53 protein-coding genes and 1 pseudogene (1 of these 54 cut by a window edge) are annotated in these 51,642 nt (G+C 73.7%); 24 read left to right on the forward strand and 30 right to left on the reverse strand.

Annotation, left to right across the window (positions count from 1 at the left end; all coding sequences use genetic code 11):
* Positions 1–182 carry the 3' end of an esterase/lipase family protein gene (locus tag IE172_RS23810; protein WP_190099347.1) on the forward strand. 682 nt of this gene lie to the left of the window's left edge, so the window shows 182 of its 864 coding nt (coding positions 683–864); its start codon lies off the left edge, out of view; it ends in the stop codon at positions 180–182.
* 53 nt (positions 183–235) lie between these two features.
* Here the strand turns inward: IE172_RS23810 and IE172_RS23815 are convergent, their stop codons facing one another.
* Positions 236–1,294 (reverse strand): lytic polysaccharide monooxygenase auxiliary activity family 9 protein, encoded by a 1,059-nt coding sequence (locus IE172_RS23815; protein WP_190099348.1) that lies wholly within the window; start codon positions 1,292–1,294, stop codon positions 236–238.
* A 180-nt stretch (positions 1,295–1,474) separates the two neighbouring features.
* Between IE172_RS23815 and IE172_RS23820 the strand changes: the two genes are divergently transcribed.
* Entirely contained in the window at positions 1,475–1,942 is a 468-nt protein-coding gene (locus IE172_RS23820) for a GNAT family N-acetyltransferase (RefSeq protein ID WP_190099349.1), read from the forward strand.
* Positions 1,943–1,961: 19 nt separating this feature from the next.
* Here IE172_RS23820 and IE172_RS35165 read toward each other — a convergent pair whose 3' ends face one another.
* The gene (locus tag IE172_RS35165) at positions 1,962–2,096 is read right to left on the reverse strand and encodes a hypothetical protein (protein WP_268253487.1); all 135 of its coding nucleotides are present in this window, start codon (positions 2,094–2,096) and stop codon (positions 1,962–1,964) included.
* Positions 2,097–2,233: 137 nt separating this feature from the next.
* Here IE172_RS35165 and IE172_RS23825 point away from each other — a divergent pair, with 137 nt between their 5' ends.
* Positions 2,234–2,854, forward strand: a complete 621-nt coding sequence (locus tag IE172_RS23825; protein ID WP_190099350.1) for a class I SAM-dependent methyltransferase — start codon at positions 2,234–2,236, stop codon at positions 2,852–2,854.
* Positions 2,855–2,863: 9 nt separating this feature from the next.
* Here the strand turns inward: IE172_RS23825 and IE172_RS23830 are convergent, their stop codons facing one another.
* Together IE172_RS23830 and IE172_RS23835 are read right to left on the reverse strand one after the other, a co-directional pair.
* Positions 2,864–3,364, reverse strand: coding sequence for a ribonuclease FAU-1 family protein (locus tag IE172_RS23830; RefSeq protein WP_190099351.1), 501 nt, complete (start codon positions 3,362–3,364; stop codon positions 2,864–2,866).
* Positions 3,345–4,274, reverse strand: coding sequence for a GNAT family N-acetyltransferase (locus IE172_RS23835; RefSeq protein ID WP_190099352.1), 930 nt, complete (start codon positions 4,272–4,274; stop codon positions 3,345–3,347). The genes IE172_RS23830 and IE172_RS23835 overlap by 20 nt, the downstream gene beginning before the upstream one ends.
* Positions 4,275–4,371: 97 nt before the next feature.
* On the opposite strand from IE172_RS23835, the gene IE172_RS23840 reads away from it, so the two are divergent.
* A complete protein-coding gene (locus IE172_RS23840; protein WP_190099353.1) occupies positions 4,372–4,737 on the forward strand; it encodes a GntR family transcriptional regulator in 366 nt (121 codons plus the stop codon).
* A gap of 115 nt (positions 4,738–4,852) precedes the next feature.
* Here IE172_RS23840 and IE172_RS23845 read toward each other — a convergent pair whose 3' ends face one another.
* The 5 genes from IE172_RS23845 to IE172_RS23865 all read right to left on the reverse strand — a co-directional run bounded on the left by IE172_RS23845 (position 4,853) and on the right by IE172_RS23865 (position 9,437).
* Positions 4,853–5,629 carry a DUF72 domain-containing protein gene (locus tag IE172_RS23845; protein ID WP_190099354.1) on the reverse strand — a complete coding sequence of 259 codons (777 nt, stop codon included), beginning with the start codon at positions 5,627–5,629 and terminating at the stop codon, positions 4,853–4,855.
* A 16-nt stretch (positions 5,630–5,645) separates the two neighbouring features.
* Complete coding sequence (locus tag IE172_RS23850) at positions 5,646–6,740, reverse strand: DUF5925 domain-containing protein (protein ID WP_190099355.1); 1,095 nt, start codon at positions 6,738–6,740, stop codon at positions 5,646–5,648.
* A gap of 83 nt (positions 6,741–6,823) precedes the next feature.
* Complete coding sequence (locus IE172_RS23855; protein ID WP_229886315.1) at positions 6,824–7,624, reverse strand: polysaccharide deacetylase family protein; 801 nt, start codon at positions 7,622–7,624, stop codon at positions 6,824–6,826.
* On the reverse strand, positions 7,621–8,619 hold the full coding sequence (locus IE172_RS23860) for a glycosyltransferase family 2 protein (protein ID WP_190099356.1): 999 nt from the start codon (positions 8,617–8,619) through the stop codon (positions 7,621–7,623). Before IE172_RS23860 ends, IE172_RS23855 begins: the two co-directional genes overlap by 4 nt.
* On the reverse strand, positions 8,616–9,437 hold the full coding sequence (locus IE172_RS23865) for a glycosyltransferase family 2 protein (protein ID WP_190099357.1): 822 nt from the start codon (positions 9,435–9,437) through the stop codon (positions 8,616–8,618). The genes IE172_RS23860 and IE172_RS23865 overlap by 4 nt, the downstream gene beginning before the upstream one ends.
* 601 nt (positions 9,438–10,038) lie before the next feature.
* Between IE172_RS23865 and IE172_RS23870 the strand changes: the two genes are divergently transcribed.
* Positions 10,039–10,842, forward strand: coding sequence for an SGNH/GDSL hydrolase family protein (locus IE172_RS23870; RefSeq protein ID WP_190099358.1), 804 nt, complete (start codon positions 10,039–10,041; stop codon positions 10,840–10,842).
* 4 nt (positions 10,843–10,846) lie between these two features.
* Here the strand turns inward: IE172_RS23870 and IE172_RS23875 are convergent, their stop codons facing one another.
* The 4 genes from IE172_RS23875 to IE172_RS23890 all read right to left on the reverse strand — a co-directional run bounded on the left by IE172_RS23875 (position 10,847) and on the right by IE172_RS23890 (position 17,224).
* Positions 10,847–12,478 carry a serine/threonine-protein kinase gene (locus tag IE172_RS23875; protein WP_190099359.1) on the reverse strand — a complete coding sequence of 544 codons (1,632 nt, stop codon included), beginning with the start codon at positions 12,476–12,478 and terminating at the stop codon, positions 10,847–10,849.
* A 39-nt stretch (positions 12,479–12,517) separates the two neighbouring features.
* Positions 12,518–14,026, reverse strand: coding sequence for a nickel transporter (locus IE172_RS23880; protein ID WP_190099360.1), 1,509 nt, complete (start codon positions 14,024–14,026; stop codon positions 12,518–12,520).
* Positions 14,023–15,591: a tetratricopeptide repeat protein gene (locus IE172_RS23885; RefSeq protein WP_190099361.1), complete on the reverse strand. Its 1,569-nt coding sequence runs from the start codon at positions 15,589–15,591 to the stop codon at positions 14,023–14,025. Before IE172_RS23885 ends, IE172_RS23880 begins: the two co-directional genes overlap by 4 nt.
* 100 nt (positions 15,592–15,691) lie before the next feature.
* Positions 15,692–17,224 carry a DUF4331 domain-containing protein gene (locus tag IE172_RS23890; protein WP_190099362.1) on the reverse strand — a complete coding sequence of 511 codons (1,533 nt, stop codon included), beginning with the start codon at positions 17,222–17,224 and terminating at the stop codon, positions 15,692–15,694.
* Between the two features lie 245 nt (positions 17,225–17,469).
* Between IE172_RS23890 and IE172_RS23895 the strand changes: the two genes are divergently transcribed.
* The 3 genes from IE172_RS23895 (at position 17,470) to IE172_RS23905 (ending at position 19,229) form a co-directional block, all read left to right on the forward strand.
* Positions 17,470–18,012 carry a sigma-70 family RNA polymerase sigma factor gene (locus IE172_RS23895; protein ID WP_190099363.1) on the forward strand — a complete coding sequence of 181 codons (543 nt, stop codon included), beginning with the start codon at positions 17,470–17,472 and terminating at the stop codon, positions 18,010–18,012.
* On the forward strand, positions 18,009–18,827 hold the full coding sequence (locus IE172_RS23900) for an anti-sigma factor (RefSeq protein ID WP_190099364.1): 819 nt from the start codon (positions 18,009–18,011) through the stop codon (positions 18,825–18,827). Before IE172_RS23895 ends, IE172_RS23900 begins: the two co-directional genes overlap by 4 nt.
* A 126-nt stretch (positions 18,828–18,953) precedes the next feature.
* Complete coding sequence (locus IE172_RS23905) at positions 18,954–19,229, forward strand: hypothetical protein (RefSeq protein WP_190099365.1); 276 nt, start codon at positions 18,954–18,956, stop codon at positions 19,227–19,229.
* A gap of 250 nt (positions 19,230–19,479) precedes the next feature.
* Here the strand turns inward: IE172_RS23905 and IE172_RS35465 are convergent.
* The 4 genes and pseudogenes from IE172_RS35465 to hmgA form a co-directional block, all read right to left on the reverse strand.
* Positions 19,480–19,720: pseudogene (locus IE172_RS35465) on the reverse strand (ABC transporter permease); the annotation flags it as partial.
* A gap of 164 nt (positions 19,721–19,884) precedes the next feature.
* Complete coding sequence (locus tag IE172_RS23915; RefSeq protein WP_190099366.1) at positions 19,885–21,084, reverse strand: type ISP restriction/modification enzyme; 1,200 nt, start codon at positions 21,082–21,084, stop codon at positions 19,885–19,887.
* A 64-nt stretch (positions 21,085–21,148) separates the two neighbouring features.
* Positions 21,149–21,898, reverse strand: coding sequence for a GntR family transcriptional regulator (locus IE172_RS23920; RefSeq protein WP_190099367.1), 750 nt, complete (start codon positions 21,896–21,898; stop codon positions 21,149–21,151).
* Positions 21,899–21,925: 27 nt separating this feature from the next.
* A complete protein-coding gene (gene hmgA, locus IE172_RS23925; RefSeq protein ID WP_190099368.1) occupies positions 21,926–23,278 on the reverse strand; it encodes a homogentisate 1,2-dioxygenase in 1,353 nt (450 codons plus the stop codon).
* Positions 23,279–23,453: 175 nt separating this feature from the next.
* On the opposite strand from hmgA, the gene IE172_RS23930 reads away from it, so the two are divergent.
* The 6 genes from IE172_RS23930 (at position 23,454) to IE172_RS23955 (ending at position 31,243) form a co-directional block, all read left to right on the forward strand.
* Complete coding sequence (locus IE172_RS23930) at positions 23,454–24,080, forward strand: hypothetical protein (RefSeq protein ID WP_190099369.1); 627 nt, start codon at positions 23,454–23,456, stop codon at positions 24,078–24,080.
* A complete protein-coding gene (locus IE172_RS23935) occupies positions 24,080–24,697 on the forward strand; it encodes a TetR/AcrR family transcriptional regulator (protein ID WP_190099490.1) in 618 nt (205 codons plus the stop codon). Before IE172_RS23930 ends, IE172_RS23935 begins: the two co-directional genes overlap by 1 nt.
* 88 nt (positions 24,698–24,785) lie before the next feature.
* Entirely contained in the window at positions 24,786–27,050 is a 2,265-nt protein-coding gene (locus tag IE172_RS23940) for a molybdopterin oxidoreductase family protein (RefSeq protein ID WP_190099370.1), read from the forward strand.
* 238 nt (positions 27,051–27,288) lie between these two features.
* Positions 27,289–28,641: an ABC transporter ATP-binding protein gene (locus IE172_RS23945; RefSeq protein ID WP_190099371.1), complete on the forward strand. Its 1,353-nt coding sequence runs from the start codon at positions 27,289–27,291 to the stop codon at positions 28,639–28,641.
* A 111-nt stretch (positions 28,642–28,752) separates the two neighbouring features.
* Complete coding sequence (locus tag IE172_RS23950; protein ID WP_190099372.1) at positions 28,753–30,141, forward strand: aldehyde dehydrogenase family protein; 1,389 nt, start codon at positions 28,753–28,755, stop codon at positions 30,139–30,141.
* Positions 30,142–30,157: 16 nt separating this feature from the next.
* Positions 30,158–31,243 carry a Zn-dependent alcohol dehydrogenase gene (locus tag IE172_RS23955; RefSeq protein WP_190099373.1) on the forward strand — a complete coding sequence of 362 codons (1,086 nt, stop codon included), beginning with the start codon at positions 30,158–30,160 and terminating at the stop codon, positions 31,241–31,243.
* A gap of 108 nt (positions 31,244–31,351) precedes the next feature.
* Here the strand turns inward: IE172_RS23955 and IE172_RS23960 are convergent, their stop codons facing one another.
* Positions 31,352–32,062, reverse strand: coding sequence for an ArsR/SmtB family transcription factor (locus tag IE172_RS23960; RefSeq protein ID WP_190099374.1), 711 nt, complete (start codon positions 32,060–32,062; stop codon positions 31,352–31,354).
* A gap of 86 nt (positions 32,063–32,148) precedes the next feature.
* Complete coding sequence (locus tag IE172_RS23965) at positions 32,149–32,790, reverse strand: TetR/AcrR family transcriptional regulator (RefSeq protein WP_190099375.1); 642 nt, start codon at positions 32,788–32,790, stop codon at positions 32,149–32,151.
* A gap of 103 nt (positions 32,791–32,893) precedes the next feature.
* On the opposite strand from IE172_RS23965, the gene IE172_RS23970 reads away from it, so the two are divergent.
* The 3 genes from IE172_RS23970 to IE172_RS23980 all read left to right on the forward strand — a co-directional run bounded on the left by IE172_RS23970 (position 32,894) and on the right by IE172_RS23980 (position 35,145).
* On the forward strand, positions 32,894–34,045 hold the full coding sequence (locus IE172_RS23970) for an acyl-CoA dehydrogenase family protein (RefSeq protein ID WP_190099376.1): 1,152 nt from the start codon (positions 32,894–32,896) through the stop codon (positions 34,043–34,045).
* A gap of 60 nt (positions 34,046–34,105) precedes the next feature.
* Positions 34,106–34,393: a YiaA/YiaB family inner membrane protein gene (locus IE172_RS23975; RefSeq protein WP_145828067.1), complete on the forward strand. Its 288-nt coding sequence runs from the start codon at positions 34,106–34,108 to the stop codon at positions 34,391–34,393.
* Positions 34,394–34,497: 104 nt separating this feature from the next.
* Positions 34,498–35,145, forward strand: a complete 648-nt coding sequence (locus tag IE172_RS23980) for a TetR/AcrR family transcriptional regulator (RefSeq protein ID WP_190099377.1) — start codon at positions 34,498–34,500, stop codon at positions 35,143–35,145.
* A gap of 27 nt (positions 35,146–35,172) precedes the next feature.
* Here IE172_RS23980 and IE172_RS23985 read toward each other — a convergent pair whose 3' ends face one another.
* On the reverse strand, positions 35,173–35,634 hold the full coding sequence (locus IE172_RS23985) for a MaoC family dehydratase (RefSeq protein WP_190099378.1): 462 nt from the start codon (positions 35,632–35,634) through the stop codon (positions 35,173–35,175).
* 131 nt (positions 35,635–35,765) lie between these two features.
* On the opposite strand from IE172_RS23985, the gene soxR reads away from it, so the two are divergent.
* On the forward strand, positions 35,766–36,242 hold the full coding sequence (soxR, locus tag IE172_RS23990; protein WP_190099379.1) for a redox-sensitive transcriptional activator SoxR: 477 nt from the start codon (positions 35,766–35,768) through the stop codon (positions 36,240–36,242).
* 161 nt (positions 36,243–36,403) lie between these two features.
* Here soxR and IE172_RS23995 read toward each other — a convergent pair whose 3' ends face one another.
* The gene (locus tag IE172_RS23995; protein ID WP_190099380.1) at positions 36,404–37,006 is read right to left on the reverse strand and encodes a hypothetical protein; all 603 of its coding nucleotides are present in this window, start codon (positions 37,004–37,006) and stop codon (positions 36,404–36,406) included.
* A gap of 454 nt (positions 37,007–37,460) precedes the next feature.
* Positions 37,461–38,714, reverse strand: a complete 1,254-nt coding sequence (locus tag IE172_RS24000) for an exo-beta-N-acetylmuramidase NamZ family protein (RefSeq protein WP_190099381.1) — start codon at positions 38,712–38,714, stop codon at positions 37,461–37,463.
* Positions 38,715–38,883: 169 nt separating this feature from the next.
* On the opposite strand from IE172_RS24000, the gene IE172_RS24005 reads away from it, so the two are divergent.
* Positions 38,884–39,657 carry an SDR family oxidoreductase gene (locus IE172_RS24005; protein ID WP_190099382.1) on the forward strand — a complete coding sequence of 258 codons (774 nt, stop codon included), beginning with the start codon at positions 38,884–38,886 and terminating at the stop codon, positions 39,655–39,657.
* 197 nt (positions 39,658–39,854) lie between these two features.
* A complete protein-coding gene (locus IE172_RS24010; RefSeq protein ID WP_190099383.1) occupies positions 39,855–40,448 on the forward strand; it encodes a TetR/AcrR family transcriptional regulator in 594 nt (197 codons plus the stop codon).
* A 185-nt stretch (positions 40,449–40,633) separates the two neighbouring features.
* On the opposite strand, the gene IE172_RS24015 is transcribed toward IE172_RS24010, so the two are convergent.
* A complete protein-coding gene (locus IE172_RS24015) occupies positions 40,634–41,848 on the reverse strand; it encodes an acyl-CoA dehydrogenase family protein (RefSeq protein WP_190099384.1) in 1,215 nt (404 codons plus the stop codon).
* Between the two features lie 6 nt (positions 41,849–41,854).
* Positions 41,855–42,877, reverse strand: coding sequence for a phosphotransferase family protein (locus tag IE172_RS24020; RefSeq protein ID WP_190099385.1), 1,023 nt, complete (start codon positions 42,875–42,877; stop codon positions 41,855–41,857).
* 198 nt (positions 42,878–43,075) lie between these two features.
* On the opposite strand from IE172_RS24020, the gene IE172_RS24025 reads away from it, so the two are divergent.
* A complete protein-coding gene (locus IE172_RS24025) occupies positions 43,076–44,005 on the forward strand; it encodes an NADP-dependent oxidoreductase (protein ID WP_190099386.1) in 930 nt (309 codons plus the stop codon).
* 117 nt (positions 44,006–44,122) lie between these two features.
* Here IE172_RS24025 and IE172_RS24030 read toward each other — a convergent pair whose 3' ends face one another.
* From IE172_RS24030 to IE172_RS24040, 3 genes are read right to left on the reverse strand one after another with little or no spacing between them, the layout of a single operon-like run.
* Positions 44,123–44,458, reverse strand: coding sequence for a DUF202 domain-containing protein (locus IE172_RS24030; RefSeq protein ID WP_190099387.1), 336 nt, complete (start codon positions 44,456–44,458; stop codon positions 44,123–44,125).
* Entirely contained in the window at positions 44,455–44,847 is a 393-nt protein-coding gene (locus IE172_RS24035) for a YidH family protein (RefSeq protein WP_190099388.1), read from the reverse strand. Before IE172_RS24035 ends, IE172_RS24030 begins: the two co-directional genes overlap by 4 nt.
* Before the next feature lie 10 nt (positions 44,848–44,857).
* Positions 44,858–45,400: an NUDIX domain-containing protein gene (locus tag IE172_RS24040; protein ID WP_190099491.1), complete on the reverse strand. Its 543-nt coding sequence runs from the start codon at positions 45,398–45,400 to the stop codon at positions 44,858–44,860.
* Positions 45,401–45,650: 250 nt separating this feature from the next.
* Between IE172_RS24040 and IE172_RS24045 the strand changes: the two genes are divergently transcribed.
* Both IE172_RS24045 and IE172_RS24050 read left to right on the forward strand, forming a co-directional pair.
* Positions 45,651–46,601: a hypothetical protein gene (locus IE172_RS24045; RefSeq protein WP_190099389.1), complete on the forward strand. Its 951-nt coding sequence runs from the start codon at positions 45,651–45,653 to the stop codon at positions 46,599–46,601.
* Between the two features lie 66 nt (positions 46,602–46,667).
* Positions 46,668–48,209, forward strand: coding sequence for an APC family permease (locus IE172_RS24050; RefSeq protein WP_190099390.1), 1,542 nt, complete (start codon positions 46,668–46,670; stop codon positions 48,207–48,209).
* Positions 48,210–48,317: 108 nt separating this feature from the next.
* Here the strand turns inward: IE172_RS24050 and IE172_RS24055 are convergent, their stop codons facing one another.
* Positions 48,318–49,715, reverse strand: coding sequence for a GntT/GntP/DsdX family permease (locus IE172_RS24055; protein WP_190099391.1), 1,398 nt, complete (start codon positions 49,713–49,715; stop codon positions 48,318–48,320).
* Between the two features lie 71 nt (positions 49,716–49,786).
* Positions 49,787–50,293, reverse strand: a complete 507-nt coding sequence (locus tag IE172_RS24060; protein ID WP_190099392.1) for a gluconokinase — start codon at positions 50,291–50,293, stop codon at positions 49,787–49,789.
* A 137-nt stretch (positions 50,294–50,430) separates the two neighbouring features.
* On the opposite strand from IE172_RS24060, the gene IE172_RS24065 reads away from it, so the two are divergent.
* A complete protein-coding gene (locus tag IE172_RS24065) occupies positions 50,431–51,132 on the forward strand; it encodes a FadR/GntR family transcriptional regulator (RefSeq protein WP_190099393.1) in 702 nt (233 codons plus the stop codon).
* On the opposite strand, the gene IE172_RS24070 is transcribed toward IE172_RS24065, so the two are convergent.
* The gene (locus IE172_RS24070; RefSeq protein WP_190099394.1) at positions 51,129–51,503 is read right to left on the reverse strand and encodes a YchJ family protein; all 375 of its coding nucleotides are present in this window, start codon (positions 51,501–51,503) and stop codon (positions 51,129–51,131) included. The genes IE172_RS24065 and IE172_RS24070 overlap by 4 nt on opposite strands.
* Between the last annotated feature and the right edge of the window lie 139 nt (positions 51,504–51,642).

A 51,642-nucleotide genomic window follows, 5' to 3' on the forward strand; every position in this document is an offset into this window, starting at 1 on the left:
ACCGCAGCTCCTACCTGACCGGGCCGAACGTACGCAACGTGCTGCTCCAGGACCTCTGCCCGGTCGATCTGTCCGAACACCTGGCCGTCGGGCTGTTCGACCGGATCGTCTTCCACGAGGTGGCCAACGCCCTCGATCCGGCCCGGGCGAAACCCACCACCTGCGCCTCGGCGTTCAGCTGACACGCGCGGGGGCCCTGCCCGGCCTGAGCCGCCGGACAGGGCCCCCGAGTCGGTCAGCGGCCGTGCCGCCCGGTCGCCGTGCGCCGCCGTGCGGAGGCGAACAGCGCCGCGGAGCCCAGTGCCAGCGCCGCGGCACCGCCGACCATCAGGTACGGCGTACTGGAGTCACCGCCGGTCTCCGCGAGGTTCTGCGACGCCCCGGCCACCTTGGGCTGGTTGGGGGTGTCCGCGTCGCCGGCGGTGTCCGGGCCGGCGTCGTCGCCCGCCGCGACCGGCTTCGCCGAGGTGCTGGGGTCGTCGTCACCGTGCCCGTGGTTCTCGATGGTCGACTTCCCGGCGCCGTCCTTGATCTGCTGCTCGGACGGGGCGGAGGCGGTCGGCGCCGGGGCTGCCGCCTCGGGCGTGTCGCCGGAACCGGAGGCCTCACCGCCGCCGGCCGCGTCCCCGCCCGCCGGGGACCCGCCGCTCGCCCCGGACCCGCCGCCGAAGGTGACGTCCGAGCACGAGTAGAACGCCTCCGGGCTGTCCGACCGCTGCCACACCGCGTACAGCAGCTGCTTGCCGGAGCGCTCGGGGAGGGTCCCGCCGAACGTGTAGAAGCCGCCCGACGCGACCGGGTCGGTGGAGGTGGCCACCGGGTTCGCCAGGTCCAGGTCGTCCCAGGCCAGCGGCTGCGACGGGTCGTAGCCGGGCTTGGTGATGTACACCTTGAAGGTCCCCTTGTGCGGGGCCGTCACCCGGTACTTGAAGGTGTACGAGCCGCTGCTCACGCTCGTCGCGGGCCAGTCGGCGCGGGCCAGGTCGAGGCCCTTGAACGTCTCGTCGCCCGCGCTGCACAGCTTCCCGTCGGCGATGAGCTCCTGGTGGCGTCCGCCCGCGTCGCCGATGCGGACGCCGTTCCAGTCGTAGAGCGCCTGGGTTCCGCCGGCCGCGACCGCCGCCTTGCACGCCGCCGACGTGGGGCTCTCCGGGCCCTCGGCGTAGCACTGCGCGACCCGGCTGACCGGGTCGCCCATCGAACCGTGCGCGGACGCCGGGGTGGCGGACAGCCCGGTCAGGGCGAGCGGGACGAGACCGACGGCGGCGACAGCGGCCTTGCGGCGTGCGGACATGGGGCAGCAACTCCTCGACAACGGCGGTCCGTGGAACCTTCGGGGGTGGATCCCGTGGGGGTGGCTCAGAAGCTAGCGGCGGGGAACCGCTAAATCGCCCGTCGAAGGCCCCGCGGGGAGATCCTTATGGCCGCGTTAAGGGAGTGCTCAGGCTGGGATGAGGTAGGTACCGTGCGCGGCATGACAGACGCGCGGATCCGCCCGGCCCGCCCCGCCGACGTCCCCGACGTGAGGAGGGTGATCGACGCGGCCTTCCGGCCGTACATCGCGCGCATCGGCCTGGTTCCGGTGCCCATGGAGGCGGACCACGCGGCGAACGTGGCCGCGGGCAGGGTGTTCGTGGCGGAAACGCCGACGGCGGGCCCCGCGCGGGTGACCGGCCTCGTCGTGGTCGACCGGCGCGCGGACCACCTCCACCTGGACACCGTCGCCGTCCACCCCGAGGCGCACGGCACCGGTGTGGGGCGGCTGCTGCTGGAGTTCGTGGAGGCGCACGCCCGTGCGCTCGGGCTGCCCGAGATCAGGCTCTTCACGAACGCCCTGATGTGGGAGAACCAGCGGATCTACCCGAGGTTCGGCTACGAGGTCGTGGAGCGCGGGGCCACCGGGCCGTACGACCGGATCCACTACCGCAAGCGGCTGGACTGAAGGTCCCGCCCGGGCGCGGTCAGCCGTCGGGCCACCAGGCGCGGGCGATGTCCTCGCGGACCTCGGGTCGTCCCGCGGGACGCCGGTCGGCCTCCTCACGGACCCGGCGGGTGTCCGTCTTCCTCGGGGGCTTCCGCACGGTGACACGGCGCATGACTGCCTCCTTCGGGTCCACCGGGTTCCGCGTTCGCACGGAGGCGGACCTTTCGGGGCAGAGTTCCCCATCGGCCGCCGCCTGTCTGTGGCAGCGGTCACGCATCGATTGTCAGTGGCAGGTGTCACCGTGGACCCATGACCACGATCGGCAGTGACGGTACGGACACGGACGGTGTCGACTGGGACGCGCGGGCCGCCGCCTTCGACGAGGAGCCGGACCACGGACTGCGCGACCCCCGGGTGCGCGCGGCCTGGGGAGCGCGGCTGCGTGCCTGGCTGCCCGGGCAGCCAGGTGACGTCCTCGACCTCGGCTGCGGCACCGGCAGCCTGTCGCTCCTCGCGGCCGAGCAGGGGCACCGGGTCACCGGCGTCGACCGGTCCCCGGCGATGGTGGCGCTCGCCCGGGAGAAGCTCGCCGGGCGGGACGCGGTGTTCCTGCTCGGTGACGCCGCGGCCCCGCCGGTCGGCGGGGAGCGCTACGACGCCGTCCTCGTCCGGCACGTGCTGTGGACCCTGCCCGAGCCCGGCCGGGTGCTGCGGCTCTGGCGGGGCCTGCTGCGGCCGGGCGGGCGGCTCGTCCTGGTCGAGGGCGTGTGGGGGACGGTGAGCCCGGCCGGCATACCGGCCGACCGGCTCACCGCCCTGCTCGCCCCGCTCGGCGGACAGGCGCGGGTGGAGCACCTGTCCGGAGAGACGGAACTGTGGGGCCGGGAGGTGGACGACGAGCGCTACGCCGTGGTCGCGGTCCCCGGATAGCCCCCGCCCTCAGGTGAGCAGGGTGCCGATGCCGTCCTCGCGGGCCCGGGCGTCCAGCTCGTCCAGGGCGGCCACCGCGGCGGCCGCCGCCTCGGGATCCGTGGTGAGCAGACCGCTCGCCGCGAACTCGTCCTCGTCCAGCCGCCGCACGTCCGTGCCGTCCGCGGAGACCCACAGGTCCAGGTCGAGGTCCTCGACGACCAGCCGGCCGCCGGTGAGCTCCGCCGGGCGGGTGATGTCGCAGTAGTGCCCCTTGAGGGCGCCGTCGGAGGTGCGGACCTCCTTCACGGAGTACCACCGGTCGCGCCAGTAGTGCTCCGTGAAGACGTCCCCGGGCTCGAAGCGCACGAAGCCGAAGTCGCGCACGCCGCTGCCCGCCCAGGGGGCGCGCACACTGACGCGCGTGCCGTCGTCGCCGAGCAGCTCGGCCGGGTAGCGGATCTTCATCCGCCCCGCCTTGACGAGGACGACCTCCACCCGCGCCGGTCCGTCAGCCGCATGCACGGACATACCGCACCTCCGTCCCGCAGATCTCGTAGCCGAACCACTTGTTGATCGCGATCATCGGCCCGTTCCCGGTGTCGTTGCCCGTGAACGCCTCCGTGTACCCGGCCGCGCGGGCCCGATGCAGCGAGTCGTTCTTGGCGAGCTTGGCCAGGCCCCGGCCGCGGTGGGCGCGGGCGGTGCCGGTCATGCCCGTCGCATACCGGGTGCCACCGTCCGTGCGGGCCGCGGAGAACGCGGCGGGGCGGCCGTCGACCAGCGCCACCGTGGTCAGCTCGGCGCTGAACAGCGGGTGCCGCCACGTCTCCGCCAGCCAGGCCTCGTAGTCGGTGAACTCGGTGTCCACGTCGCTCGGCTCGTCCGCCGTGGTCTCCGCGTCCAGCTCGAACAGCGGTCGCGGATCGGCGGCGAAGGCCGAGGCCGGGCGCAGTTCCACGCCCGGCGGCGGGTCCTGGAGCGGGGGCAGGGTGCCGTTCGCCAGGTCCAGGCGGAGGAAGTGGGCCGAGCGGCTCGCCCGGTATCCGCGCAGCTCGGCGAAGGCGCGGTTGCCCGGCTCGTCCGGCACCCATGCCAGCAGCCTCGTCGCGCCGTGCGCGACCAGGTGCTCCTCGCCGGCGCGGACCAGCAGCGTCCCGGCGCCCCGGCGGGTGTGCCGGGGATGGACGTACACGTTGAGGTTGCCCTGGCCCGGATCGGAGCTCTCGTGGGTCAGGTGCACCTGTGCCGTGCCGATCACCTCGCCGTCGGCCACGGCCACGAGGGGGCGGTAGCGGGCGTCCGGGTGCAGCTGGGTGAGGTCGTGCGCCAGGGACTCGGGAGTGACGAGGATGAACGGCAGCGCGGCCTGCCGGACACGGGCGAAGCCCGCGAGGTCGGCGGGCGCGTCGGGGCGGAGGTCGCGGACGGTCACTGTCATGGAAGCGCACGCTACGGGGGACGCGGGCGGGGGCGCCTCCCAATTTCCGGCGGGTGCGGGTGCCTCCGGCGGCGCGACGGTGCGGGACAATCGTGCCGTGACCTTGAAGATCCAGATCGATGACGGCGCACCGCCGTACGAGCAGGTGCGGGCGCAGATCTCCGAGCAGGCCCGCGCGGGGGTGCTGCCGGTGGGGTACCGGCTGCCGACGGTGCGAGGGCTGGCCGGCACGCTCGGCCTGGCGGCGAACACGGTGGCCAAGGCGTACCGGGCGCTGGAAGCGGACGGGGTGATCGAGACGCGGGGCCGCAACGGGACGTTCGTCGCCGCGGCGGGTGCGGGGGCGGAGCGGGAACTGGCGTCCGCCGGGCAGGCGTATGCGGCGCGGGCGCGGCGGCTGGGGTGCTCGGAGGAGGAGGCGCTGGCCGCTGTGCGGGATGCTCTGCGGGCGGCTTACGAGTGAGCGGTGCCGGGCCGGCGGCTCATGGGGGAGCGCCGTCGCGGCGGAGGGCTGGTCCCGGGTGCCGGTCCGTGGGGGCCGGTCGCGCAGTTCCCCGCGCCCCTGAGGGGTGCGGTCTTCAGGCCTGTCGCGTAGTTCCTCGTGCCCGTGGGGGCGCGGTCGTCAGGTCGGTCGAGTGGGCCAGGCGGGTGAAGGTCCTGGCGTCGGTGACGGCTGCCGCGTTCGGGTCGTTGTTGAAGTAGGCGTGGACGTCCTCGTCCGCGGGCCAGGTCGTGGCGATGCGGTCGAGCCAGGTGCGCAGGGACTGCCGGCCGTAGTGGGGCCAGGGGCGGGCCCGGCCCTGGTGGAAGCGCACGTAGCCCCAGTCGGCGGTGCGCCACAGCGGGGTCGCGGGACGGGACAGCACGTCGGCCCAGCACAGGGCGGCGCCCCGGGACTCCAGCACGGCGCGGACCTGCGGTGTCCACCAGGACGGGTGGCGCGGCTCGACCGCGACCCGGACGGAGGCCGGGAAAAGCCGCAGACACGCGCGCAGCAGCACCGGGTCGGCCCGGAGCGTGGGCGGGAGCTGGAGGAGGACCGGGCCGAGCCGGTCACCCAGCCCCGCCGCGCGGCTCATCAGGCGTTCCACGGGCTCCTCGGGCTCGCGCAGCCGTCTGACGTGCGTCAGGTAGCGGCTCGCCTTGACCGCGACGACGAAACCCGGCGGGGTGCGCTCCCGCCAGGACACGAAGGTCTCCCGGGACGGCAGCCGGTAGAAGGCGTTGTTGATCTCGACCGTGGCGAAGTGCGCCGTGTACTCCTCCAGCCAGAGCCGCACCGGAAGCCCGGCCGGGTACAGCACTCCGCGCCAGTCCTTGTACTGCCACCCCGACGTCCCGACGAACAGGGTCATAGACCCATCAAAACACCTACAGGTACAGGCCCGCGTCCGCGTCCCCGCGCGGTTCCGGGAGCGCCGTCGGGGACGTGCCCCGGCGCAGGGCGTACAGCTCGGCCAGTGTCGCGCCCTCGCGTCCGACGCCCTCCTCGCGGCCCAGCCAGTCCACCGCCTCGGTACGGGTCAGCCGGCCGACCTCGATCCGGGCGAGGCAGCGGCCGGGGCGGACCACGGCCGGGTGCAGGCGTTCCAGATCCTCGTTGGTGGTGACCCCCACCAGGACGTTGCGGCCCTGGCCGAGCAGACCGTCCGTCAGGTTCAGCAGCCGGGACAGCGCCTGGCCGGCGGTGTGCTTGGCCTCGCCGCGGATCAGCTCGTCGCAGTCCTCCAGGAGCAGCAGCCGCCAGCGGCCCTTGCCCGCCGCGTCCTCCTCGCCGATCGCGATGTCCATCAGGTAGCCGACGTCGGAGAAGAGCCGCTCCGGGTCCAGGACGCAGTCCACCTGGCACCAGTCGCGCCAGGAGCGGGCCAGAGTGCGCAGCGCGGAGGTCTTGCCGGTGCCCGGCGGGCCGTGCAGCAGGAGCAGCCGGCCCGCGATGTCCTCGGGCGTGGTCTTCATCAGGCGGTCCATGGCGTCCGCCACCGGCGCGGTGTAGTTGGGGCGGATCTCCTCCCAGGTGCCCGCCGAGATCTGCCGGGTGGTGCGGTGGGGGCCGCGGCGCGGGGAGACGTACCAGAAGCCCATGGTGACGTTCTCCGGCTGGGGTTCGGGCTCGTCGGCCGCGCCGTCGGTGGCCTCCTCCAGGACCAGCGCCGCCAGTTCGTCGCTGATCGCGGTGACCGTGACGTCGGCGCCCCGGTTCCAGCGGGACACCAGCAGCGTCCAGCCGTCGCCCTCGGCCAGGGTGGCGCTGCGGTCGTCGTCCCTGGCGATCCGCAGCACCCGCGCGCCCGCGGGCAGCAGGGTCGCGCCGGAGCGCACGCGGTCGATGTTGACGGCGTGCGAGTACGGCTGCTCGCCCGTCGCGAAGCGGCCGAGGAACAGCGCGTCGACGACGTCCGACGGGGAGTCGCTGTCGTCGACGTTGAGCCGGATCGGCAGTGCGTCGTGCGGTTGCGCGGACATGCCGCCATGATCGGTCACCGGGGCGCGGCGTGCACCCGATTTCCCCGGTGGCGCCCCCGGCCGCCCGGAGCGGCCGGGGGCGTTCACTCCCGCGGGCGGCCGGTCAGCCGCGCGGCCTGCCGGGTGCGGCGCACCATCGCGTATCCCTTGGTCAGGGCGCGGTCCCGGGCGAAGACGCGGGTGAGGGAGCGCCCCTCCACCAGCCGCTCGAAGTCGGCGGCGGACGTGGACCGGCGCACCGTCACGCGCCGCAGTGCGTACGGCCCCTGGGCACGCCGGGCCAGGCCGTTGCCGACGGCGAGGGCCTGGGCGTACCCGGTCTCCCGCACCGCCTCGCGCACCCGGCGGCTGGAGTAGCCGAAGGGGTACGCGAACGAGGCGGGTACGGTGCCCAGCCGGTCGGAGACGATCTCCTTGGACAGGATCAGCTCGGACCGCAGCCGGTTCTCGTCGAGCCGGTCGAGCTGCGGGTGGCTGTGGCTGTGCCCGCCGATCTCCACTCCGGCGCCCGCGAGGTCGCGCACCTGGTCCCAGTCGAGCATGGTGTCCGGGCCGCCGCCGTTGTCGTGCGGCCCGCGCAGCCAGCCGGTGGTGACGAACACGGTGGCCGGGAAGCCGTGCCCGGCCAGCACGGGCAGGGCGTGGCGGTGCACCCCCTCGTAGCCGTCGTCGAACGTGACCAGGACCGGCCGCGCGGGCAGCGGCCGGCCCGAACGCCAGTGGGCGGCCAGTGCGGCGGTGGTGACGGGGGTGAGGCCCCGGTCGGCGATCACCGCCATCTGCGCGGCGAACGCCTCCGGGGTCACGGACAGCGCGCGGGTCGCCTCGTTCGGGCGGGCCGACACGGCGTGGTACATGAGGACCGGCACGCGCACGTCAGTCACGGCCGCCGCCCCTTCCCGGCGGGCACCACGGGGAAGGTGACCCCGCCCCGTCCGGCCCGCACGCTGCCCACCAGGTAGCCGCCGGCCGCCGTGAGCACCCCGGTGACGATCGCGCCCGCGCGGCCCGCGCCGCCCGGGCGGCCGAGCAGGGCGTCGCGCAGTCCCCGCGCCACCCCGGCCGGCAGCACCCGGGTGGTGTACCGGCGTTCGGACTCCAGTCCCTTGCGCGCGCCGACGCTGCGGGCGACCAGCGCCTTGGACAGGCCCTCGGCGTAGGTCCGGGTACGGAAGTAGCGGAACCGCTCGCGGGCCTCGGGCACCCGGTGGTGGATCACCGCGCGGTCGTCGATCAGCAGGACCGCGTCGGGCCGGGCGCGGCTGAGGCGGATGCACAGTTCCGTCTCCTCACCGCCCAGCGGGCGTCTGTCGCCGTCGCGTCCGATGCCGGTGGCGAAGCCGCCCGCCGCGTCGAAGGCCTCGCGTCGGAAGGAGGCGTTGCCGCCGAGGACGTTGCGCACCCGCACCCGGCCGCGCGGCAGGCCCCGGTAGGTGCAGCCCACCACCCAGTCGAACTCCTCGGGGAACCAGCCGGGCCGGCGGCCCGACGCCCAGACCGGCTCGGTGCGCCCGCCGACCGCCATCACGCGCGGATCGGCGTACGCGTCGGCGAAGTGCCTCAGCCAGTCGCGTTCGGCCACGGCGTCGTCGTCGAGGAAGGCGACGACCTCCCCGCGCGAGGCGGCGATTCCGGTGTTGCGGCCGGCGGACAGGCCGCGGGGGCCCGCGTTGGCGAGCACCCGCACCTGGCCGGTCCCCTCGTACTCCTTGCCCAGACGGTCCAGGAGGGCCTGGTTGTGGTCGACGACCAGCAGGGTCTCCAGGGCCGGCCGTGACTGCGCCCGGACCGAGGCGACCGCAGCGAGGACGTCCTCCCAGCGGTCCTCGGTGTAGGCGCAGATCACGACCGAGACGCCCGGGGTGCCGGGATCGCTCACGACACCTTCGCCCGGCCCGTGTCGAGCAGCGGGGAGTGGTGCGGGCGGCGGCGCAGCGCACGCCGGTTGGACCGCTCCCGGAGGATCACTCTGAGCACCCGGAACCCGTCGCGCACGGCGCGCAGATTGCTCGTGCCGTGGATGCGCAGGTACTCGTGGCTGGGGATCTCCTGCACCTTCAGTCCGGCCTTGACGACCCGGATGTTCATCAGGGTCTCGACCTCGAAACCGGTGCAGTCGAGGTCGATCCTGTCCAGGCAGTGCCGCCAGAAGGCGTTGTAGCCGTAGCAGAGGTCGGTGTACCGCGCGCCGAACTTGCGGTTGACCACGGCGCACAGCACCCGGTTGCCGAGCTTGCGGACGAAGGTCATGTCGTCGGTGCCGCCGCCGTTGGCGAAGCGGGAGCCCTTGGCGAAGTCCGCGCCGGAGACCAGCGCGGAGACGTAGCTGACGATCTCGTTGCCGTCCGCCGAACCGTCCGCGTCGACCATCACGACGATGTCGCCGGTGCAGGCCTCGAACCCGGCGCGCAGTGCGTCCCCCTTGCCCTTGCCGCGCTGTCCGACGACCTTCACGTCGGACCGCAGTTCGCGGGCCACCTCGACGGTGCCGTCGGTGGAGTTGCCGTCGACCAGGATCACTTCGTGGATCCAGTCGGGAAGCGTCTTGAAGACGTACGGCAGGTTCTCCGCCTCGTTCATGGCCGGTATCACCACGCTCACCGGTGGCGCGATGGCCAGGTGCGAGGAGACGGGCCGGTACGTCCGGGCGGCCGGCGGATCCTGGTCCGCGGTCGCCGGCTGCAGTACGGAGCTCATGAGTCAGGTCCCTCTCGTCCGGCGGACCGCCCGCCCCTCGGGCGGCCCGGCTGTTCGTCCGGTTCGAAAGGGGGGTTGTTCTCACCCCACGGCACGGCGGAAGGAACCACCGTGCACGCCGGGTGAGTTGGCAGAACTGATCGGCCGCGGACATCGCGGCCGTCCGCGCGGCACGGCTCGGCCACCGTTGCGGTCACCGAGCACGGCACCCCCCTACCGCGCCCCGCGCCGGCACCTCGCGGTTCCGAGCCCTCCCCTGAAGCCGCGTACAGACGGACCGATGCGGGTGAGATGTATGACGGTATTGACGATTGACGCCGTATGGCAAGACCTGGAAAGGAACCTCACGCTTTCGCGGGTTTGGCCGTCCCAGGTACCTCTTGCCCGGATTTTCGTGTCTGCATGGCCGACTTTGCCCCCTGAAGCGTCGGATGCCGGGCTTCAATGTGGCCTACCCCGTTGGGGGCGTCAAGAGCAGAAAGTCCCTACGGCCGGATTTCGTCCAGGGTTGAATCAGTAACAGTTTTGGCATGAACACTTCCAGTCAACACGCGTAGTTGATACGACGGTTGCGGCAGAGATCCTGCTCAAGGGAGGTTCCATGAGACGTTCCCGACTTCTGCTCTTCCTCGGCACGCTCCTCCTCGCCGGCACCACCGCCCTCACCGGGGCCGCCGCCGCCCAGGCGTCCCCCCAGGCCGCCGGCGGCTATGTGGCGCTGGGCGACTCCTACTCCTCCGGTGTCGGCGCCGGCAGCTACACCGCCGAGAGCGGCGACTGCAAGCGCAGCACGAAGGCCTACCCCTACCTCTGGCAGGCCGCCAACTCACCCTCGTCCTTCGACTTCGAGGCCTGCTCGGGTGCCCGCACGGGTGATGTCCTCTCCGGACAGCTCGGCACGCTCTCCACCGCCACCGGCCTGGTGTCGATCAGCGTCGGCGGCAACGACGCCGGATTCGCCGACGTCATGACGACCTGTGTGCTCCAGTCCGACAGCACCTGCCTCAACCGGATCGCCACCGCGCGGGCGTACGTCGAGTCCACGCTGCCCGGCAGGCTCGACAGCGTCTACTCGGCCATCCGTGACCGCGCGCCGAACGCCGAGGTCGTCGTGCTCGGCTACCCCCGCTTCTACAAGCTCGGCACCTTCTGCGTCGGTCTCTCCGAGACCAAGCGGAAGGCGGTCAACGACGCCGCCGACCTCCTCGACAACGCCATCGCCCAGCGCGCCAGGGCGCATGGCTTCACCTTCGGCGACGTCCGCACCACCTTCACCGGTCACGAGATCTGCTCCGGCAACTCCTGGCTGCACAGCGTGGACTGGCTCAACATCGGCAACTCGTACCACCCGAAGGCCGCCGGCCAGTCGGGCGGCTACCTGCCGGTGCTCGACGCGGCGGCCTGATCCCTCAGGACCCCTCGCCGTCCGGACCGGAGGGAGAAGCGGAGGCCCCGCCCGTCGGGGCCTCCGTCTCGCACGTCACCGAGAACGGCACCGTCTTCGAGGTGGTGCGCACCGGCTCACGGACCTCGACACCGATCCCGCTCTCGAAGGTCCCGCTCTCCGCGTACGCCGTCACGGTCACCGTGTCCCGCTTCGCCCGCCCGCCCCCTTCGGGGAACGACAGCGTCCGCCAGCCCGGATCGGTCACCGAGCCGTCCTCCGCCACCCACCGGTAGGACACCTCGGCGGGCAGCCGTCCCACGGTGAACGTCGCCGTGAACGCGGGCGCCCGCTCACCCGGCGGCGGACAGCCCCCGGAGTACTCCGTGCGCGCGCCGGTCACCGTCACCGACACGGTCTGCGGCGGGGGAGTGCTCTCCTCCCCGCTCTCCTCCTCCGTGCTGGGGGCCGGGTCCGGGGCCGGGTCCTCCGTCTCCGGTGTGCCACCGCCGGTCCCGCCGCCGGTCCGCGCGGGCGAACTCGCCCCGCCGCCGGTGTTCTTGCCCCCGGGCCCGCCGTCCCCCCGGTCGAGGAGCGCGTACGTCAGCCCGGCCAGCGCCAGGGCCAGGACGACCGCGCCCACGATCAGGACGACGGCACCGCGCCGGTCGCGCCCCGGGCGGGTGACCGCGGTGGCGTGCGTGCTCGTGACCGGCGCCGGGGGAGCGGACGGGAACGCCGTCTCCGGGTGTGGCCGCGGAACCGCGGCCACCGTGGGGGCGTACGGTCCCGGACGCGCCGTGCCCCCGCCCGGCGCGCCCCCCGCGCCGATGACCCGCAGCTCCTCCTGCGCCCGCTCCGCCGGCAGCCGCCCGGCCGGATCCTTGCGCAGCAGTCCCTCGATCACCGGGGCGAGCGGACCCGCCCGGCGCGGTGGTGGCGGTTCCTCGTCCACGATCGCCCGCAGGGTGCTCAGCGGGGTGTCGTGCCGGAAGGGCGAGACGCCCTCCACCGCCGCGTACAGCAGCACACCGAGCGACCACAGGTCCGACGCGGGTCCCGGTGTCCGCCCCAGCGCGCGCTCCGGGGCGAGGAACTCGGGCGACCCGACGACCTCCCCCGTCATGGTCAGCGCGGAACTGCCCTCGACGGTGGCGATCCCGAAGTCGGTGAGCACGACCCGCCCGTCGTTCGCGATCAGGACGTTCGCCGGTTTCACGTCCCGGTGCAGCACCCCCGCGGCGTGCGCCGCCCGCAGCGCGGCGAGCACCTCCGCCCCCACCTGCGCGGCCCGCCGCGGCGGGAGCGGACCCTCGGCCTCCAGCACCTCGGCGAGGGAGAGACCGCGGACCAGCTCCATGACGATCCACGGACGCCCGTCCTCGGTCGCCACGTCGTACACCGTCACCACGGTGCGGTCGGCGACCCGGGCCGCCGCCCACGCCTCCCGCTCCAGACGGGCGTACATCCGCTCGACGTCGGACGCCGGCAGCCCGGCCGGGGCGCGCACCTCCTTGACGGCGACCTCGCGGTGCAACAATTCGTCGCGGGCCCGCCACACCGTGCCCATCCCGCCCTCGCCCAGCCGCGACAGCAGCCGGTAGCGGCCCGCGATCACCCGCTCACCGCCCGGTTCTTCGGACACCGCGCCCCCCATCGCATCCGGGCGAATTCACCCTTTCCTCATGAAAGTAGCTCAGCCGAGTGCGGATGCCGCCCCCCTGAACACCAATCCGGCTCCCAGGGCCACGACGACGAACGCCGACCCGAGGGGCGCGCTTTGGCGCACCAGCGCGGCCCAGGGGGCGGCCGCCCAGCGGGGACGCCGGTCCAGCAGCCGGGACATGCCGCCGCCGGCCCTGACGACCGCGTACCCGGCCGCGGTGAGGGTGAGGGCCAGTCCGGCGCCGTAGGCGACGACGAGCAGCAGCCCGAACCAGGCCTGTCCGAGGGCGGCGGCGCCGACCAGCACCACGACGGCGGACGGACTGGGCACCAGCCCGCCGGCGAAGCCGAGCAGGATCGCGCCGCGCAGGGTGGGCGCCGTGGGATGGGTGTGGGTGCGACCGCCGTGGGTGTGCTCGACGTGACCGTGCGCGTGCGCGTGCGGGTGGCCGTGGGGGTGGGGGTGCGGGTGGTCGTGTGCGTGGGAGTGCGTGGGGTGGTGCGCCTGCTTCCGGAGGCGCAGGGCACGGCGTACGAGACCGGCGCCGGCCAGGGTGACCAGGACGCCGCTCGCGATGCCCAGCCAGGCGATCACCGAGGGCGCGGCGGCCGAACCGGCGGTGACCAGCAGGCCCAGGGCGACCACGCCGAGGGTGTGGGTGACCGTGACCGAGGCGGCCATGGGCAGGACGTCCCGCAGACGGGCCCCGCCCCCGCGGGCCGCCGCCGTCGCCGCCATCAGACTCTTGCCGTGGCCCGGTGCGAGCGCGTGCATCGCCCCGAGGAACACGGCGATCAGCAGGGCGGACGCGGCGAGGCCGACGGTCAGGTCCTGCCGGGCGACCAGGCCGTCGAGCGCGCGGGTCCAGCGGTCGGCGCCGCGCGGCAGCACCGAGGAGGCCGGCGCGTCCGGCTCCTCGGCCAGGGCGGGCCCGCCGGGCCGGACGCGCAGGTCCGCGGTGCTGGTGTCGGCGGGGGAGGAGAGCGACTGCGCGGGATACCGGGTCAGTTCGCGGGACGGCGACTCCGCGGGGACGTCCGAGTCGGTGAGGGTCGTACGGTCGCCCCGCGCGGTGATCTCCCGCCAGCCGGGCCCCGACGAGGCGCCCGCCTGCCGGAAGCCGACCCGGACCGCACCGCCCTTCGGCAGGGGCGCGGTCAGCCGGCACTCCACGCGCAGGGTGTCGAGCCCGGCCTGGCCGGGCCGCACCCGCGCGCGGGCATCGCGCACGGTCAGCGCGACCGCGCGGCCGTCGACGCGCACGCCGCTGTCCCGCGCGGCGGCGGCACAACGCTCCCGGGCCCAGGCGCCCTGGCCCAGCCGTTCGATGTCCGGAGCCGCCTGGGTGGCCGGGATCTCGGCGAGGTCCTCGACGTGGTGGACGCGGAGTTCACCGGGCGCGGCCACCAGCCCGTCGTAGCGGTTCACGGTGAAGTTGCCGAGCGGGTGCGCGCCCGCCGCCCCGGCCGGGGCCAGCGCCAGCGCGCAGGCGGCGGTGAGGACGGCGGCACCGGCGGCGACGCGACGGCGGGAGGTCAACGCGCCACCCCCAGGTCCTCGAGCGCGGCACGGGCCGCGGCGGCGCCCACCGGTGAGAAGCCGGGATTCAGCTCCAGTGCTGCGGTCAGCGAGTCACGGGCGGCCCGGTCGAGCCCGGCGGCCTTCTCGATCATGCCCCGGTGGTAGAGGAAGACGGCGTTGCGGTACCCCGTGGCCGTGGCGCGGCGGGCGAGCGGCAGGGCCTCCTGGTGACGGCCGTTGACGTACAGCGCCCAGGCGAGGGCGTCGGCGGTGTGCACGCTGTGCCGCCGGTCCCACTCCGCGCGGGCCGCGCGCAGCGCCTCGCCGGCGTCCCCGTGATCGGCGGCGGCGAGCGCGGTGTCGAGGTCGACGTCGACCCCGCCGACGCGGGCCAGGGACGTCCAGGCGTCGACGAGGGCGTACTGGTCGTCTGCCTTCGCACGGTCGCCCTCGCCGCCCCGCGCCTCGTACAACTCGCCGAGGGCGACCAGCGGCCCGGGCAGCGGGGAGCGGGCGACCACCTGCTCCAGTGTCTCGACGGCGCCCGCGCGGTCACCGCTCGCGGCCTGCGCGCGCGCCCGGCCCTCCAGCGCGGGGAGGTGGTCCTCGTCGGCGGCGAGGGCACGCGCGTAGTGCGTGAGAGCCGACCCGTAATCACCCTGGCTCCAGGCCAGTCGGCCCAGCGCGGTCGCGACGTACGCCACGTCGGCGGGCGAGGAGGCGCTCTCCAGGGCCCGTCCCAGGACCTCCCGCGCGGTGCGCACGTCGCCGCGCAGCTCCCGCACGTAGGCGTACCGCGTGAACACGGGCACCCCGGGCCGCCTGCGGTCGGCGGTGACGGCGGCCCGCGCGGCCTCCTCGTACCGGCCGAGTTCGACCAGGGCGTCGATGCGGGAGCACAGGGCGCGCTCGCTGTAGGGGTTCTGTTCCAGGGCCCGGTCGGCAAGCTCCAGTGCGCCGGTGAAGTCGTGCCGCGCGGCGGCGAGGGCGGCCTGTCCGGCGAGGGCGGGATCGTTGTCCGGTTCGAGGGCGAGGGAGCGTGCGAGCGCCCGCTCGGCCTGCGGGTACCGGGAGGGGTCCCCTTCGGTCCGCGCCTGCTCGACGTAGGCGGTCCCCAGGGTGGCCCACCCGCCGTGGTCGCGGGGCTGGACCCGCAGGTGCTCCCGCAACGCCCGTGTCCCGGCCGCGAGATCACCCCCGGTGAGCGCCCCGGCGGCGAACGCGCCGCCCGCCGGAGCCGGCTCCCGGCCGCCGTCCCGCGCCCCGCCGGCCGCGATGCTCCCTGCGGTCAGTGCGACGGCGAGCAGTACGGCGCACGAGGCGAGGTGCGGCCCCCGGCCGCGCCGCGCGGCGGCGGCGAACCTCCGCAGCACCGCGACACGCCCCGTCCCGCACCGGTCCGCCGCGGTCGGCGTACCCTGCGGACCGGGATCCCCCGGCGCCGCCGCCGCCCGTTCCCGGTCCGGTCCCGCCGCGGGGCGCTCCCGTGGCGGCCGCGCGCCGGCGGCGGGCGGTCGTGGCGGGTCCGCCGGCTGTTCGTGACGGGGCGTCGTCGGTTCGCTGTCGTTCGTGGGCGCGGCCATGGCCTCTCCTCGGTGTTCGGCGGCGCGGCCCGTGCCGTGGGGGTGGTGGGACGGGCCGCGCCTGCTGTGGGGGACGGGGCCGGAGTGCCGGCCGCCGGGTTCAGTACGCCCGGTTCCGCATCCGGCGCCACCACATCAGCGCCGTGCCGATCAGCAGCAGCCCGCCGGCGCCCGCGCCCGCGGACGCGGCGATCAGGGTGGTGTCGTCCCTGCCCTCCGCGCCCGCCGGCCGCAGCGCGTCACCGAGCTGGTTGCGCACGTCGTTGCCGCCGTCCACGCCCTGGGCGAGCGGTCCGCGCGACCCCTCCGTCGGGTTCGCCAGATAGGGGAAGGCGGCACCGAACTTCTTGTCGTTGGCGTCGACCGCGTCTCCCAGGTCGTTCTCCGCGCCGGCCAGTTCGCCCTCGACGACCTGGAGGGCCGCGTCGATCACGTCGTCCGTCAGCCGGCGCCCGTTGGGGAAGCCGGCGTTGTCCCCGTCCAGGACGCCCAGCCGCTTCGGCTCGGCGGCCGGTTCGATCGAGGTGTTGAGGCGCAGCATCTCCGACGGCGTCACGTGCGGGGGCTGGTTGAGTCCCTCCACGCCCTTCAGGAACACGTTCACCAGGTCGTCGCGGGGCTCGGCCGGGGCGGGGATCTTGTAGATCGCCTCGATGAGCCCGGGCAGTTCCGGCTCGGTGACGTTCTGCAGGAACTGCGCGTCGTCCCACGGCCTGGACGCGTTGAACGTGTCCTTGTCCTTCAGCGGGTTGACGACCTCGTTCACCAGCGGGTTGCCCAGCCGTGACACCTGCACGAAGTGTCCCTCGGCGTTCTTGCGCTGCGTCGTCGACCAGATGCCGACCACCGGCTGCTCCGCGGACTCGGTGATCATCTCGGTGGGGACCTGGAGGGCCAGGGAGTTGACGTTGTAGCCCTTCAGCGTGTCGTTGCCGACCTCGGTGAGGTCCCCGCCGTACAGCAGGTCGAAGACCCTCAGGTCGAGGAAGAAGGGGTCGTCGGCCTGACCGGCGAACGTCGTCGCCCCGCCGGCGAGTTCGCGCACGGCCTGCTTCCGCAGGGTGTCGTAGTCCGGCATGGACGCCTTGCCGACGTTCGACGGGGCGACCGGGACGTCGTCGGCGATCTTCGTGCGCGACACCGCCCGCTGGTCCTTCAGCTTCAGCAGCTCGATGTCGTAGGTCTGCGTGATGTTGAGATCCTGGTCGTCCAGGCTGGTGACCGGGCCCGTGTTGTAGAGGAACGTCGCGTCGTTCCTCACGTGGGTCCTGAAGGTGTAGCGGAAGAGCAGTTCGCCCTGTGCGTCGCCGTCGTTGTCGACGTGGATGTCGTACTGGGCGTCCTCGGCGAACGTGAAGAAGTTCGGCCCGCCGGCCGGCTCCTCGAAGGGGATCCAGTTCGCGATGATCGTCGTCGTGTCCGGCTTGTCGGGGCTGACGAACGCGTACAGGTCCGTGTTGTCGTACTGCGGGGTGCCCGAGATCAGCGGGGCCTCCCGGTGGGAGGAGGCCGAGGCCGCCTCGGGTTCCAGCGCGGTCACGCCGGCGGCCGCGAGCCCTCCGGCCGCCAGCGCACCACAGATCAGGGTCGCGAGACCCCTGCGCCCCGCACCGGTCCTGTGATCAGGTGTCATGCCGTCCGTCCTCACTGCCGACTTGCCTTGACGCACTGGCATTCGGAGCCTTCGCCGGGCCGGATTGGTGGACTTCGCGAACTCGCCGTCCGCCCCCTTCCGCCACGCCGCGGCGCCCGTGGCATTTCTCGCCGCAGACCCGCGTTTTCGGTCCGGTGATCCGTACTTACCGTCCGGAGGCACGCTCGCCGCGCATGCCTCGATCGACCGGGCGGCCCGGCGGGGCCGGGAGAGGGGGACGCGCGGTGGATGCGGACGAGCTGCTGGTGCTGGTGGCCGCGGGCGACCAGAAGGCGTTCGAAGACCTGTACGGGCTGGTCTCCGGCCCCGTGTACGGGCTGGTGCGGCGCGTGGTGCGCGACCCCGCCCAGTCCGAGGAGGTGGCTCAGGAGGTGCTGCTGGAACTCTGGCGGTGCGCCGCGCGGTTCGACCCGGGACGGGGCAGCGCGCTGTCCTGGGTGCTCACCCTCGCCCACCGCCGTGCCGTCGACCGGGTGCGCAGCGCCCGCGCGGCCGGCGAGCGCGAGGAGCGCGAGGCCCGGCGCGGTCACGGCCCCGCCTTCGACCAGGTCGCCGAGGAGGTCGAGGCCGGCCTCGAACGCGAGTGGGTACGCCGCTGTCTGGACCGTCTCACCACCCTCCAGCGGCAGTCGGTCACCCTCGCCTACTACGACGGCTACACCTACCGGGAGGTGGCCGAGCGGCTGTCGCTGCCGCTCGGCACGGTCAAGACCCGTATGCGCGACGGCCTCACCCGCCTGCGCGAGTGCCTGGGAGGCGCGGCATGAGCCTGTTCGGCCGACTGGGATCCCGCGGTGACCCGCACTCGCTGGCCGCGCCCTACGCCCTCGACGCCCTCGGGCCCGCCGAGCGCGTCCGCTTCGAAAGGCATCTGACGTCCTGCGGCCGCTGCACCGCGGAGGTGCGCGACCTGGCCGAGGACGCCGTCCGCCTCGCCTGGTCCACGGCGGCGCCCGCGCCGCCCGCGATGCGGGACCGGGTGCTGGCGGCCGTGCGGACCACCGCGCAGGAGCCCGCGCCCCGCGAGGGCGCCCGCGCGCGTGAGCCCCGGCTCCCGCCCCACGTCTGGGGCGCCGCGCCGCCGCCGCGCACCCGGGAGCGGCGCCGGTCACCCCTGTTCGTGCCGTTCGCGACCGCCACCGCCGCGGCGGCGCTCGTCGTCGCCTCGCTCTTCGCCGTCCAGGCCGAGCGCACCCAGGACCGGCTGAACGCCGAACGAGACCGGGCACGTGAGATCGCCCACGTTCTCGCCGCTCCGGACGCCCGCGCGAGCAGCGGCCGGGACGCGCGCGGCGGCACGATCGGAGTGGTCGCCTCCGTTTCGACGCGCGGCGCGGTCGTCACTCTGGGCGGGTACGACGACCCCCCGAACGGACGTGTGCGCCAGCTCTGGCTCATGGGATCGGGGGAGCGACCGCGTTCCCTGGGGCTTTTCGAAGGCGACACGCCCTTGGTGGCCTCCGGTCTCGACACCGGTGCGACGTCACTCGCGGTGACCGTCGAGCCCGGCGGCGGATCGCCGCAGCCCACCGGCCAGCCCATCATCCAACTCGCCCTGAAAACGGTCGGATTCGGAGAGTAGTCGTCGTGGGTTCGTCAACACCCTTACAGGGAAGGTGAATCCTGTGACCTCGATACACGAGTGCTCGCACGGGGCGATAGGGTTACCCTGCCCGGGCCGGGTGGACTCGTACGGGTGGGGAGTGACATGGAACAGATAACAGTGCGCAGCAGGGCCAGGGTCCCTGCGATCACCTGCGGCAGCAGCGCCAGCAGTTCGCGCCTCGACCGGCATCTCTCGGTCCTCGGTGGACCGGCGGTCCCGCAGCGCGAGACCGCCGAGGCGACCTCGCTGATGCGTGAGCTGACCGCACGTGAGCCCGTGCACGGCCGCGGCGCCAGGAGCGCGCGGGCCCGGACGAGCCGCGTCTCGCTCTTCGCCCCGCTGCGCCGACTGCGCCGCTCCCTGTTCGGCAGCCGGTAGCGCCCGCGCCGGACGGCCCCACCGTCCCGGCGCAGCGCCCCGCCCCCGCCGTCATCCCCGCGGCCCCGGGGCGCCTGGAGCCCTCTCTCACGTCCCCTCGCCGGCGCTCCCGGTCCCACCCGGCAGTGATCCCGGGGCCCGCCGGCTCCCCCTCCGTGCCTCGGCGCCTGCCGTGCGCGTACTCCCGCACCGCCGGCGGCACGAACACCGCGAGCGGCACCGCGCACTCCGAGGTCGCTGCCGATCACACGCACGCGCACCGGAACAGCGGCAGCGCGAGGGCGCCCACCCCCGCCGGCTCGCTCCCCTCCACCCGCCGGCCGACCGCGAGCCCGGCCGGCAGGACCGGCACCGTCCCGGCGGCGGTCACCCAGCAGGTCCGCGAGGGCCCGGCCCAGCGGCACGGCCGCCCGGCTCACCGGCAGCGAGCGGAACCGGTCCGTCACGCCCCGGTCCACGTCCTGGGCCGACCAGACCATGCCGGTCGGCGCGTGCCCCCGGCCGGCCGCCGGGACCGCCGGGAGCCCGGAACCGGTCGACAGGGAGGAGGTGTCCGCGCGGATGCTCGGGCGCGTACCCGACGGATTCGCCCCCGCGGCCGGCCGGCCCGCCGCCCGGCCGCCCCGGGTCTCACGCGGCCGGCGTGGTGCGCGCCTCAGATCAGGGCGAGCTGGCCTTCCGGGCCCTCTTCGTGCGTGTCCAGGACCGAGGCGGGGCGACGGGCGGATGCCGCGACCGGCAGGACGCCGGCCGTGCGCAGGGCGGCCGAGGTGATCGGGGCGGGCAGCGGTTCTTCCGCCAGTTCCGTCCGCTGGGCGCCGAGTTCGGCCAGCAGGGCGAGCACCGTGATCAGTTCCAGGAGCTCGGAGGTCCAGGCCTGCGGCCAGGCGGGCGGCCGGATCGCGGCCAGCGTGCCCGCTTCGGGCACCTCCGTGCGGGCCGCGAACCACGCCTCCAGCACCCGTACTCCGCCCGCCTCGAAGTCCCAGGCCTCCGGCGGTACCGGGGCGATGCGGCCCTCGTCCAGGTGCAGGGCCTCCTCGTCCCGGTCGTAGCGCACGGCCGGCGGCCGGGTGGGCAGCGGCGCGCGCACGTACGGACGGCGTCCGCCCGGGAGCCTGGGCCGCTCCCCGTCTCGTCGCATCAGCCACAGCATCCTGCGGCCCACCGCCACCCCCCGCTCCCAGACCTCCGGATCCGCGGTGAGCGGCACCACCAGGCCCGCGCGTGCGGGGCGCGCCACGACCGTCGCCCAGGCGAGGACGTCCAGGGGGGAGGGGGCCCGTCCGTGACGGGAGGCGAGGTGTTCCGTCAGGCCCGGGGCGAGGTTCGGCTCGGCGGCGCCCGGACGGCGGTACAGCGGGCGGACGCGCCCCGTGCGCAGCACGGGCAGCAGGGAGGTGGCGAGCAGCGGCGGTCCGGCGGGACCGGGGGCGGCGGCGCCCCGCGCGGGGGCCGCCTCGACGGCGAACACCTGACGCTCGTCCGCCACCCGCCACAACTCGGGCCGGGCCGCGTCGATCAGCCGCTGGTCGGGGATCAGCCACTGCTCGTCGAACGGGGCGTACAGGACCCGCACCGGATCGGGGCACGGTCCCGTGGCGCGGGCCAGCCGCTCCGTGCCGCCGCCCTGCCCGGGCAGCTGCCCGACCGCGGAGTACGGGGTCCGGGAGCGCGTCGGCTGGAACAGCGCCTCGCGGTCCGGCCCCCCGGCCTTCAGCAGGGCGTTCCAACGGGCCCTGAGGGACGCGGCGTCGGGGGCCGCCGGCCACCCCCGGCCGAGCCGCGGCGGTGCGACGGACCACGGCATGAGGTCCGCCAGCAGCGGAGCGTCGTCGTGCGTCACGCTGGGCATCGTACGGCCTGGGCCCCGTCGCCGGCCTCCCGCCCGCTCCACCCGGCGCACGCACGGTCCGGGATCAGGTGGCGTCCAGGGTCACCGTGAAGGAGAAGCGGTCGCCCCGGTAGTTGATGACCGCCGCGTCCAGGGCCCGGCCACGGCTGTCGTAGGTGATGCCCGTGTAGTGCAGGATCGGGCTGAGCAGCGGGACCTGGAGCAGGCGGGCCGTCTCCGGGTCCGCGAGCCGCGCCTCCACCGTGTCCGTGATCCGGCTGATGTCCGCCCCGACGACGTCCCGCAGCACCTTGGTCATCGGCCACCGCACCAGGTCGTCCAGGTCGATGCGGGAGGCCAGTTCGGGGCGGACGTAGTTGCGGGCGTGGTTGGTCGGCTCGCCCGTCTTCTCGTCGCTGCGCAGCCGGTGGTACGCCGCGGCCTCGGTCAGGTCCGGGAAGTACTCGGCGATCTCCGCCGGCACCGGTGCCGGACCGTGCTCCAGCAGTTCGGTCGTCATGCCGGACTGCTGGGCCACGATCGCGTCCACCGAGCCCAGCAGCCGGACCGGGGCACCCCGCCGGGCGCCGGGCTCGATGAAGGTGCCGCGCCGGCGGTGGCGGGTGATCAGCCCTTCGTCCTCCAGCTCCTTCAGCGCCTGCCGCATGGTCAGCACGCTCACCCCGTAGTGCCCGGCCAGCTGTTCCTCGGTGGGCAGACGCAGGGGGTCCTGCGGCGAGCGGCCGAGGATCGAGGCGCGCAGCGACTGCGACACCTGATACCAGAGCGGCAGCTTGCGGTTCAGGACGATCGAGTCCGGAGCGAAGGAGGTCACGGGCTATCCGTACCGGTCGGAGAACGGTCAGTGCAACGGCTGGAAGTGACGTTCGAGCCCCTGCCACACCTCGTCGTAGCCGTGTTGCAGGTGCTCCGCCCGCGCCGCCTGGGGGGTCAGGGACAGCGGCCAGCGGGTCTCGAACATGAACGCCAGGCCGTCGTCGATCTTCTGCGGACGCAGCTCGGCGGCGCTCGCCCTGTCGAAGGTCTCCCGGTCCGGGCCGTGCGCCGACATCATGTTGTGCAGCGAACCACCGCCCGGGACGAAGCCCTCCGCCTTCGCGTCGTACGCCCCTTCGATCAGGCCCATGTACTCGCTCATCACGTTCCGGTGGAAGTAGGGCGGACGGAAGGTGTCCTCGCCCACCAGCCAGCGCGGGGCGAAGACCACGAAGTCCACGCCGGCGAGCCCGGGGGTGTCGCTCGGGGACGTCAGCACCGTGAAGATCGACGGGTCGGGGTGGTCGTAGGAGATGGTGCCCATCACGTTGAAGCGGCGCAGGTCGTAGGCGTACGGCACGTGGTTTCCGTGCCAGGCCACGACATCCAGCGGGGAGTGGTCGTAGGTGGCGGACCAGAGGTTGCCGCAGTACTTGTTCACCACCTCCACCGGGCCCTCGACGTCCTCGTACGCCGCGACGGGCACCCGGAAGTCCCGGGCGTTTGCCAGCCCGTTGGCGCCGATCGGGCCCAGGTCGGGGAGCCGGAACGGCGCTCCGTAGTTCTCGCACACGTACCCGCGGGCGGACTCGTCCAGGAGGTCCACCCGGAACCGCACCCCGCGGGGAACCAGCGCGATGTGGCCCGGCTCCACGTGCAGCAGCCCGAACTCCGTGCGCAGCAGCAGCCCGCCCCGCTCGGGGACGATCAGCAGCTCGCCGTCGGCGTCGCTGAACACGCGGTCCATCGAGGTGTTGGCGTGGTACAGGTGCACGGCCATGCCGGTGCGCTGGGTGACGTCCCCGTTGCCGCCCAGGGTCCACAGGCCGGCCAGGAAGTCGGTCCCCCCGGCCGGCTCCGGCAGCGGGTTCCAGCGCAGCCGGTTGGGGTCGGGGACGGTCTGCGTGAAGGGCGCGGTCCGCAGCGCGCCGTTGCCCGTGCGGGTGAACGCCGGGTGGGCGGCCGACGGACGGATCCGGTACAGCCACGAGCGGCGGTTCTCCGCCCGCGGTTCGGTGAACGCCGAACCGCTCAGCTGCTCCGCGTACAGCCCGAGCGGGGCGCGCTGCGGCGAGTTGCGGCCCACGGGCAGGGCGCCCGGGACGGCCTCGGAGCTGTGCTCGTTGCCGAAACCGGAGAGGTGCTCCAGCGCTTCGGCGACCTTGCGTGCTCCACCGTGCTCGAACGCGCTCGCGCGGGCGGTGCCCCCATCGCTCATGTCCACTGCTCCCTCGAGGATCCGATTCCTATGGCACACCGTAGGATTGCGTTTTCCCCGGCGCAAGAGGGACGCGCCGTCCCGGTCACGTCCGTTCTCCTCCTCTCGGCGGAGGACCCCGAACCCGACTTCAGGGGGATCCGCGGACTCGCACCGGTGTTCTACGCTCCCGCACATGACGTGGACGCGGAGCCTGATCACCGCGCTCGCGGTCTGTGTCGTGCTGGTGGCCGGATCCGCGGGCTGCGTACCCCGTACCCCCGAAGGGCGGGACGAGGTGTCGCCCTCACCCGCCGGCCGGCTCCTCGACGAGCGCGACCAGGAGGGGCGCCCCTACCGCGAGGTGGACGGCGAGGACGCCCCCGAGGTCGGTGTCGAGGTCGTGCCCGACACCGACGGCGGCTGGGACGTACGGCTGCGGGTGCGCAACTTCCGCTTCTCCCCGGACGGGACGGACGGGCGGGCGGTGGCCGGCCGCGGTCTGGCGCACCTCGAGGTGAACGGCCGTCGAGTCGCCCAGTTGCGCACCCCCGAGTACCACCTGCCCGGCGGCCTCGTCCCGCGGCGCGGCACGCACCAGGTCACCGCGCGCCTGTACGCCGACGACGGCTCGGTGTGGGCCGTGGACGGGGAGCCGGTGGAGAGCACGGCCGACATCACGGTGTCGGACGACGGGCCGGGTGCGGAGCCCAGCGCCGAGCCGATCGCCGGAGCGGCCGTGGCGGAGCCGGTCGCCGGCGGCCCCGACGGCCGGCGCCGCGGCACGGGGCGAGGTTCACCGGACGGTGCCGGGCGGGCATGATGAGGCCCGTGCCCCATGCGACATCGCTCCGCCGAGCGCCCGTGCAGCGGCGCAGTGCCGAACGGCTGGCCAGAATCCTCGACGCCTGCGCCGAACTGCTCGACGAGGCCGGTTACGACGACCTCAGCACCCGCGCCGTCGCCGAACGCGCCCGGGTGCCCATCGGCTCCGTCTACCGCTTCTTCGGCAACAAGCGCCAGATGGCCGACGCCCTGGCCCGGCGCAACCTCGAACGCTTCACGGAACGGGTCACCGAACGGCTCCGGGCCGCCGACGACCGGAGCTGGCGGCAGGCCCTGGACGCCGTGCTCGACACCTACCTGGACATGAAGCGCACCGCGCCCGGCTTCTCCCTCGTGGACTTCGGCAACCAGATCCCCGTCGGCACCCGGGCCGGGCCCAACCGCCGGGTCGCCGACCGGCTCACCGAGCTGCTCGCCGCCCATCTGGAGCGCGAGGCCGACGACGATCTGCGCCGCGCGTTCCTCGTCGCCGTCGAGACCGCCGACGCCCTCGTCCAGCTCGCGTTCCGGATGGAGCCCGAGGGGGACGAGAAGGTCATCGCGGAGCTGCGCGAGATGCTGCGCGCCTACCTGGCCCGGGCGCTGGACCGGTAACAGCCCACCGGCACCCCCTCCCCAGCATCCGTACCGGTCGGTATGCTCGGCCCGTCCGTGCGTCACCGCCGCCGTACCGGGAGGACCCGTGTCCCGCACCGCCCTGCGTATCTGCCCCCTGTGCGAAGCCACCTGCGGCCTGACGCTCACCATCGACGACGGCCGTGTCACCGGCGCCCGCGGCGACCGGGACGACGTGTTCAGCAAGGGCTTCATCTGCCCCAAGGGCGCCGCCTTCGGCGCCGTGGACGCCGACCCCGACCGGCTGCGCACCCCGCTCGTCCGCGTCGACGGCGAACTGCGCGAGGCCACCTGGGAGGAGGCCTTCGACGCCGTGGCCGCCGGGATCCGGCCCGTCGTCGAGCGGCACGGACCGCACGCCGTCGGCATCGTCCTCGGCAACCCCAACGTCCACACCATGGCCGGGGCCCTCTACCCGCCCCTGCTGATCGCCGGACTCGGCACCCGCAGCCTGTTCACCGCCTCGACCCTGGACCAGATGCCCAAGCACGTGTCCAGCGGACTGCTCTTCGGCGACGCGGGCCTCATCCCCGTACCCGACCTCGACCGCACCGACCACCTGCTGCTGATCGGCGCCAACCCCCTGGAGTCCAACGGCAGCCTGTGCACCGCCCCCGACTTCCCCGGGCGGCTCAAGGCGCTGAAGGCGCGCGGCGGCACCCTCACCGTCGTCGACCCGCGCCGCACCCGCACCGCCCGCCTCGCCGACCGTCACCTCGCCGTCCGCCCCGGCACCGACGCGCTGCTCCTCGCGGCGATGGCCCACACCCTGTTCGACGAGGACCTCGTCGACCTCGGCACGTGCGCCCCCCACGTCGACGGCCTGGCCGAACTGGCCGCCGCACTCAGGGACTTCACCCCCGAAGCCGTCTCCGCCGCCTGCGACGTCGACGCGGCCACCGTCCGCGCCCTCGCCAGGGAACTCGCCGCCGCCCCCACCGCCGCCGTCTACGGCCGCATCGGCAGCTGCACCGTCCCGCACGGCACCCTCGCCAGCTGGCTCGTCGACATCCTCAACGTCCTCACCGGCAACCTCGACCGCCCGGGCGGCGCGCTCTTCCCGCAGGCCGCCACCGACCGGACCCCGCGCCCCGCCGGGCCCGGCCACGGCTTCGCCCTGGGGCGCTGGCACTCCCGGGTGAGCCGGCACCCCGAGGCCAAGGGCGAACTCCCGATGTCCGCCCTCGCCGAGGAGATCGACACCCCCACGGACGAGGGCGAGCCGGTACGCGCCCTCATCGCCGTCGCCGCCAACCCGGTCCTCTCCGCCCCCGACGGCGACCGCCTCGACAAGGCGCTCGGCTCCCTCGACTTCATGGTGAGCGTCGACCCGTACCTCAACGAGACCTCCCGCCACGCCGACGTCGTCCTGCCGCCGCCCCCGCCCGCGCAGAGCCCGCACCACGACTTCGCCTTCAACACCCTCGCCGTGCGCAACCAGGTCCGCTACACCCGCCCGGCCGTGCCCCTGGAACCCGGCCGGATGGCGGAGACCGAGATCCTCGCCCGGCTCGTCCTCGCCGCGACCGGCGGGCACGGGGCCGATCCCGCCGTCGTGGACGCCCTGGCCGTCGACCGGACCCTCGGCAGGGCGGTGAAGGACCCGCACTCCCCGGTGCGCGGCCGCGACCCGAAGGAACTCGCCGCCCACCTCACCGGCGGGACCGGCCCCGAACGGCGCCTGGACATGATGCTGCGCCTCGGCCCGTACGGCGACGGCTTCGGAGCCGAGCCCGACGGGCTCACCCTGGAGAGGCTGCTCGCCCACCCGCACGGCATCGACCTCGGCCCGCTGCGCCCGCGGCTCCCCCAGCCGCTGAAGACGCGCAGCGGGAAGGTCGAACTGCTGCCGGACCCGATCGCCGCCGACCTCCCGCGCCTGCGCGCCGCCCTGGACGAGCGCCCCGGCGGACTCGTCCTCGTCGGCCGCCGCCATCTGCGTTCCAACAACAGCTGGATGCACAACGTGCCCGCCCTCACCGGCGGCTCCAACCGCTGCACCCTGCACCTGCACCCGGACGACGCCGCACGCCTCGGCGTACGGGACGGGCAGCCGGTCCGCGTCAAGGCCGCCGGGGGAGAGGTGACCGCCCCCGCCGAGGTCACCGACGCCGTACGCCCGGGCGTGGTGAGCCTGCCGCACGGCTGGGGCCACGACCGCCCCGGCACCCGGATGCGGCACGCGGCCGCCGATCCCGGCGTCAACGTCAACCAGCTCCTCGACGGCAGCCTCCTCGACCCGCTCTCCGGCAACGCCGTGCTCAACGGGGTGCCCGTCGAACTGGCGCCGCTGGGCGCGCCCGTGACCGGGACGGCCGGGGCAACGACCTGAAAGAAGCCGCGGCCTGTCCCGCCGGCGCGGCCGAGCGGTGCGCCGCAGGGGCGTGACCGCCGCTGAATGCGGACGTCCGCTTTCTCACCGATCGGACGAAGCGCCGGGATCCCGTCCCACGTCTTCCCCCGGGCGCCTACTTTCCGTTAGCTTCCGTGACTCACACGCCCCGTACGACTCGCACGAGGCGTCCGACCGCGGAGCGCCAGCGCCCTGATGAGCCCCCGGGGGCACCCTCATGACACGCGCCATCTCCCTGCACGACGTGAGCAAGGCCTACACGCGGGACGCCCGCGTGGTGGACCGGCTGTCGCTGGACATCGCGCCCGGCGAGTTCCTCGTCCTGCTCGGCCCCTCGGGCTGCGGCAAGTCCACGGTGCTCCGGATGATCGCCGGACTGGAGGACATCGACGAGGGCCGGCTGTTCCTCGACGGCGAGTACGGCAACGATCTGCCCCCGTCCGAGCGCGACATGGCGATGGTGTTCCAGAACTTCGCCCTCTACCCGAGCATGACCAGCCGCGACAACATCGGCTTCCCGCTGCGCATCGAGGCCCCCCACGCCGACCCGGCGCCCCGCGTCGACGCCACCGCCCGCATGCTCGGCATCGAGGACCTGCTCGACCGCTTCCCCGGGCAGCTCTCCGGCGGGGAGCGCCAGCGCGTGGCGATGGGACGGGCCATCGCCCGCCACCCCTCCGCGTTCCTGATGGACGAGCCGCTGTCCAACCTCGACGCCAAGCTCCGCAACCACCTGCGCGCCGAGATCGCCCGGCTCACCCGAGAACTGGGTGTCACCACCGTCTACGTCACCCACGACCAGGCCGAGGCGATGTCACTGGGCGACCGGGTCGCCGTACTGCGCGGCGGTGTCCTCCAGCAGGTCGGCAGCCCCCGCGCGGTGTACTCACTGCCGGAGAACGTGTTCGTCGCCGCGTTCATCGGCACCCCGCGCATCAATCTGCTGCGCGGTCTGGTGCGCGCCCCGCTGGACGGTGCGATGACGATCAGCCTGGGCAAGCAGTTCCTGAGGCTGCCCGAACCCCTGTCCCTCGACCATCAGTTGCTGCGCGTGCAGCAGGGCCGCGAGGTGATCGTCGGCCTGCGCTCCGAGGCCGTGCGGATCGCCGGACCGGCCGCCGCCCGCACCGGCGAGGTGGCGCTCACCGGCCTGGTGGAGCACCTGGAGTTCCAGGGCCACGAGGTGCTCGTCCACTTCAACACCGGCTCCCGGCCCGCCCTCGTCCCCGAACTGGAGGCCCCGCGCCCCGCCCCCGACCGCCCCGCCCGGCGCCGCCGCGAGGGCGGCACGGTCCTGGAGCGGCTGCGGGAACGGGCCGGGGCGCTGCGGGCGGGCCCCGTGGTGACACCGGACGCGCCCGCCCGTCCGGACCCGGCCTCCGCCTTCGCCTCCGCCTCCGCGGAGCCGCGCGTCCCCGGTGACTTCATCGTCCGCACCACCCCCGACATCCGGCTCCGGCACGGCATGCAGGTGCCGCTCCTGGTGGATCTCGCCCACCTGTTCGTCTTCGACCAGTACGGCCGGCGGATCTGCCCCAGCCCCGACCGGCTGCCCGACCTGGAGGAGTGACGCCCGGGCGGGCGCCGGCCCTCCCCCTGGCGCCGGAAAACTATCATCGCTAGTTTAGGTGTCGGACGACACGAGCAGTCGCACACCGACGCCCGCCCCGGAGGAAGCGCGATGAAGGCACACGACGGCATGTACATCGACGGCACCTGGCGCCCCGCCGCGGGTACCGGCGTGATCGAGGTCGTGAACCCGGCCGACGAAGAGGTGATCGCCACCGTCCCCGCGGGCACCGTGGAGGACGTCGACGCCGCCGTCCGCGCGGCCCGCGCCGCCCTCCCCGCCTGGGCGGCCACCCCGCCCGCCGAGCGCGCCGCCCGCCTGACCGCCCTCCGGGACGTGCTCCTCGCCCGCCAGGACGAGATCGCCCGGACGGTGACCGCCGAACTCGGCTCGCCCCTGAAGCTCTCGCAGGCCGTCCACGCCGGCGTGCCGGTCGCGGTCACGGGCTCGTACGCGGAGCTCGCGGCCGGCTACGCCTTCGAGGAGCGGGTCGGCAACTCGACGGTCCTGCACGAACCCGTCGGAGTGGTCGGTGCGATCACCCCCTGGAACTACCCCCTCCACCAGATCGTCGCCAAGACCGCGCCCGCCCTCGCGGCCGGCTGCACCCTCGTCGTCAAGCCCGCCGAGGACACCCCGCTGGTCGCCCGGCTCTTCGCCGACGCCGTCCACGAGGCCGGTATCCCCGCCGGTGTGTTCAACCTCGTCACCGGTCTCGGCCCGGTGGCCGGCCAGGCCCTCGCCGAGCACCCGGACGTCGACCTGGTCTCCTTCACCGGCTCCACCGCCGTGGGCCGCCGGATCGGCGCGATCGCCACCGGCATGGTGAAGAGGGTCGCCCTCGAACTCGGCGGCAAGTCCGCCAACGTCATCCTGCCGAGCGCCGACCTGGCCCGCGCGGTCAACGTCGGCGTCGCCAACGTGATGTCCAACTCCGGCCAGACGTGCAGCGCCTGGACCCGCATGCTGGTCCACCGGGACCGCTACGACGAGGCCGTGGAACTGGCCGCGGCCGCCGCGGACAAGTACGGCGACCGCATCGGCCCCGTGGTCAACGCCAGGCAGCGCGACCGGGTGCGCGGCTACATCGAGAAGGGCACCGCCGAGGGCGCCCGCATCGTCGCGGGCGGCCCCGACGCCCCCCGAGAGAAGGGCTACTGGGTCAGCCCCACCGTCTTCGCCGACGTCACCCCGGAGATGACCATCGCCCAGGAGGAGATCTTCGGCCCCGTCCTGTCCGTCCTGCGCTACGACGACGAGGACGACGCCCTGCGCATCGCCAACGGCACCGTCTACGGCCTGGCCGGCGCCGTCTGGGCCGGGGACGAGGCGGAGGCGGTCGCCTTCGCCCGCCGGATGGACACCGGCCAGGTCGACATCAACGGCGGCCGCTTCAACCCCCTCGCGCCCTTCGGCGGTTACAAGCAGTCCGGGGTGGGCCGGGAGCTGGGCGCGCACGGCCTCGCCGAGTACCTCCAGACCAAGTCCTTCCAGTTCTGAGGGAGTCCCCACCATCATGGCCGTACGTGCCGCCGTCCTGCCCGCTGTCGACGCCCCGTTGGAGATCACCGGGATCGAGCTTCCCGAACCCGGCCCCGGCCGGGTCCGCGTCCGGCTCGCCGCCGCCGGCGTCTGCCACTCCGACCTGTCCCTGTCCAACGGCACCATGCGCCTGCCGGTCCCCGCCGTCCTCGGACACGAGGGCGCCGGCACGGTCGTCGCCGTCGGCGAGGGCGTCACCCGTACCGCGCCCGGCGACCGCGTGGTCCTCAACTGGGCCCCGTCCTGCGGTGCCTGCCCCGCCTGCGCGCGCGGCGAGGTCTGGCTCTGCGCGGGCGCCCTGGCCGGCGCGGCCGAGGTGCACGCCCGCCGCGCCGACGACGGCACCGACCTGTACCCCGGGCTGAACGTCGCCGCGTTCGCCGAGGAGACGGTGGTGCCCGCCTCCTGTGTGCTGCCCGCCCCGGACGGCGTCCCGCTCACCGACGCGGCCCTGCTGGGCTGCGCCGTGCTCACCGGCTACGGCGCCGTCCACCACTCCGCCCGGGTGCGGTCCGGCGAGACGGTCGCCGTGTTCGGGGCCGGGGGAGTGGGCCTGGCCGCCCTCCAGTCGGCCCGCATCGCGGGCGCGTCCACGATCGTCGCGGTCGACGTCTCCCCGGAGAAGGAGGAACTCGCCCGGTCCGCCGGGGCCACCGACTACGTGGTCGCCTCCGACACCACCGCCCGCGAGATCCGTGCCCTCACCGGCAAGGAGGGCGTGGACGTGGCCGTGGAGTGCGTCGGCCGCGCCACCACCATCCGCACGGCCTGGGAATCCACCCGGCGCGGCGGCCGCACCACGGTCGTCGGCATCGGCGGCAAGGACCAGCAGGTCACCTTCAACGCGCTGGAGATCTTCCACTGGGGCCGCACCCTCTCCGGCTGCGTCTACGGCAACTCCGACCCGGCCCGCGACCTGCCGGTCCTCGCCGAGCACATCCGGGCGGGCCGCCTCGACCTGGGCGCCCTGGTCACCGAACGCATCGCGCTCGAGGACATCCCGGCCGCCTTCGACGCCATGACGGCGGGCAAGGGGGGACGGGCCCTGGTCGTGTACTGACCCCGCCCAGGCGCGCCGGGCCCTGGCGCACACCGCCACCGGCGTCAGGTGCGGCCCCCTCTCACCGCCCCTGCCGAGGAGGGGGCTCGCGGATGTCGGACGTGCCGGTCACCGAAGGGCCGCCGCCTCGACACCCAGCAGCTCCGACAGCGCGCGCTCGCCGGCCTCCGTGACCTTCACCGCCCGCTCCGAGCCGATGCGGACGCACCACCCCGCGTCCAGGGCGTGCCGGCACAGGGCCGCGCCCGCCACCCCGGCGAGGTGGGGCCGGCGCTCCGTCCAGTCCAGGCAGGCCCGGGCCAGCGGGCGGCGCCCCGGGCGGTCCAGCGCGATGCCGGCCGCCCCGAACCAGCGCAGGCCCGCGTCGGTCAGCGCGAACCCGGTGTCCTGGCGCAGCAGCCCCCGCGCGGTGAGGGCGTCGGTGACGGCGATGCCGAGCCGGCCGGCGAGATGGTCGTAGCAGGTGCGCCCGCGGGCCATCGCCGACCCCGCGCCGGACTGCCGCAGCGTGCGCGGCCGCTCGGCGGCGCCCGGGGCGACCTGTGCGGCCAGGTCCTCCACCAGCTGGGCGACCCGTGCGTCGGCCAGCCGTACGTACCGGTGCCGCCCCTGCCGCTCCTCGGCGAGCAGCCCGCCCGCGACCAGCTTGCCCAGGTGCTCGCTCAGCGTGGACGCGGCCACCCGGCAGTGCCGGGCCAGCTCACCCGCCGTCCAGGCCCGCCCGTCCAGCAGCGCCAGCAGGCACGCGGCCCGGGTCTCGTCGGCGGCCAGCGAGGCGAGACGCGCCAGCCCCGCCGCCCTGGCGTCCTTCGTAGTCATGCGTCCCAGCATGCGGCACGCACGCTTCGGCCCTCACCGAAGCGTCCGGTGCGCGGGCACGGCCCGACGGACGGGCACGGATCCGCTCAGGCGCCGGTGCGGAGCCGCTCGTACTGCTGGGCCAGTCCGTCCAGCAGCGCGGCCAGCCCCGTCTCGAAGGCCCGCTCGTCGATCTTCTCCTGCTGGTCGGCGAGCAGGTGGGCCTGCCCGAGGTGGGGGTAGTCGGCCGGGTCGTAGGCGCTGGCGTCGTCGACGAAGCCGCCCGCGAAGGAGCCCAGCGCGGAGCCCATGATGAAGTACCGCATCAGCGCGCCGATGGAGGTGGCCTGCGCGGGCGGCCAGCCGGCCTCGACCATCGCGCCGTAGGCCGCGTCGGCCAGCCGCAGTGCCGCCGGGCGTCGGCCCGGGCCCCGGGCCAGGACCGGCACGATGTTCGGGTGCTCGCGCAGCGCGCCCCGGTAGGAGACCGCCCAGTCGTGCAGCGCGGTCCGCCAGTCCCTGCCGTCCTCGAACATCGACAGGTCGACCAGCGCGCTCACCGAGTCGGCCACCGCCTCCAGGATCTCGTCCTTGGTGCGGAAGTGGTTGTAGAGCGAGGGCCCGCTCACCCCCAGCTCCGCGGCGAGCCGGCGCGTGGAGACGGCGGCCAGGCCCTCCGCGTCCACGAGCGCCCGGGCCGTCTCGACGATCCGGTCGGTGCTGAGCAGGGGCTTGCGCGGTCGGGCCATGGCGCACATAGTAGGACCGCGACAAGAAACTAGCAGTGCTAATTTAACGGTGCACGGTCCGGTGTCGTGCACGGCAAGCGGATCTCACGTGGGGTGACTCGTAATGGACCTGGAGCTGAGTGACGAGCAGGAGGCCGTCCGCCGGCTCGCCCGGGACTTCGTGGAGCGCGAGGTCACGCCGCACGCCGCCGCCTGGGACCGCGCCGAGGAGGTCGACCGCGGCATCGTCGCCAAGCTCGGCGAGGTCGGCTTCCTCGGGCTGACGGTCGACGAGGAGTACGGCGGCTCGGGCGGTGACCACCTCTCCTACTGCCTGGTCACCGAGGAGCTCGGGCGCGGTGACTCCTCCGTGCGCGGCATCGTCTCCGTCTCCCTCGGCCTGGTCGCCAAGACGATCGCCGCCTGGGGGAGCGAGGAACACAAGCGCGCCTGGCTGCCGGGGCTCACCTCCGGCGCCTACGTCGGATGCTTCGGCCTGACCGAGCCGGGCACCGGCTCCGACGCCGGCAACCTCACCACCCGCGCGGTGCGCGACGGCGACGGCTACGTCATCAGCGGCACCAAGATGTTCATCACCAACGGCACCTGGGCCGACGTGGTCCTGCTCTTCGCCCGCTCCACCGACGCCCCCGGCCACAAGGGCGTCTCCGCCTTTCTCGTCCCCGGCGACACCCCCGGCCTGACCCGCCGCGCCGTCCACGGCAAGCTCGGCCTGCGCGGCCAGGCCACCGCCGAACTCGTTCTGGACGAGGTGCGCGTCCCCGCCTCGGCGATGCTGGGCGAGGAGGGCAAGGGCTTCTCCGTCGCCATGTCCGCCCTCGCCAAGGGCCGGATGTCGGTCGCGGCCGGCTGCGTCGGCATAGCGCAGGCCGCCCTGGACGCGGCCGTGCGCTACGCGGGGGAGCGCGAGCAGTTCGGGAAGTCCATCGCCCGTCACCAGCTGGTGCAGGAGCTGATCAGCGACATCGCCGTGGACGTCGACGCCGCCCGGCTGCTCACCTGGCGGGTCGCCGACCTGATCGACCGCGGCCGGCCGTTCGCCGTGGAGTCCTCCAAGGCCAAGCTGTTCGCCTCGGAGGCGGCCGTCCGCGCCGCGAACAACGCCCTGCAGGTCTTCGGCGGCTACGGCTACATCGACGAGTACCCGGCGGGCAAACTCCTGCGCGACGCGCGCGTGATGACCCTCTACGAGGGCACTAGCCAGATCCAGAAGCTGGTCATCGGGCGTGCCCTGACCGGGGTTTCGGCCTTCTGAGTACCTGCCTGAGTACCCGAGCGGATGTGGCCCCGGCCACGTCCGCCGATTCTTGTCGCCATGAGCGACACACCGGTCAAGCAGCAGAGCACGGCCGCCTTCTACGGACAGGCCGTGGCGTCCTTCGGAGTGGCCATCGGCGCCACCGCGGTCGGCATCTTCAATCTGGAGACCGACGCCTGGGTCCGCGCCTTCCTCGGCATCGCGGTCCTCTACCTCGTCACGTCCGCCTTCACCCTGGCCAAGGTCATCCGTGACCGCCAGGAGGCCGGGCAGATCGTCAACCGGGTTGACCAGGCCCGCCTGGAGAAGCTCCTCGCCGAACACGACCCACTGCAGAAGCTGTGACCCCGCGTCCGGGCCCGCCCGGCGCGTGATCCACCGCACCGGCGCTAAGCGCCCGCTCACCCTTGCCGGTATGGTGTTACTCCTGCAAGCGAATGAGGTGAGCGATGAGTACGGCGGAGGAGACGGCCGGCGGTGAGGCGCAGCCGTGGGGCGAGGTGACGCCCGACGCGGCCCGACGGCTGCTGCTCGCCGCCGTGGAGGCGTTCGCGGAGCGCGGCTACCACGCCACGACGACCCGCGACATCGCGGGCCGTGCCGGGATGAGCCCGGCCGCGCTCTACATCCACTACAAGACCAAGGAAGAGCTGCTCCACCGCATCAGCAGGATCGGCCACGAGAAGGCCGTGGAGATCCTGCGCACGGCGGCCCGCACCGAGGGCACCCCGGCCGAGCGGCTCGCGGACGCGGTCAGCTCCTTCGTCCGCTGGCACGCGGGCGGCCGCACCACCGCCAAGGTCGTGCAGTACGAGCTCGACTCGCTCGGGCCCGACGCCCGCGCGGAGATCCTCGGCCTGCGGCGCCAGGTGGACGCCGAGGTGCGCGGGATCATCGAGGAGGGGGTGCGCTCCGGCGACTTCGACGTCGCCGACGTCCGGGGCACCACCCTCGCCGTGCTCTCCCTGTGCATCGACGTCGCCCGCTGGTTCAACGTCGACGGTCCCCGCACCCCCGAGGAGGTCGGCGAGCTCTACGCCGACCTCGTGCTCAGGATGGTGGGGGCCCGGGGGGACGGCGCCGTCCGGAGGCCGTAGGCGCGGTCCACGGGTGGTGGGCGCCGACTAGAGGTAGTAGCGGGCCACCGACTCGGCCACGCACACCGGCTTGTCCCCGCCCTCGCGCTCCACGGTGAACGCGGTGGCCACCTGGACGCCGCCCGCCACCTCGTCCACGGCGGTGATCGTCGCGGTGGCGCGCACGCGGGAGCCGACCGGCACCGGAGCGGGGAAGCGCACCTTGTTGGTGCCGTAGTTGACGCCCATCTTCACGCCCTCGACGGAGATCAGCTGCGGCCCGAACAGCGGCAGCAGCGACAGCGTCAGGTAGCCGTGCGCGATGGTCCGCCCGAACGGCCCCGCCGCGGCCTTCTCCGGATCGACGTGGATCCACTGGTGGTCCCCGGTGGCGTCGGCGAACAGGTCGATCCGCTTCTGGTCGACCTCCAGCCAGTCGGTGTAGCCCAGCTGCTCGCCCACCGCCGCCTTCAGGTCGTCGACGGACGTGAAGATCCTCGGTTCTGCCATGTCCCGGCCTCTCGCGTCACGAAGTCGCAGGCGCATCCGCGTGCGCATGCCTAAGCAACTGCTTAGCATGGTCGGCCCGGGGGGCACTGTCAACGGCCACGGGCGCGAACGGGGTGGGTAGGGTTCGAGGAGTGCAACGGATTCCAGAGAAGATCCACGAGCTCACGGTCGGCCAGCTCTCCGCGCGCAGCGGCGCCGCCGTCTCGGCCCTGCACTTCTACGAGTCCAAGGGCCTCATCCACAGCCGCCGCACCCCCGGCAACCAGCGCCGCTTCAGCCGCGACACGCTGCGCCGGGTGGCCTTCATCCGCGCCGCCCAGCGGGTCGGCATCCCGCTCGCCACCATTCGCGCGGCGCTCGCCGAACTGCCCGAGGAACGCACCCCGACCCGGGACGACTGGGCGCACCTGTCGGAGACCTGGCGCTCGGAGCTGGACGAGCGCATCCGGCAGCTCAACCGCCTGCGCGACCACCTCACCGACTGCATCGGCTGCGGCTGCCTCTCGCTGGACAGCTGCGTGCTGTCCAACCCGGACGACGTCGCCGGCGAACGCCGGGCCGGGTCCCGGCTGATGACCGAGAACGGCGGGCAGACGGAGGCCCACTGAGACCGTGCACGGGCGCGGGGGCGGCTTCACCCGCCGCCCGTGCGCCCGCGTGCCCCGCGTGCCCCGCGGGACGAGCCGTTCGCCACCTGCCGCCGCCCCCGGGAGCCGTCGGGGGCGCGGCAACCTCCGCGCGCCCCCACGCCCCCGTTGCTCCCTGCCTCTCAGGCCGACACCAGCAGCCTCACCCGGCGGGCGTCCGCCAGGGCCCCGGGGGTGAGCACGGGGCGCGGCACCAGGATGCCGCAGTCCGTGCAGACCGGGCCCGCGGAGGGCTCGTGATCCAGGCCGTGACGCCACATGAGCCGGTCGCCCCGGCACACGGGGCAGGCCGTACCCGGCTCGCGCTCCAGCGCGGCGATCAGCCGCCGCAGCACCTCGGCCAGCGGCTCCCGCGGGTGCACCCGCGGATCGTCGCACCAGGCCACCCCGAAACCGCCCCAGGTCAGCCGGTGCCAGTCGTCCACACTGCCCGGCCTGCGCAATCCGTCGTGCTTCTCCTTCCTGCGCCGCTCGGCGAACTCCGTCTCATAGGCCAGCCAGACCGCCCGGGCCTCCTCCAGCTCGTCCAGCGCGGCCACGAGCCGCACCGGGTCGACGGAGCGGTCCTCGGGATCGAACCCGGCTCGCGCGCACAGATGGTCCCAGGTCGCCCTGTGCCCGTAGGGAGCGAACCGCTCCAGGCACTTGCGCAGCGAGTAGCGCCGCAGCGCCAGATCACACCGCGGATCTCGGACCTGTCTCGCCAGACTCCGGAAACCGGCCATCGTCCTGCACCTCCGTCACACCTGCACCTGTAATCCGGTCACTTCGGCGTCGTCGAACGGACGTCGCCGAATAGACGTTTCGACACGCGAATCGGCTCCATCCTTTTTCGGCGTCCCCTTCAGCCGGCCGCGTGGGCTCGCGGCCAACTCCCCCGGCGCACGCTTCAGTTGTGGTCGTCCACGGGGATACCGGCGGCTCCGCGCTCCGTGCCCTCCCCGCAGGGGAGGGGCTCTCCCTCGTCAGCCTGAGAACTCCCCGCGGCTTCCACGGGTTCCTGAAGAACCGGCCGATATGCACACCGGTCACCGATCCGCCCGGCCCGACGCCCCGGACGGCACCGGCCGGCGCAGTGACGTCGCAGGTCACCAGGGGGGGCCGACGGTCCCACGACGCGAAGCGGCGGCGGGTCGCCGCCCGCGACCCGCCGCCGTCTTCCTCTCGCCGCCCCGCCGCTCAGCGGTAGAGCAGGTACTCCCGGCGCACCCTCCGGAACCGCGCCAGCTCCTCCTGCCAGCCGCCGACCACCTCGTCCGTGTCCGCGCCCGCGTCGATCATCGTGCGTACGAGCGTGGAGCCGGTGAGCTTGTCGATCCAGTGGTCCGGCCGCCAGGCGAAGCCGCTCCACGACCGCCTGGCGGTGATCAGCAGCCCGATCCCGGTCCGCACCGGGTCGAACGCCTCCCGGTCGTGCACGTGAAGCTGCACGCCCCCGATGGTCCTGCCCTGGAACTTGGAGAAGGTCGGCGCGAAGTACGCCTCACGGAAGCGCACCCCCGCCAGGCCCAGCCCGTTCGCCTCGGCCGCCCAGCCCCCGCCGATCCCGTCCGCGCCCAGCAGCTCGAACGGCCGGGTGGTGCCGCGCCCCTCCGACAGGTTCGTCCCCTCGAACAGGCACGTCCCGGAGTAGACCAGCGCCGTCTCCGGCGTCGGCATGTTGGGGCTCGGCGGCACCCAGGGCAGCCCCGAGGCGTCGTAGAAGTCCGACCGCTTCCAGCCCGACATCCCCACGGTCTCCAGCGCCACCGGTGTCTCGAGGAACTCCCCGTTGAACAGCCGTGCCAGTTCCGCCACCGTCATCCCGTGGGCCTGCGAGACGGGTTTGCGCCCCACGAAGGTCGCGAACTCCTCGTGCAGCACCGGACCGAGCGCGGCCCGGCCGGTCACCGGGTTGGGCCGGTCCAGGACCACGAACGACTTGCCGGCGAGCCGTGCCGACTCCATGCAGTCGAACAGGGTCCAGATGTAGGTGTAGAACCGCGCGCCGGCGTCCTGGATGTCGAAGACCACCGTGTCCACGCCGGACGCGGTGAAGATGTCCGCGAGTTCCTGACCGCTCTTCAGGTACGTGTCGTAGACCGGCAGGCCGGTCGCCGGGTCGTCGTGGCGGCCCTCGGAGCCGCCCGCCTGCGCGGTGCCCCGGAACCCGTGCTCGGGGCCGAAGACGGCGATCAGGTCCACCCGGTCGTCGGCGTGCATGACGTCGACGATGTGCCGCACGTCCCGGGTGATGCCGGTCGGGTTGGTGACCACGCCCACGCGCCGGCCGTCGAGCAGGGCGTAACCGTCCGCGGCGAGCCGATCGAACCCGGTGCGCAGCGTGCGGCCTCCCCCCTGCGGCGCCCGCGCGGACGCGGCGGCCGCCGGCGCGGCGGAGGCCGCGACCGCGGCCGTGGTGGTGGTGAGCAGGCTCCGTCTGGACAGCTTCATACAGTGACCTCCGTGATCGCGGCGGGTGTCATGCACACGCACGCTAGCGTGCGTGACCGGCCCGGGGAACGCACCGCACCGGCCCCACGCCGAAGACCTCTTCCACCGGGCATACCGACCGGTTAGTCTGACGGCCGGGAACCGCTGGGAGCCGCGTCGAAGGAGTCCGATGGTGCAAGCCGAGCAGGGTGCCAAGGTGGTCGTCACGGGAGCCGGGGGCGGCATCGGAGCGGCCGTCGCCCGCCGCTTCGCCGCCCGGGGCGCGCGGGTCGTCGTCAACGACCTGGACGCCGGCCGGGCCAAGGCCGTCGCCGACGAGATCGGCGGCATCGCGGTCCCGGGCGACGCCTCCTCGACCGTCGAGGAGGCCCGCGACGCGCTCGGCGGGACGGTCGACGTCTACTGCGCCAACGCGGGCGTCGGCCGCGACGGCGGGCGGCCCGGGGAACCCCTCGACGAGCAGGGCTGGGCCCTCTCCTGGGACGTCAACGTCATGGCGCACGTCCGCGCGGCGCACGCACTGCTGCCGGACTGGCTGGAGCGCGGCAGCGGCCGCTTCGTCTCCACCGTCTCCGCCGCCGGACTGCTCACCATGATCGGCACCGCCCCCTACAGCGTCACCAAGCACGGCGCCTACGCCTTCGCCGAGTGGCTGTCCCTCACGTACCGCCACCGCGGGGTGAAGGTCCACGCGATCTGTCCGCAGGGCGTACGCACCGACATGCTCGACGCCAGCGGCAGCGCGGGCGACCTGGTCCTCAAGCCGACCGCGATCGAACCGGACGACGTCGCCGACGCCCTCTTCCGCGGCATCGAGGAGGACCGCTTCCTGATCCTCCCGCACCCGGAGGTCGCCGAGTACTACCAGGCCCGCGCCACCGAACCGGACCGCTGGCTCTCCGGCATGAACCGCATCCAGCAGCACTGGGAGGCGACCGGCTGACGGTCCGCCCCGGCGCCGGGACGGACCCGGTGGCGTCGGTCGCGCGCGGCGGCGGGACACTGGCCGTCCGCGCGGAACCGCGCCCGGCGGGAACCTGCCGTACGCGCCGGGAGCGGACAGTGGGAAGATCCTCCGTCGGGAAGGACGTTCCCCGGCGTACGACGACTGACAGCGACACGGAGAGGCGGGTGGCGAGGGTGCCCAGGACGACGGACGGCGACGGGACTCCCGTGCCGCGGCGGCTCCTGGCCGCCGCCACCCGGCTCTTCGCCGAGCAGGGTTACGACCGCACCTCGGTCCAGGAGATCGTCGAGGCGGCCGGCGTCACCAAAGGGGCGCTGTACCACTACTTCGGTTCCAAGGACGACCTGCTGCACGAGGTGTACGCGCGCGTGCTGCGCCTCCAGCAGGAACGCCTGGACCACTTCGCGGACGCCGACGAGCCGATCGAGAAGCGGCTGCGCGGCGCGGCGGCCGACGTCGTCGTCACCACGATCGAGAACCTCGACGACGCGTCGATCTTCTTCCGTTCCATGCACCACCTCGGCCCGGAGAAGAACAAGCAGGTCCGCGCCGAGCGCCGCCGCTACCACGAGCGCTTCCGCGCGCTGATCGAGGAGGGCCAGCGGGAGGGTGTCTTCTCCACCGCGACCCCGGCCGATCTCGTGGTCGACTACCACTTCGGCTCCGTGCACCACCTGTCGACCTGGTACCGCCCCGACGGCCCGCTCAGCCCCCAGCAGGTCGCCGACCACCTGGCCGACCTGCTGCTGCGCGCCCTGCGGCCCTGACCCCGCCCCGGTCCGGCACGGCCGCCCCGGTCGGGCACGGCCGTCCCGGACCGGACCGGCCTCCGGCACGGCCCGTTCCGGCCGCGAAGGCCCGGCAGGCCAGGCCCGGCAGGGTCTCCGCGGCGGCCCGGCCGGAGGCCCGACGGCACCGTCACCGGTCCCGTCAGGCCTCGCGTCCGGCCTCCCTACAGGTACTTCTTCAGCTCCCGGCGTGCCAGCGACCGCTGGTGCACCTCGTCCGGCCCGTCGGCGATCATCAGCGTGCGGGCACCGGCGTACAGCTCGGCCAGCGGGAAGTCCTGGCTGACCCCGCCCGCCCCGTACAGCTGGATCGCACGGTCCAGGATGCCGACGACCGTGCGCGGAGTGGCGATCTTGATGGCCTGGATCTCGGTGTGCGCGCCCCGGTTGCCGACGGTGTCCATCATCCAGGCCGTCTTCAGCACCAGCAGCCGCAGCTGCTCGACCGCCACCCGCGCGTCGGCGATCCAGTTCTGCACCACGCCCTGCTGCGCCAGCGCCTTGCCGAACGCGTCCCGGAACACCGCGCGGCGGCACATCAGCTCGATGGCCCGTTCGGCCATGCCGATCAGCCGCATGCAGTGGTGGATCCGGCCCGGACCGAGCCGGGCCTGCGCGATCGCGAAACCGCCGCCCTCCTCGCCGATCAGGTTCGACACCGGCACCCGCGCCCCGTCGAAGATCACCTCGGCGTGCCCGCCGTGGTAGTGGTCCTCGTACCCGAACACCTGCATCGCGCGCTCGATCCTGAGCCCCGGGGTGTCGCGCGGGACGAGGACCATGGACTGCTGGCGGCGGATGTCCGCCCCGTCCGGGTCGGTCTTGCCCATCACGATGAAGATCCGGCAGTCCGGGTGCATCGCCCCGGAGATGTACCACTTGCGCCCGGTGATGACGTACTCGTCGCCGTCCCGCTCGATGCGGGTGGTGATGTTGGTGGCGTCCGAGGAGGCCACGTCCGGCTCGGTCATCGCGAACGCCGAGCGGATCTCCCCGGCCAGCAGCGGCTGGAGCCACTGCTTGCGCTGGGGCTCGTCGCCGAACTGCGTCAGCACCTCCATGTTCCCGGTGTCCGGCGCCGCGCAGTTGGTCACCGTCGGCGCGATCTGCGGCGAACGGCCCATGATCTCGGCGAGCGGGGCGTACTGGAGGTTGGTGAGGCCGGCGCCGTACTCCGAGTCGGGCAGGAACAGGTTCCACAGCCCCTGCCGGCGGGCCTCGGCCTTCAGTTCCTCCACGACGGGGACGTTCTCCCACGGCGAGGCCAGCGCGGCGCGCTGCTCGTGGACGACCTGTTCGGCCGGGTAGACGTACTCGTCCATGAAGGCGAGGAGCCTGGCGCGCAGCTCCTCGGTGCGCGCGTCGAACGCGAAGTCCATGCTGGGTCAGCCTTCCTGAAGAGTCGTCAGACCGTGCTCGATGAACACCGGGACCAGATCGCCGATGCGGTCGAAACCGCGCCCGACCGTCTGGCCCAGCGTGTAGCGGTAGTGGATGCCCTCAAGGATCACGGCGAGCTTGAACCAGGCGAACGCCGTGTACCAGGACACCGCGGCGACGTCGCGCCCCGACCGTGCGGCGTACCGCTCGACCAGTTCGGCGGGCGTGGGGTGCCCGGGAGCCTCGGCGGTCGTGGAGACGGGGGAGTCCGGCATGCCCAGCGGGCTGCTGTACATCACCAGCAGTCCGAGGTCGGTCAGCGGATCGCCGAGGGTGGACATCTCCCAGTCCAGGACGGCCTTGATCCGGTCGTCCTCGCCGATCAGCGCGTTGTCCAGGCGGTAGTCGCCGTGCACCACGGTCGGCGCGGGCGAGCCGGGCAGCTCGCGCCCGAGCGCGGCGTGCAGCTCGTCGATGCCGGCCAGCTCCCGGTTGCGGGAGGCGTCCAGCTGCTTGCCCCAGCGCCGCAGCTGCCGGTCCAGGAAACCCTCGGGGCGGCCGAAGTCGGCCAGCCCCACCTCGCCGGGCTCGACGGCGTGCAGCTCGACGAGCGTGTCCACCAGGTTGAGCACGGCGTCCCGGGTGCGGTCGGCGCCGAGCGGGGCGAGCTGCCCGGCCGTGCGGTACGGGGTGCCCTCGACGAACTCCATGACGTAGAAGGGCGCCCCCAGCACCTCCTCGTCCTCGCACAGCAGCACGGGACGGGGCACCGGCACGGCGGTCGGGTGCAGCGCGCTGATCACCCGGTGCTCGCGCCTCATGTCGTGCGCGGTGGCCAGGACATGACCCAGCGGGGGACGCCGGACGACCCACCGGGCGTGGCCGTCCGAGACCGCGTAGGTGAGATTCGACCTGCCGCCCTCGATCAGCCGGCCGGAGAGCGGGCCGTTCACCAGGCCGGGCCGCTCCCGTTCGAGCAGGCCGCGCAGCCGGTCGAGATCGAGTCCGGGCGGGTGGTCGGGGCTCATCGTCGCTCCTCCGGGCAGGAATCAGTACCCGCCCATGATGCCGACCGGTCGGTATGCCGTCCAGAGCGGCGACGAAACGTGACCGGGCCCACGACAGGCGTTCCACCGCACGCACCGGCCGCCCCGCGTGCCACGCGAATGGCGTGTATCGCGCGGTCCGGCTTGCACGGCGCGGTCCGACCCCGGAGGGTCGGATGCATGAAGGCGATCAGCTACGCACGGTACGGCGGCCCCGAGGTGCTCGAACTCGGCGAGGTCGACGACCCCAAGGTAGGGCCCGACGCGGTACTGGTGAAGGTACGGGCGGCGGCCGTCAACCCGGTCGACTGGAAGTGCCGCGAGGGCTACCTCGACGCCATCCTCCCGGCCGTCTTCCCGGTGGTCCCGGGCTGGGACGTCTCGGGCGTGGTCGTCCAGCCGGGCCCGGCCGTGCCGGAGTTCTCCGTCGGCGACGAGGTGATCGGATACGTGCGCGCGGACGTCCTCTCCGGGGGCACCTTCGCCGAGTACGTGGCCGCCCCGGTGCGCACCCTCGCACGCAAGCCGGGCAGCATGTCCTTCGAGGAGGCGGCGGGCCTCCCCCTCGCGGGCCTGACGGCCCACCAGATGCTGAGCCGCGTCCTCGGGGTCCAGCGGGGCGAGAGCGTCCTGGTGCACGCAGCCGCGGGCGGCGTAGGGTCCATCGCCGTCCAGCTCGCCGTCCACCTCGGCGCCCGCGTGATCGGCACGGCGAGCGAGCGCAACCACGACTTCGTCCGCGGACTCGGCGGGGAACCGGTGAGCCACGGCGCGGGGCTGGCCGAGCGGGTACGGGAGCTGGTTCCCGGGGGCGTGGACGCGGTGTTCGACTCGGTGGGCGGCGACACCCTGCGGGCCTCCGTGAACCTCCTCGCCCCCGAGGGCCGCCTCGCCTCGATCGCCGACCCCGAGGTGGTGAGCCTCGGCGGCCAGTACTGGTTCGTCCGCCCCGACCCCCAGGACCTCCAGCACCTCTCCGACCTGGCGGACCAGGGCGTGGTCACCGTCCACGTCTCGGAGACCTTCCCCCTGGAACGCGCGGCGGACGCCCACCGCCTGAACGAGGAGGGCCGCACCCGCGGCAAGATCGTGGTCAGGGTGAGCGAATAGGCCCGTCCGGCGTTCGAGGACGAGGCCGTCAAGGCCGGAAGGGGGCTGGGGCGCAGCCCTTGGGGACGGAAGGGCCTGCGGGGGGCGAAACCCTACAGGCACGCGCCCGCCCCCACCTCACCCCGCCCCGACCAGCACCGCCCCGCACACGGCCATCGCCACCGTGCAGATCACCGCCCCCACCGCGTACGACGCGGCCGGCGCCCCCGGTGCGCTCACCGCCGCCAACCCCCGGATCCGCCGGTGGGCGACCCAGAGGAACCCCAGCCACCACGCGCAGCACAGCGCGCACGCGACGATCCCGGCCGCCGACCCCCCGCCCGCCGACACCGCCCTCACGGCCAGCGCGACCACCACCGTGCTCGCCAACGTCGTACGCCGCCACGCGAGCCGGGTCCGCTCGGGCTGCAGCCCGGGATCCCGCCCCGCTCCCCGGGCGTCCGCCCCGCTCACCCCTCCCACCCGAAGAGCACCACCACGACCATCGCCACGGCCACCACCGCCACCACCGCGCTCAGCAGCGCCGGGAACCGTGACACCGGCAGGTCCTCGCCCCGCCGCATCGCCCGCTCGCACCGCACCCAGTGGTCGACCGCCCGCAGCGCGCACAACGCACCCGCGGCGAGCAGGGCGAGCGCGAGCCCCACCCGCCATCCCCACCGCAGGTCCGGCAGGAACTGGTCCACGGCGAATCCGCCGCCGATGAGCGCCAGCGCGGTGCGCAGCCAGGCGAGGAACGTCCGCTCGTTCGCCAGCGAGAACCGGTAGTCGGGCGTCGTGCCCTCCTGCCGTACCTCCGCGGGCGCGAACCACAGCCGGACGTTCCGCACAAAATCGATCACGCCCGAGACCCTACCGACCGTCCGGCCCGCCCGGCCCGTGCGCCCGCCGCTCCCTGAGCCGCTCGTACGCCGCCCGCCCGTCCGGAACCCATTCCCACCCGCCGGTACCCAGCCGCCGCTCCACCTCGTCCTCCGGCAGGAACGCGTGCCACGCCACCTCCTCCGCCTGAGGCCGTACCGGCAGTTCGCAGCGCACCTCGTAGACGGCCGACCACCAGGTCCGGCCCGCCCCGTCGTCGTACAGGAACTTGAACAGGTACGCGGGGCGCGGCAGTCCGCTCACCCCCAGCTCCTCCTCGGCCTCCCTCAGCGCCGCCTCGTCGTAGCCCTCGCCCGCGCCGACCACCCCGCCGACGAACATGTCGTACAGCGAGGGGAAGACCTGCTTGGCCGCCGTCCGGCGGTGGACGAAGAGCCGGCCGCCGGCGTCCCGGACCAGGACGAAGGCGCACCGGTGGCGCAGCCCCCGCGCGTAGGCCTCGCCGCGCGGTGACCGTCCGACCACCCGGTCGTCCGCGTCGACGATGTCGATGATCTCCTCAGCACTCATCAGGCCATCCAAGCAGCGGAGCACCCGCCGGGCGGCACCCGGAGCCCACGGTGGGCGCGTCGAGGGGAGTAACACAAGTTGCCTCTTCGTGACCGGAGTTGACGCGTGTAACACCTCTGTCGCCCTTGACGTGATCCGCCGGCTGGCGGTTTGCTGTCCGTGATCAGCCCATGGCTGTCGGCAGCCGACCACTGCCGCACCGACCACCCGCCGTGGGCCGAGCCACAAGAAGAGCGCGTGAGGAAGTCCCGCGGTGCCCCCACCCCCGCCTCCCCTCGGCCGTGCCCGCAAACGCGCGGCACAGGCTTTCGACGAAGCTCTCGACGACGCCGAACTCGCCGACGCGCGGGCGGCGCTGGCGCAGGGCCGATGGCAGACCACCCGCACACTGCTCGGCCGGACGGGGGACGACTGGGACCGCCGGGCCCACCGGATCACGGTGCTCGCCGGGGAGTCGTACTGCGCCCCCTGGGCCCGTGAGTGGCTGCTCGCCGAGCCCGGCTCCGCCGACGCGGCCCTGCTGCTCGCCCTCGCCGGGGTGCGGCGCGCGCTGCGGGGCAAGGAGAAGCCCGCCCGTGTCCGCGAGGACTGCCTCGGGGCCGCGGAGCTCCGGCCCGCCGATCCCACCCCCTGGCTCGGGCTGCTCCTGCTGGAGTGCGCCCGGGGCGCGGAGGGGGACGTGGTCCGGATCTTCGAACAGGTCCGCACCCGGCACGCGGACCACCACCACGCCCACCACCTGGTGGTCGGCTGGCTCGCGGAACGGCGTGTGGAGGCCGGCCCCGACCCGCTGCACGAGGTGTACGACTTCGCCAACTGGGCCGCCGAGCAGGCCCCCGCCGACTCACCGCTGGCGATCCTGCCGGTCATCGCGCACGCCGAGCGCTACCGCACCCTGGCCGCCGCCGGGCAGGTACCCGCGGACCCGGTCGCCTCCGGCCACTGGGTCGGCCGCCGCGCCCGCCAGGTGATGAAGGCCGCCTTCGACTGGTGGCTGGAGTGGGAGCACGAGGAGCATCCGCGCCGGCTGGTCGACCTGAACTTCCTCGCCCACGCCAAGGTCTGCGAAGGACGCGGCGCCGAGGCCGCCGCCCTGTTCCACCGCATCGGCGACCACGCCGCACCGGCCCCCTGGTCCTACCCCGACCGCGATCCCCTGACGGCGTTCCGCACCGCCCGCGCCGTCGCACTGGGGACGGCCTGACCCGGTCCACCACCGCGACGCCCTGGCACCCGCCGCAACCACCCCCGACCCAAGGACGGTCTCGAGATGACGACGGACAGTTCGAGCAGGAGCAGAGCCGCGGCCGACGGCATCAGTACGTTCAAGGGGCGGGAGCGCGCCCTGCGCGCCGACCGCCTCGGCACCGGGGGCCTGCTGCTCTCCGTGCTCGCCGCGACCGCCCCCCTCACGGTGGTCGCCGGTGTCATGCCCACCACATTCGCGGTGATGGGCATCGTCGGCCAGCCGCTGCTCTTCGTGGTCCTCGGCGCCGTGCTGGTCCTCTTCAGCCTCGGGTACGCCGAGATGAGCCGGCACGTCCACAACGCGGGCGCCTTCTACGCCTACATCTCCCGCGGGCTCGGCGGGACCGCCGGCGCGGGCGCCGCCATGGTCGCGCTCGTCGCCTACAACTCCCTCCAGGTCGGCATCTACGGCATCTTCGGCTTCGAGGTCTCCGGCCTCTTCGCCACCTACGCCGATATCGAGATCGCCTGGTGGATACCCTCGCTCCTGGCCGTCCTGGCCGTCGGCGCACTGGGCTGGCTGAAGATCGACGTCAACGCCCGCGTGCTCGGCGTCCTGCTGGTCGTCGAGGTGCTGCTGGTCGTCGTCTTCGACATCGCCGCCATCGCCGACCCCGGCAAGGAGGGCCTGTCCCTGCACGCCTTCAACCCGGACACGCTCACCGGCGCCGGCGTCGGCACCGCCCTGTGCTTCTGCATCGCCGCCTTCCTCGGCTTCGAACAGGCCCCCGTGTACGCGGAGGAGACCAGCAGGCCGCACGTGCTCGTGCCGCGCGTGATGTTCCTCGCCGTCACCGGGGTCGCCGTCTTCTTCGCCATCAGCAGCTGGGCGCTCACCGTCGCCACCGGCCCGGCCGCGATCGTCGGCACCTCCCAGGAGCAGAGCGCGGGCCTGCTGTTCTTCCTGACCGAGGAACGGCTCGGCGGCACCTTCACCGACGTCCTGCACGTGCTCTTCGTCACCGGCATGTTCGCGGCGATGCTCAGCTTCCACAACGTCGTCGCCCGGTACGCCTTCGCCATGGGCCGCGAGGGCCTGCTGCCCGCCGCCTTCGGCCGCACCACCGGCGGCAGCGGCGCCCCCGGTACCGGCTCGCTGCTGCAGACCGTCATCGCCGCCGTGCTGGTCCTCGTCTTCGCGCTCACCGACGACAAGCCCACCGGCGACCCCACCGCCCCGGTCCTGCACCTGTTCACCTGGGGCGGCAACATCGGCGCGCTCGGCGTGATCGTGCTCATGGCCATCGCCTCCCTGTCCGTCGTCGTCTTCTTCGTCCGGCGCGGAGCCGCCCGCGCCCAGGCCTGGCGCCTGGTCACCTCGGCCCTGGCGGGCATCGCCCTGGTGGTGATCGCGGGCTACACCGTCAAGGACTTCGACGTACTGGTCGGCGCCGGCCCCGACTCCTCACTGAGCTGGGTCCTGCCCGGCGTCATCGGGCTCGCCCTCGTCGTGGGCCTGGTCCAGGGAGCGCTGCTGCGCGCCCGTGCCCCCGAGACGCACGCCCGCATCGGACTCGGCAACGAGGCCTTTCGGCTCGACCAGGAGGCCGAGCGCACCCCGTAGCACCCCGGCAGAAGCCCCGTCGCACGCCCCGGGACGACGAGCGGGCCCCCGCGCCTCACGGAGGAGGAGCGGGGGCCCGCGTACGTCAGGAAGGAGGCCGAGGCCCGGCTAGATGATCAGCGACAGCAGCAGGACCAGGGCACCGGCGACCACCGAGATGATCGTCTCCATGATCGACCAGGTCTTGATCGTCTGCCCGACGTTCAGCCCGAAGTACTCCTTCACCAGCCAGAAACCGGCGTCGTTGACGTGGCTGAAGAACAGCGAACCGGCCCCGATGGCCAGCACCAGCAGGGCGGCGTGCGTGGTCGACATGTCCGCCGCGAGCGGCGCCACCAGACCGGCCGCCGAGACGGTCGCCACGGTCGCCGAACCGGTCGCCAGCCGGATCGCCACCGCGATCAGCCAGGCCAGCAGCAGTGCCGGGATGGACCAGTCCTCGGAGATGTCCAGGATCATCTGACCCACACCGGTGTCGATCAGCGTCTGCTTGAAGCCACCGCCCGCGCCGACGATCAGCAGGATGCCCGCGATCGGCGCCAGGGACTTCTCCACCAGGGAGGAGATCCGCTCCCGGCTGAACCCGGCGGACACGCCGAGGGTGAAGATGCCGACGAGGACGGCGGCGAGCAGGGCGATCAGCGGGGAGCCGACCACGTCGAACACCCGCTGCACCGAGTTCTCGGGATCGTCGATGACGATGTCGACCAGCGCCTTGGCCAGCATCAGCACGACCGGCAGCAGGATCGTGGCCAGCGTCGGGCCGAAACCGGGACGCTTCTCCAGCTCCTCCGAGGGCCGCTGCGGGATCATCCGCTCCGGCGCCGGGACGTCCACCCAGCGGGCGGCGTACTTCGAGAACAGCGGACCGGCGATGACCACCGTGGGTATGGCGATCAGTACGCCCAGCGCCAGCGTCACACCGAGGTTGGCGTCGACCGCGTCGATCGCGACCAGCGGGCCGGGGTGCGGCGGCACCAGGCCGTGCATCACGGACAGGCCGGCGAGCGCGGGGATGCCGATGCGCATGAGGGAGTAGTTGCCGCGCTTGGCGACCATCAGCACCACCGGGATCAGCAGCACCACGCCGACCTCGAAGAACAGCGGCAGGCCGATCACCGAGGCGATCAGCACCATCGCCCACGGCATCGCCCGGCCGCTCGCCCGCGCGAGGATCGTGTCGACGATCTGGTCGGCGCCACCGGAGTCGGCGAGCATCTTGCCGAGGATCGCGCCGAGGGCGATCAGCACGCCCACCCCGGCGACGGTGGAGCCGAGCCCGGCGCTGAAGCTGGCTATCACCTCGTCCAGCGGTGCCCCGGCGAACGCGCCGAGCGCCAGTGACCCGATGGTCAGGGACAGGAAGGCGTGCAGCTTGAACTTGGTGATGAGCAGGACGATGACGGCGATGCCCGCCAGGACGGCGATGCCCAGCTGAGCGTGTCCGGCCGAGGTGATCGCCTCGGGTGCGTCCGCTGCCAGCATCTCGACGCTGAGTCTGGTCACGGTGGTTTTCCTTGCGTGTACGGGGGGTGGGGGACGGACCGGGGCAGGGGGGTGCCCCGGGAGTGGGTGAACTAGGAGAGGGCGTCGAGGGCGGCGGCCGCCCGCTCGGTGATCTCCTCGGGGCTGCCCGCCACGTCCACGGCGGCCCCGGCCTCGTCCCGCTCCAGCGGCTGGAGCGTGGCGAACTGGGAGTCGAGCAGCGCCGTGGGCATGAAGTGCCCCTGCCGGTGCGCCATCCGGTCCTCGATGAGCGCGCGGTCACCCGTGAGGTGCACGAAGACCACGCCCGGCGCGGCGGCCCGCAGCCGGTCGCGGTAGGACCGCTTCAGCGCCGAGCAGCTGACCACCCCGCCACGGCCCGCCCGCTCGTGCGCCCAGGCACCGATGGCGTCCAGCCAGGGCCACCGGTCGTCGTCGGTGAGCGGGGTGCCGGCCGTCATCTTGTCGATGTTGGCCCGCGGGTGGAAGTCGTCGCCTTCGGCGTAGGGGACGCCGGAACGGGCGGCGAGCAAGGGACCGATGGTCGTCTTGCCGGTGCCCGCGACGCCCATGACCACGACGACATGGGGGGTGTTCATCGCTGCCTCACTGTCTGCTGTCTCCGTCGACACCTGATGTCGACGTAACTGAAGCGCATTAGATACGACGAATACAAGAGTGTGTGACGTATAAGTCTGACTTTTTGTTCGCGTGACCCGCCCCGTACTCTGTGTGCATGAGCACCACGGGCCGAGGGCTGCACGGCCGGGTACTGGACACCCTCGGCCCCGAGATCACCGCCGGCGACTATCCGCCCGGCAGTGTGCTGCGCACCGACGAGCTCGCCCACCGCTTCGACGTGTCGCGCTCCGTGATGCGCGAGGTGGTCCGCGTCCTGGAGTCCATGCACCTGGTCGAGTCCCGGCGCCGCGTCGGCGTGACGGTCCTGCCGACCCGCGAGTGGAACGTGTACGACCCCCAGGTCATTCGCTGGCGCCTGGCCGGCGCGGACCGCCCCCGGCAGTTGCGCTCCCTCACGGTCCTGCGCTCGGCGATCGAACCGGTCGCGGCCGGCCTGGCCGCGCGCCACGCCACCGCGGAGCAGTGCGCCGAACTCACCGAGTGCGCCCTCGGCATGGTCGCCAACTCACGCGGTCACCGGCTGGAGGGGTACCTCTTCCACGACATGGCGTTCCACCGCGTCATCCTGAACGCCTCCGGCAACGAGATGTTCGCCCGCCTCGGCGACGTGGTCGCCGAGGTGCTGGCCGGCCGCACCCACCACGACGTGATGTTCGAGGACCCCGACCCCGCCGCCGTCACCCTGCACGTCCAGCTCGCCGAGGCGGTCCGCGAACGCGACGCCGCCCGCGCGGAGAAGCTGACCCGCGAGATCACCGAGGGCGCCCTCCAGGAACTGGACATCCTGGCGCCCTAGTCGAGGAAGTCCCCGTCCACGTACACCCACGCCCCGTCGACCCGCTCGAACCGGCTGCGCTCGTGCAGCGAGCCGCCCCGGTAGGAGGCGCGGAAGGTCACCGTGCCGGTGGAGTGGAAGGCGGACCCGCCCTCCGTGTCCAGGATCTCCAGCCCGGCCCACCGCATCCCGGGATCGAAATCGATCCGCTCCGGCCGCGTCCCCGGATGCCAGGTCCGCAGCAGGTACGGGCCGTCCTGCCGCACGAACGCGCAGTACCGCGACCGCATCAGCCGCTCCGCGGTGGGCGCGGCGGCCGTGCCGCCGTGGAACCGGCCGCAGCACGCCTCGTACGCCTCGGGCAGCCCGCAGGGGCAGGAACGAGCGGTCATGGTCACCCTCCGCCGGCAACGCCGTGAGGGCCGCGACCTCGCGGTCGCGGCCCTCACGCTTCATGTGTCCGAGGGGGGACTTGAACCCCCACGCCCGATAAAGGGCACTAGCACCTCAAGCTAGCGCGTCTGCCATTCC

Source organism: Streptomyces griseoflavus (assembly GCF_014649995.1).
In the GTDB taxonomy this organism is placed as follows: Bacteria; Actinomycetota; Actinomycetes; order Streptomycetales; family Streptomycetaceae; genus Streptomyces; species Streptomyces griseoflavus.

Excerpts from the sequence above, each read along its gene's own strand:
- IE172_RS23950 (WP_190099372.1), top strand. The coding sequence starts at position 28,753 with ATGAAGGCACACGACGGCATGTACATCGACGGCACCTGGCGCCCCGCC.
- IE172_RS23835 (WP_190099352.1), bottom strand. The coding sequence starts at position 4,274 with ATGACAGTGACCGTCCGCGACCTCCGCCCCGACGCGCCCGCCGACCTC.
- hmgA (WP_190099368.1), bottom strand. The coding sequence starts at position 23,278 with ATGAGCGATGGGGGCACCGCCCGCGCGAGCGCGTTCGAGCACGGTGGA.
- IE172_RS24015 (WP_190099384.1), bottom strand. The coding sequence starts at position 41,848 with ATGGACTTCGCGTTCGACGCGCGCACCGAGGAGCTGCGCGCCAGGCTC.
- IE172_RS23845 (WP_190099354.1), bottom strand. The coding sequence starts at position 5,629 with ATGACCCTGTTCGTCGGGACGTCGGGGTGGCAGTACAAGGACTGGCGC.
- IE172_RS24025 (WP_190099386.1), top strand. The coding sequence starts at position 43,076 with ATGAAGGCGATCAGCTACGCACGGTACGGCGGCCCCGAGGTGCTCGAA.
- IE172_RS24050 (WP_190099390.1), top strand. The coding sequence starts at position 46,668 with ATGACGACGGACAGTTCGAGCAGGAGCAGAGCCGCGGCCGACGGCATC.
- IE172_RS24020 (WP_190099385.1), bottom strand. The coding sequence starts at position 42,877 with ATGAGCCCCGACCACCCGCCCGGACTCGATCTCGACCGGCTGCGCGGC.
- IE172_RS23865 (WP_190099357.1), bottom strand. The coding sequence starts at position 9,437 with ATGAGCTCCGTACTGCAGCCGGCGACCGCGGACCAGGATCCGCCGGCC.
- IE172_RS24005 (WP_190099382.1), top strand. The coding sequence starts at position 38,884 with ATGGTGCAAGCCGAGCAGGGTGCCAAGGTGGTCGTCACGGGAGCCGGG.
- IE172_RS23905 (WP_190099365.1), top strand. The coding sequence starts at position 18,954 with ATGGAACAGATAACAGTGCGCAGCAGGGCCAGGGTCCCTGCGATCACC.
- IE172_RS23830 (WP_190099351.1), bottom strand. The coding sequence starts at position 3,364 with ATGTCCGTGCATGCGGCTGACGGACCGGCGCGGGTGGAGGTCGTCCTC.
- IE172_RS24060 (WP_190099392.1), bottom strand. The coding sequence starts at position 50,293 with ATGAACACCCCCCATGTCGTCGTGGTCATGGGCGTCGCGGGCACCGGC.
- IE172_RS35165 (WP_268253487.1), bottom strand. The coding sequence starts at position 2,096 with ATGCGCCGTGTCACCGTGCGGAAGCCCCCGAGGAAGACGGACACCCGC.
- IE172_RS23875 (WP_190099359.1), bottom strand. The coding sequence starts at position 12,478 with ATGGGGGGCGCGGTGTCCGAAGAACCGGGCGGTGAGCGGGTGATCGCG.
- IE172_RS24000 (WP_190099381.1), bottom strand. The coding sequence starts at position 38,714 with ATGAAGCTGTCCAGACGGAGCCTGCTCACCACCACCACGGCCGCGGTC.
- IE172_RS23815 (WP_190099348.1), bottom strand. The coding sequence starts at position 1,294 with ATGTCCGCACGCCGCAAGGCCGCTGTCGCCGCCGTCGGTCTCGTCCCG.
- IE172_RS23980 (WP_190099377.1), top strand. The coding sequence starts at position 34,498 with ATGAGTACGGCGGAGGAGACGGCCGGCGGTGAGGCGCAGCCGTGGGGC.
- IE172_RS23965 (WP_190099375.1), bottom strand. The coding sequence starts at position 32,790 with ATGGCCCGACCGCGCAAGCCCCTGCTCAGCACCGACCGGATCGTCGAG.
- IE172_RS23870 (WP_190099358.1), top strand. The coding sequence starts at position 10,039 with ATGAGACGTTCCCGACTTCTGCTCTTCCTCGGCACGCTCCTCCTCGCC.
- IE172_RS23885 (WP_190099361.1), bottom strand. The coding sequence starts at position 15,591 with ATGGCCGCGCCCACGAACGACAGCGAACCGACGACGCCCCGTCACGAA.
- IE172_RS23970 (WP_190099376.1), top strand. The coding sequence starts at position 32,894 with ATGGACCTGGAGCTGAGTGACGAGCAGGAGGCCGTCCGCCGGCTCGCC.
- IE172_RS23820 (WP_190099349.1), top strand. The coding sequence starts at position 1,475 with ATGACAGACGCGCGGATCCGCCCGGCCCGCCCCGCCGACGTCCCCGAC.
- IE172_RS23915 (WP_190099366.1), bottom strand. The coding sequence starts at position 21,084 with ATGCCCAGCGTGACGCACGACGACGCTCCGCTGCTGGCGGACCTCATG.
- IE172_RS23995 (WP_190099380.1), bottom strand. The coding sequence starts at position 37,006 with ATGGCCGGTTTCCGGAGTCTGGCGAGACAGGTCCGAGATCCGCGGTGT.
- IE172_RS23930 (WP_190099369.1), top strand. The coding sequence starts at position 23,454 with ATGACGTGGACGCGGAGCCTGATCACCGCGCTCGCGGTCTGTGTCGTG.
- IE172_RS24065 (WP_190099393.1), top strand. The coding sequence starts at position 50,431 with ATGAGCACCACGGGCCGAGGGCTGCACGGCCGGGTACTGGACACCCTC.
- IE172_RS24070 (WP_190099394.1), bottom strand. The coding sequence starts at position 51,503 with ATGACCGCTCGTTCCTGCCCCTGCGGGCTGCCCGAGGCGTACGAGGCG.
- IE172_RS23890 (WP_190099362.1), bottom strand. The coding sequence starts at position 17,224 with ATGACACCTGATCACAGGACCGGTGCGGGGCGCAGGGGTCTCGCGACC.
- IE172_RS23825 (WP_190099350.1), top strand. The coding sequence starts at position 2,234 with ATGACCACGATCGGCAGTGACGGTACGGACACGGACGGTGTCGACTGG.
- IE172_RS23850 (WP_190099355.1), bottom strand. The coding sequence starts at position 6,740 with ATGTCCGCGCAACCGCACGACGCACTGCCGATCCGGCTCAACGTCGAC.
- IE172_RS23985 (WP_190099378.1), bottom strand. The coding sequence starts at position 35,634 with ATGGCAGAACCGAGGATCTTCACGTCCGTCGACGACCTGAAGGCGGCG.
- IE172_RS23900 (WP_190099364.1), top strand. The coding sequence starts at position 18,009 with ATGAGCCTGTTCGGCCGACTGGGATCCCGCGGTGACCCGCACTCGCTG.
- IE172_RS23955 (WP_190099373.1), top strand. The coding sequence starts at position 30,158 with ATGGCCGTACGTGCCGCCGTCCTGCCCGCTGTCGACGCCCCGTTGGAG.
- IE172_RS23960 (WP_190099374.1), bottom strand. The coding sequence starts at position 32,062 with ATGACTACGAAGGACGCCAGGGCGGCGGGGCTGGCGCGTCTCGCCTCG.
- IE172_RS23945 (WP_190099371.1), top strand. The coding sequence starts at position 27,289 with ATGACACGCGCCATCTCCCTGCACGACGTGAGCAAGGCCTACACGCGG.
- IE172_RS23975 (WP_145828067.1), top strand. The coding sequence starts at position 34,106 with ATGAGCGACACACCGGTCAAGCAGCAGAGCACGGCCGCCTTCTACGGA.
- IE172_RS23935 (WP_190099490.1), top strand. The coding sequence starts at position 24,080 with ATGAGGCCCGTGCCCCATGCGACATCGCTCCGCCGAGCGCCCGTGCAG.